General features: G+C 56.3%; 51 protein-coding genes (1 of these 51 running past the window's edge). 25 read left to right on the top strand and 26 right to left on the bottom strand.

All coding sequences use genetic code 11. The features are described from left to right. Positions 1–161: 161 nt before the first annotated feature. Positions 162–3,614: a pyruvate carboxylase gene (locus ACQKLP_RS15035; RefSeq protein ID WP_427323561.1), complete on the bottom strand. Its 3,453-nt coding sequence runs from the start codon at positions 3,612–3,614 to the stop codon at positions 162–164. A 230-nt stretch (positions 3,615–3,844) separates the two neighbouring features. Here ACQKLP_RS15035 and ACQKLP_RS15030 point away from each other — a divergent pair, with 230 nt between their 5' ends. Beyond that, positions 3,845–4,822: a site-specific tyrosine recombinase gene (locus ACQKLP_RS15030; RefSeq protein WP_427323560.1), complete on the top strand. Its 978-nt coding sequence runs from the start codon at positions 3,845–3,847 to the stop codon at positions 4,820–4,822. 193 nt (positions 4,823–5,015) lie between these two features. Here the strand turns inward: ACQKLP_RS15030 and ACQKLP_RS15025 are convergent, their stop codons facing one another. Beyond that, entirely contained in the window at positions 5,016–5,903 is an 888-nt protein-coding gene (locus ACQKLP_RS15025; protein ID WP_427323559.1) for a hypothetical protein, read from the bottom strand. A 422-nt stretch (positions 5,904–6,325) separates the two neighbouring features. On the opposite strand from ACQKLP_RS15025, the gene ACQKLP_RS15020 reads away from it, so the two are divergent. From ACQKLP_RS15020 to ACQKLP_RS15000, 5 genes are read left to right on the top strand one after another with little or no spacing between them, the layout of a single operon-like run. Next, positions 6,326–6,721 (top strand): hypothetical protein, encoded by a 396-nt coding sequence (locus ACQKLP_RS15020; RefSeq protein ID WP_427323558.1) that lies wholly within the window; start codon positions 6,326–6,328, stop codon positions 6,719–6,721. 52 nt (positions 6,722–6,773) lie between these two features. Next, positions 6,774–7,418 carry a hypothetical protein gene (locus tag ACQKLP_RS15015; protein ID WP_427323557.1) on the top strand — a complete coding sequence of 215 codons (645 nt, stop codon included), beginning with the start codon at positions 6,774–6,776 and terminating at the stop codon, positions 7,416–7,418. Beyond that, positions 7,415–8,209: a sensor histidine kinase gene (locus ACQKLP_RS15010; protein WP_427323556.1), complete on the top strand. Its 795-nt coding sequence runs from the start codon at positions 7,415–7,417 to the stop codon at positions 8,207–8,209. Before ACQKLP_RS15015 ends, ACQKLP_RS15010 begins: the two co-directional genes overlap by 4 nt. Before the next feature lie 21 nt (positions 8,210–8,230). Then, on the top strand, positions 8,231–8,890 hold the full coding sequence (locus ACQKLP_RS15005; protein ID WP_427323555.1) for a response regulator: 660 nt from the start codon (positions 8,231–8,233) through the stop codon (positions 8,888–8,890). A 43-nt stretch (positions 8,891–8,933) separates the two neighbouring features. Beyond that, positions 8,934–9,776, top strand: a complete 843-nt coding sequence (locus tag ACQKLP_RS15000) for a DUF2911 domain-containing protein (protein ID WP_427323553.1) — start codon at positions 8,934–8,936, stop codon at positions 9,774–9,776. A 72-nt stretch (positions 9,777–9,848) separates the two neighbouring features. Here ACQKLP_RS15000 and ACQKLP_RS14995 read toward each other — a convergent pair whose 3' ends face one another. The 8 genes from ACQKLP_RS14995 to pyrR form a co-directional block, all read right to left on the bottom strand. After that, positions 9,849–11,552 (bottom strand): sodium:solute symporter, encoded by a 1,704-nt coding sequence (locus ACQKLP_RS14995; RefSeq protein ID WP_427323552.1) that lies wholly within the window; start codon positions 11,550–11,552, stop codon positions 9,849–9,851. After that, positions 11,549–11,674, bottom strand: coding sequence for a hypothetical protein (locus tag ACQKLP_RS14990; RefSeq protein ID WP_427323551.1), 126 nt, complete (start codon positions 11,672–11,674; stop codon positions 11,549–11,551). The genes ACQKLP_RS14995 and ACQKLP_RS14990 overlap by 4 nt, the downstream gene beginning before the upstream one ends. A 2-nt stretch (positions 11,675–11,676) precedes the next feature. Next, positions 11,677–11,832 carry a hypothetical protein gene (locus ACQKLP_RS14985; RefSeq protein WP_164714054.1) on the bottom strand — a complete coding sequence of 52 codons (156 nt, stop codon included), beginning with the start codon at positions 11,830–11,832 and terminating at the stop codon, positions 11,677–11,679. Between the two features lie 8 nt (positions 11,833–11,840). Continuing rightward, positions 11,841–14,318, bottom strand: coding sequence for a PIG-L family deacetylase (locus tag ACQKLP_RS14980; protein WP_427323550.1), 2,478 nt, complete (start codon positions 14,316–14,318; stop codon positions 11,841–11,843). 89 nt (positions 14,319–14,407) lie between these two features. Continuing rightward, a complete protein-coding gene (locus tag ACQKLP_RS14975; RefSeq protein WP_427323549.1) occupies positions 14,408–15,493 on the bottom strand; it encodes a serine hydrolase domain-containing protein in 1,086 nt (361 codons plus the stop codon). Positions 15,494–15,508: 15 nt separating this feature from the next. Further along, positions 15,509–15,838 (bottom strand): DMT family protein, encoded by a 330-nt coding sequence (locus tag ACQKLP_RS14970; protein WP_341839797.1) that lies wholly within the window; start codon positions 15,836–15,838, stop codon positions 15,509–15,511. A 74-nt stretch (positions 15,839–15,912) separates the two neighbouring features. Next, positions 15,913–16,839 carry an aspartate carbamoyltransferase catalytic subunit gene (locus ACQKLP_RS14965; protein ID WP_126243971.1) on the bottom strand — a complete coding sequence of 309 codons (927 nt, stop codon included), beginning with the start codon at positions 16,837–16,839 and terminating at the stop codon, positions 15,913–15,915. Between the two features lie 23 nt (positions 16,840–16,862). After that, entirely contained in the window at positions 16,863–17,393 is a 531-nt protein-coding gene (gene pyrR / locus ACQKLP_RS14960) for a bifunctional pyr operon transcriptional regulator/uracil phosphoribosyltransferase PyrR (protein ID WP_126243792.1), read from the bottom strand. Positions 17,394–17,499: 106 nt separating this feature from the next. Here pyrR and ACQKLP_RS14955 point away from each other — a divergent pair, with 106 nt between their 5' ends. Then, on the top strand, positions 17,500–18,012 hold the full coding sequence (locus ACQKLP_RS14955; protein WP_341839794.1) for a peroxiredoxin: 513 nt from the start codon (positions 17,500–17,502) through the stop codon (positions 18,010–18,012). A 163-nt stretch (positions 18,013–18,175) separates the two neighbouring features. Here ACQKLP_RS14955 and pruA read toward each other — a convergent pair whose 3' ends face one another. Together pruA and prfB are read right to left on the bottom strand one after the other, a co-directional pair. Continuing rightward, a complete protein-coding gene (pruA, locus tag ACQKLP_RS14950) occupies positions 18,176–19,807 on the bottom strand; it encodes an L-glutamate gamma-semialdehyde dehydrogenase (protein WP_427323548.1) in 1,632 nt (543 codons plus the stop codon). A gap of 50 nt (positions 19,808–19,857) precedes the next feature. Then, a protein-coding gene (gene prfB, locus ACQKLP_RS14945; protein WP_427323547.1) for a peptide chain release factor 2 occupies positions 19,858–20,953 on the bottom strand; the annotation gives its coding sequence in 2 pieces (ribosomal slippage) (positions 19,858–20,892 and positions 20,894–20,953; 1,095 coding nt in all). 130 nt (positions 20,954–21,083) lie between these two features. On the opposite strand from prfB, the gene ACQKLP_RS14940 reads away from it, so the two are divergent. Then, the gene (locus ACQKLP_RS14940) at positions 21,084–21,893 is read left to right on the top strand and encodes a hypothetical protein (protein WP_427323546.1); all 810 of its coding nucleotides are present in this window, start codon (positions 21,084–21,086) and stop codon (positions 21,891–21,893) included. 68 nt (positions 21,894–21,961) lie between these two features. Then, positions 21,962–23,590, top strand: coding sequence for a glucose-6-phosphate isomerase (gene pgi, locus ACQKLP_RS14935; protein WP_427323545.1), 1,629 nt, complete (start codon positions 21,962–21,964; stop codon positions 23,588–23,590). Positions 23,591–23,759: 169 nt separating this feature from the next. Here pgi and ACQKLP_RS14930 read toward each other — a convergent pair whose 3' ends face one another. Both ACQKLP_RS14930 and ACQKLP_RS14925 read right to left on the bottom strand, forming a co-directional pair. Then, positions 23,760–24,185 carry a DUF3276 family protein gene (locus tag ACQKLP_RS14930; protein WP_126243787.1) on the bottom strand — a complete coding sequence of 142 codons (426 nt, stop codon included), beginning with the start codon at positions 24,183–24,185 and terminating at the stop codon, positions 23,760–23,762. Between the two features lie 164 nt (positions 24,186–24,349). Continuing rightward, positions 24,350–26,146, bottom strand: coding sequence for an ABC transporter ATP-binding protein (locus tag ACQKLP_RS14925; protein ID WP_427323544.1), 1,797 nt, complete (start codon positions 26,144–26,146; stop codon positions 24,350–24,352). A gap of 121 nt (positions 26,147–26,267) precedes the next feature. Between ACQKLP_RS14925 and ACQKLP_RS14920 the strand changes: the two genes are divergently transcribed. Further along, positions 26,268–27,608 carry a DUF418 domain-containing protein gene (locus tag ACQKLP_RS14920; RefSeq protein ID WP_427323543.1) on the top strand — a complete coding sequence of 447 codons (1,341 nt, stop codon included), beginning with the start codon at positions 26,268–26,270 and terminating at the stop codon, positions 27,606–27,608. Positions 27,609–27,647: 39 nt separating this feature from the next. On the opposite strand, the gene ACQKLP_RS14915 is transcribed toward ACQKLP_RS14920, so the two are convergent. Next, positions 27,648–28,580, bottom strand: coding sequence for a phosphoribosylaminoimidazolesuccinocarboxamide synthase (locus tag ACQKLP_RS14915; protein ID WP_427323542.1), 933 nt, complete (start codon positions 28,578–28,580; stop codon positions 27,648–27,650). An 81-nt stretch (positions 28,581–28,661) separates the two neighbouring features. On the opposite strand from ACQKLP_RS14915, the gene ACQKLP_RS14910 reads away from it, so the two are divergent. Continuing rightward, on the top strand, positions 28,662–28,916 hold the full coding sequence (locus tag ACQKLP_RS14910) for a hypothetical protein (protein WP_427323541.1): 255 nt from the start codon (positions 28,662–28,664) through the stop codon (positions 28,914–28,916). Between the two features lie 5 nt (positions 28,917–28,921). Continuing rightward, complete coding sequence (locus ACQKLP_RS14905; protein WP_427323540.1) at positions 28,922–29,596, top strand: MgtC/SapB family protein; 675 nt, start codon at positions 28,922–28,924, stop codon at positions 29,594–29,596. Between the two features lies 1 nt (position 29,597). Here the strand turns inward: ACQKLP_RS14905 and ACQKLP_RS14900 are convergent, their stop codons facing one another. Beyond that, a complete protein-coding gene (locus tag ACQKLP_RS14900) occupies positions 29,598–30,503 on the bottom strand; it encodes an EamA family transporter (RefSeq protein ID WP_427323539.1) in 906 nt (301 codons plus the stop codon). 48 nt (positions 30,504–30,551) lie between these two features. After that, the gene (locus ACQKLP_RS14895) at positions 30,552–32,171 is read right to left on the bottom strand and encodes a hypothetical protein (protein ID WP_427323538.1); all 1,620 of its coding nucleotides are present in this window, start codon (positions 32,169–32,171) and stop codon (positions 30,552–30,554) included. Between the two features lie 117 nt (positions 32,172–32,288). On the opposite strand from ACQKLP_RS14895, the gene ACQKLP_RS14890 reads away from it, so the two are divergent. The 6 genes from ACQKLP_RS14890 to ACQKLP_RS14865 all read left to right on the top strand — a co-directional run bounded on the left by ACQKLP_RS14890 (position 32,289) and on the right by ACQKLP_RS14865 (position 38,281). Next, the gene (locus tag ACQKLP_RS14890; RefSeq protein WP_427323537.1) at positions 32,289–33,176 is read left to right on the top strand and encodes a decaprenyl-phosphate phosphoribosyltransferase; all 888 of its coding nucleotides are present in this window, start codon (positions 32,289–32,291) and stop codon (positions 33,174–33,176) included. Then, positions 33,176–34,507 (top strand): FAD-binding protein, encoded by a 1,332-nt coding sequence (locus tag ACQKLP_RS14885; RefSeq protein WP_427323536.1) that lies wholly within the window; start codon positions 33,176–33,178, stop codon positions 34,505–34,507. The genes ACQKLP_RS14890 and ACQKLP_RS14885 overlap by 1 nt, the downstream gene beginning before the upstream one ends. A gap of 32 nt (positions 34,508–34,539) precedes the next feature. Then, positions 34,540–35,271, top strand: a complete 732-nt coding sequence (locus ACQKLP_RS14880) for an SDR family oxidoreductase (RefSeq protein ID WP_427323535.1) — start codon at positions 34,540–34,542, stop codon at positions 35,269–35,271. Then, entirely contained in the window at positions 35,268–35,861 is a 594-nt protein-coding gene (locus ACQKLP_RS14875) for an HAD-IB family hydrolase (RefSeq protein ID WP_427323534.1), read from the top strand. The genes ACQKLP_RS14880 and ACQKLP_RS14875 overlap by 4 nt, the downstream gene beginning before the upstream one ends. Positions 35,862–35,971: 110 nt before the next feature. After that, positions 35,972–36,412, top strand: a complete 441-nt coding sequence (locus tag ACQKLP_RS14870; protein WP_427323533.1) for a MauE/DoxX family redox-associated membrane protein — start codon at positions 35,972–35,974, stop codon at positions 36,410–36,412. 96 nt (positions 36,413–36,508) lie between these two features. After that, positions 36,509–38,281, top strand: coding sequence for an ABC transporter ATP-binding protein (locus ACQKLP_RS14865; RefSeq protein ID WP_427323532.1), 1,773 nt, complete (start codon positions 36,509–36,511; stop codon positions 38,279–38,281). Between the two features lie 41 nt (positions 38,282–38,322). Here ACQKLP_RS14865 and ACQKLP_RS14860 read toward each other — a convergent pair whose 3' ends face one another. Genes ACQKLP_RS14860 through ACQKLP_RS14840 form a run of 5 tightly spaced genes read right to left on the bottom strand, consistent with a single transcriptional unit; the run spans position 38,323 to position 43,157 of the window. Next, positions 38,323–39,078 carry a LytR/AlgR family response regulator transcription factor gene (locus ACQKLP_RS14860; protein WP_427323530.1) on the bottom strand — a complete coding sequence of 252 codons (756 nt, stop codon included), beginning with the start codon at positions 39,076–39,078 and terminating at the stop codon, positions 38,323–38,325. A 9-nt stretch (positions 39,079–39,087) separates the two neighbouring features. Beyond that, entirely contained in the window at positions 39,088–40,098 is a 1,011-nt protein-coding gene (locus ACQKLP_RS14855; RefSeq protein ID WP_427323529.1) for a sensor histidine kinase, read from the bottom strand. A 7-nt stretch (positions 40,099–40,105) separates the two neighbouring features. Further along, on the bottom strand, positions 40,106–40,306 hold the full coding sequence (locus tag ACQKLP_RS14850; protein ID WP_341839772.1) for a hypothetical protein: 201 nt from the start codon (positions 40,304–40,306) through the stop codon (positions 40,106–40,108). Between the two features lie 45 nt (positions 40,307–40,351). Next, positions 40,352–40,975 carry a hypothetical protein gene (locus ACQKLP_RS14845; protein ID WP_427323528.1) on the bottom strand — a complete coding sequence of 208 codons (624 nt, stop codon included), beginning with the start codon at positions 40,973–40,975 and terminating at the stop codon, positions 40,352–40,354. A gap of 13 nt (positions 40,976–40,988) precedes the next feature. Then, a complete protein-coding gene (locus ACQKLP_RS14840) occupies positions 40,989–43,157 on the bottom strand; it encodes a TonB-dependent receptor (protein WP_427323527.1) in 2,169 nt (722 codons plus the stop codon). Between the two features lie 190 nt (positions 43,158–43,347). Between ACQKLP_RS14840 and ACQKLP_RS14835 the strand changes: the two genes are divergently transcribed. Continuing rightward, the gene (locus ACQKLP_RS14835) at positions 43,348–48,519 is read left to right on the top strand and encodes an AAA domain-containing protein (RefSeq protein ID WP_427324364.1); all 5,172 of its coding nucleotides are present in this window, start codon (positions 43,348–43,350) and stop codon (positions 48,517–48,519) included. Between the two features lie 82 nt (positions 48,520–48,601). On the opposite strand, the gene ACQKLP_RS14830 is transcribed toward ACQKLP_RS14835, so the two are convergent. Continuing rightward, positions 48,602–49,975 carry an exonuclease domain-containing protein gene (locus ACQKLP_RS14830; protein WP_427323525.1) on the bottom strand — a complete coding sequence of 458 codons (1,374 nt, stop codon included), beginning with the start codon at positions 49,973–49,975 and terminating at the stop codon, positions 48,602–48,604. Between the two features lie 173 nt (positions 49,976–50,148). Between ACQKLP_RS14830 and ACQKLP_RS14825 the strand changes: the two genes are divergently transcribed. From ACQKLP_RS14825 to ACQKLP_RS14805, 5 genes are all read left to right on the top strand, one after another. Continuing rightward, the gene (locus ACQKLP_RS14825) at positions 50,149–50,727 is read left to right on the top strand and encodes an outer membrane beta-barrel protein (protein WP_427323523.1); all 579 of its coding nucleotides are present in this window, start codon (positions 50,149–50,151) and stop codon (positions 50,725–50,727) included. A gap of 198 nt (positions 50,728–50,925) precedes the next feature. Beyond that, on the top strand, positions 50,926–51,495 hold the full coding sequence (locus ACQKLP_RS14820; protein ID WP_427323522.1) for an outer membrane beta-barrel protein: 570 nt from the start codon (positions 50,926–50,928) through the stop codon (positions 51,493–51,495). A gap of 127 nt (positions 51,496–51,622) precedes the next feature. After that, positions 51,623–52,438 (top strand): mechanosensitive ion channel family protein, encoded by an 816-nt coding sequence (locus ACQKLP_RS14815; RefSeq protein WP_427323521.1) that lies wholly within the window; start codon positions 51,623–51,625, stop codon positions 52,436–52,438. Between the two features lie 135 nt (positions 52,439–52,573). Next, positions 52,574–52,807, top strand: a complete 234-nt coding sequence (locus ACQKLP_RS14810; protein WP_427323520.1) for a hypothetical protein — start codon at positions 52,574–52,576, stop codon at positions 52,805–52,807. A 35-nt stretch (positions 52,808–52,842) separates the two neighbouring features. Next, on the top strand, positions 52,843–53,097 hold the full coding sequence (locus ACQKLP_RS14805) for a hypothetical protein (protein ID WP_427323519.1): 255 nt from the start codon (positions 52,843–52,845) through the stop codon (positions 53,095–53,097). Positions 53,098–53,192: 95 nt separating this feature from the next. Here the strand turns inward: ACQKLP_RS14805 and ACQKLP_RS14800 are convergent, their stop codons facing one another. The 3 genes from ACQKLP_RS14800 to ACQKLP_RS14790 form a co-directional block, all read right to left on the bottom strand. After that, positions 53,193–53,912, bottom strand: a complete 720-nt coding sequence (locus tag ACQKLP_RS14800) for an SRPBCC family protein (protein WP_427323518.1) — start codon at positions 53,910–53,912, stop codon at positions 53,193–53,195. 80 nt (positions 53,913–53,992) lie between these two features. Then, entirely contained in the window at positions 53,993–54,577 is a 585-nt protein-coding gene (locus ACQKLP_RS14795) for a type 1 glutamine amidotransferase domain-containing protein (protein WP_427323517.1), read from the bottom strand. A 110-nt stretch (positions 54,578–54,687) separates the two neighbouring features. Then, positions 54,688–57,117: an AsmA-like C-terminal region-containing protein gene (locus ACQKLP_RS14790; protein WP_427323516.1), complete on the bottom strand. Its 2,430-nt coding sequence runs from the start codon at positions 57,115–57,117 to the stop codon at positions 54,688–54,690. Positions 57,118–57,202: 85 nt separating this feature from the next. On the opposite strand from ACQKLP_RS14790, the gene ACQKLP_RS14785 reads away from it, so the two are divergent. Further along, positions 57,203–57,502: the 5' portion of a zinc-dependent peptidase gene (locus ACQKLP_RS14785; protein ID WP_427323515.1), read on the top strand. It continues 477 nt past the right edge of the window; 300 of the gene's 777 nt are visible here — the first part of the coding sequence; its start codon is at positions 57,203–57,205; the stop codon falls past the right edge of the window.

The following is a 57,502-nucleotide window of genomic DNA, read 5'->3' as shown; positions in this document are numbered from 1 at the left end:
TGCGCCAGGAACCGGCTGGTATGGCGGGGTTTCGGCGTGAAATGGAAAACGGTTCGCTGAAATGGGTAACAGATCCGTCAATCCGACGGTATGCGGACAGGGAGCCCATAAAAAAGGCCCCCCGTTCCCGGGAGGCCTATAACCAATCTTAAAAATTAATATTATTCGAGCTCCACCACCAGGTCGTCTTGTTGTACCATGGTGCCTTCGCGCAGAAGGATGGATTTCACTTTCGATTCACGTGTGGCCGTCACCGTTGTCTCCATTTTCATGGCTTCGATGATGAACAGCGGGGTGTTGGCGCCGATGGCGTCTCCGGCTTTCACCAGAATTTTCGACAGTTTGCCCTGCAGCGGTGCGCCCACTTCCTGGTCGGGGTTGCCCACCTTTTTGTTGGCCGGCACTTCGCTCTTCACGGAGCGGTCGCGCACCTGCACGCGGCGGGAGTAACCGTTCAGTTCGAACACTACGGTGCGCATGCCGCTTTCGTCGGCTGGCAGCACGTAGAGCAGTTTTACGATGATGGTCTTGCCTTTGCCCAGCGTGATGAGGATTTCCTCGCCCAGTTTCAGCCCGTAGAAGAAAGCCGGTGTGGGGATGGCTTCCACGTTACCATATACCTGTGCGTGCTGATAGTATTCTTCGAACACTTTCGGGAACATGTGGTAGCTGAGGTAGTCGAGGAATTCGGCCAGGGGGTATTTCAGCTGGAAAGCGGCAAAGTCCTTATCGAAATCGACGGGTGCAAGATGTGCGTTGGGCTTGCCTTTCAGGGGCTCCTGCCCTTTCAGCACGATCTTTTGCAATTTCTCGGGGAAGCCCTGGTAAGGCTGTCCGATCTCGCCTTTGAAGAAGCCCTGTACGCTGGCGGGGAACGCCAGGTTGCGGGATTCGTCGAGCACATCGGCGGCGGTGAGGCCGTTGGCGGTCATGAACAGTGCCATATCGCCCACTACTTTGGAGCTGGGGGTCACTTTCACGATATCGCCGAACAGGTCGTTCACCACGGCGTAGTTGTGCTTGATGGTCTCCAGTTTATCGCCCAGCCCGAGGGATTCGGCCTGCTGGCGGAGGTTGGAGTATTGGCCGCCGGGGATTTCGTTTTGGTAAACCTGCGCGGTACCGGCCTTCATGTCCGATTCGAAGGGATAGTAGTATTCGCGGACGTCTTCCCAGTAGTTGCTGTATTCGTTGAGGGACGGCAGGTTCATGTACTGGCTTCTCTCGTGGCCTTCGAGGATAGCGGCCATGGCGTTGAGGTTGGGCTGCGAAGTGAGCCCGCTCAGGGAGGCGATGGCGCAATCTACGGCGTTTACGCCGGCTTCGATGGCTTTCAGGTAGGTGGCAGCCTGAACGGAGGCGGTGTCGTGGGTATGGAGTACGATCGGGAGCTTTACCGCGTCTCTCAGGGCGCCAACGAGCACGGTGGCGGCCTGCGGCTTGAGGAGACCGGCCATGTCCTTGATGCAGAGCATGTGCGCGCCGGCGTCTTCCAGGCGCTTGGCGAGGGAAACGTAATAATCGAGCGTATATTTTTTATTGTCCTTGTGCAGGATATCGCCTGTGTAGCTGATGGCGGCCTGTGCGAGGGAGGTCGTATTGTTGCGCACGAACCCGATGGAGGGCGTCATGGCGTCGATATCGTTGAGGGAATCGAAGATGCGGAAGATGTCGATCCCGTTTTCCGCCGCTTTTTCGATGAATTTGGCGATGAGGTTTTCCGGGTAAGCGGAGTACCCTACTGCGTTGGAACCGCGGAACAGCATCTGGAGCAGCACGTTGGGCATGGCCTGGCGTATGAGCTGCAGCCTCCGCCAGGGGCATTCGTGCAGGAACCGCATGGCCACGTCGAAGGTAGCGCCGCCCCAGACTTCCATGGAGAAGATCTGCGGGTTGTTGCGGGCGTATCCTTCGGCCACGGCGAGGATGTCGTTGGTGCGCACGCGGGTGGCCAGCAGGCTCTGGTGCGCATCGCGGTAGGTGGTGTCGGTGAAATAGACCGGCTTTTCGTTGCGGAGCCATTTGGAGAATTCCTCGCGGCCCATGGTCAGCAGCTTGTTGCGGGTGCCTTCGGGCACGGGCGCCAGCGGGTCGAAGGAAGGCACGTGCGGTACCCGGAACTTGCGGCCGTCATGCTTGCCTTTGACGTCTACATGCCCGTTTACCGTCACGTCTGCCAGGTACATGAGCGTTTTCGTGGCACGGTCGCGGATGGGCGACAGTTTGAAAAGCTCGGGGTGCTGGTCGATAAAGCCAACCGTACAGTTCCCTTTGCGGAAAATATCGTGGGTGATTACGTTTTCGAGGAAGCGGATATTGGTTTTCACGCCGCGGATGCGGAACTCCTTCAGCGTGCGGTGCAACCTGCCGGCCGCGCCGGAAAGCGTGCGGCCCGATGCCGTCACTTTCACGAGCATGGAATCGAAGAAGGGAGAGATCTTCACACCGGAATAGGCACTGCCCTCGTCGAGCCGGATACCGAAGCCGCCGGCGTTACGATAGGCGATCACGGTGCCGTAATCGGGGGTGAAATTGTTTTCCGGGTCTTCTGTGGTTACGCGGCACTGAATGGCGAAACCGTTGAGGCGCACGTCGTCCTGGCTTTTGAGAAAGATCTCGGGGTCAGACAGTTGGTGGCCTTTGGCGATGAGGATCTGGGAGCGCACGATGTCGATCCCGGTCACTTCTTCCGTCACCGTGTGTTCCACCTGGATGCGGGGGTTCACTTCGATGAAGTAGACCTTGTTCTGCCGGTCTACGAGGAATTCTACGGTGCCTACGTTATTGTATTTCACTTCGCGGGCGAGCGCGAGTGCATATTTATAAACTTCTTCGCGGGTTTCCAGGGGGAGGTTCGGCGAGGGGGCGATCTCCACCACTTTCTGGAAACGGCGCTGCACGGAGCAGTCGCGCTCATAGAGATGCACGATGTTGCCGTAATTGTCGCCCATCAGCTGTACTTCGATGTGTTTGGGCTCTTCGATGAACTTTTCGATGAAGATGGTGTCGTCCCCGAAAGCTTTGCCGGCTTCGCTGCGGGCTTCGAGGAAAGAGCGTTCCAGCTGGTTCTCGTCGCGCACCACGCGCATACCGCGTCCGCCGCCGCCGGCCGCAGCCTTGAGGATAACGGGGAGGCCTATGCGAAGGGCTTCCTTTCTTACGGTTTCCACGTCTTCCAGCTTCACCTGGCTGTCTTCGATCAGGGGCACGTTCACACGGCGCGCCAGCGTTTTGGCGGCTACCTTGTCGCCCAACTGGGCCATTACTTCCGGATCGGGCCCTACGAAAATGATCCCTTCCTCGCGGCAACGGCGGGCGAAGGTCACGTTTTCACTGAGGAAGCCGTATCCGGGATGGATGGCGTCCACTCCCTGGCTCTTCGCCATGTGGATGATCGCTTCCACGTCGAGGTAAGGCTTCAGCGGATCATCGTCCTTCCCGATCTGGTAGGCTTCGTCCGCCTTGTAACGGTGCAGGGAGTAACGGTCTTCATAAGTAAAGATCGCTACGGTTCTGATCCGTAATTCCGATGCTGCCCTTAAAATCCGAACGGCGATCTCGCCGCGGTTGGCCACTAACAGCTTGTGTATCCTTTTGAGCGATGAATCAGACATAACTGTGGTATTCAGACAATCAATTTAACATTAATGCTAAAATTCAGCGGGTATAAAAGTAGTAAAAGAATGTATTTTTTCTTTGTTTATTTCTAAACATTCAAACGAATTTGTTGAATTTTTTCAAACAAGTAAGGGTTTAAAGTCGTTTTGTCCAATACTAAAGCTTAAATGATTAAAAATGTTAATATAAAGAAATAGTTTCGGGGCATTGCGGTATTTTTACGTTTATGTGGGAAGCATCGATCAACGGGTTCAAAATCCATCTGCGGATGGAGCGTTCTTTATCGGCACATACGATCGAGGCGTATGAACGGGACGTGAAGATCCTGACGCGGTACCTCCTGCAGGCCGGCAAACCTGTGGGGCCGGAAGCCGTTTCGCTGGAAGAGCTGGAGGGATGCGTCCGCTGGGTGGCGGAACTGGGGATGACGGCCAGCAGCCAGGCGCGGATGATCTCGGGGATCCGGACGTTTTTCCGGTACCTGTTGCTGGAGGATATGATCCTGCACGACCCGTCGCAGTTGCTGGAGGCGCCCAAAACGCCCCGCAAGCTGCCCGACTTCCTCAGTGTGCAGGAGATTGACGCCATGATCGCCATGGTGCCGGAGCATGTAGGGTATAAAAAAGACCCGAAGACGGGCGAGTACAAATTAGACCCAGGGACCGGGCAGAAGATCCCGAACGATGGGCATCTCGTGCAGCGCAACATCGCCCTGCTGGAAACGATGTACGCCTGTGGCCTGCGGGTGAGCGAGGCGGTGGGGCTCCGGCTTTCCCAGTTGTATTTCCAGGAAGGGTTTATCCGGGTGACGGGGAAGGGCGACAAGGAGCGGCTGATCCCCATCGGCGATTCCACGGTCGAGCACATTAATATATATAGGAAGGATTTCCGGAGCAGGATCGATATCGCGCGGGGGCATGAAGACATCTTATTCCTGAACCGCCGGGGCAAGGGCCTTACGCGGGTGATGGTGTTCCTCATCATCAAGGAGCTGGCGGCATTGGCGAATATCAAAAAGAATATCTCGCCCCATACTTTCCGGCATTCTTTCGCCACGCACCTGGTGGAAGCCGGGGCCGACCTGGTGTCTGTCCAGGAAATGCTGGGCCACGAAAGCATTACCACTACCGAAATCTATACCCATCTCAACCGCGAATACCTCCGCGATATGCTCGTGCAGTTCCATCCGGCCTTCAACCGGTAGTGTTTCTCAAACTTGTTTGTGTTAAATAGCTAAGCGAGGGTTAGGTCAACGCCCGGCGGTCCTGGGACCAGACCGGGTTTGGAGCTATAGGGACTTGTCTATGATGTCAGAAAGGGAAAAAACAGCTACCCTTGGAGGCTTGACTGAATTCAGGTAGCTGTTGTCGTATTTGGGGCTTTCCAACATGGGCAGATTAGTACATGACATATTTGTCCTTATGCTGACTGCGGGCTTTCCCGGAGATGAATCCATTGATCCATCCGGAGAAGGAGCCGGTTTTTCGGGGTTGGGTTGCAGGCCTGGCGTTCAGGTTCTGCCGTGAGCAGTGGGCGATCCGCCGCCGGCCGGGTTGCCGGGCTTTTGAACCGTCTTCTTCGAGCACGGTCTGGCCGCGGTCGAAGACTTTGAAGTAGACGTCGGGCGAGTCGGAGATCCCATACCTGCCATCGCGGATGATCTGCATCATGCGGCTTCCTGTGAGCATTTCGCGGGAAAAGTAGAGTTGATACCTTCCCAGCTCGTTGGTGTACCCGCGGCCCAGCAGTTTATCGTTGAGGGCGTTATAGGCTTCGACCCTTACGGTCCGCAGGGCTTCACCGGTGTCTGCATGGCGGACGGTCCCGGCTACGGCCCATGCGCCGAAGTCTCGGCGGATGTTAGACCATTTTGCGGCAGGCACCACGTACGCGAATGCGGCGAGGAACTTGTCGCGGTCTCTTTTCCAATGGGGTACGAAAGTGCTCAGATGGTACTGGGCGCTTCCTTCTCTTGCGTTGCGTGCGCCGGGCACGCTGTTGAGGGTTATGTCGAGTTCCAGCGGTTCGGTGAACAGGTGGCTCTCGTCCCAGGACAGGCAGAAGTTCCCTTTGCTGTCGAGGTCGGCTTCGGCGAGGAGGCGTTCTGCCTTGGCCCTCACCTGGGTGCCGGGGATCTGTCGCAGATCTTTGAAGATACCGCGGGCCAGAACATCGGGGTCGTGCGGGCCTTCGGGCAGGTAAATCCTGATGCGCGCGTCGGCCAGGGGTTCCATGCACTCCTCACAGATCAACGCAGAGATGTTGCCGATCAATAGGTAACTCATGGCGATTCACTTTTGGCTTTACATTTTGGGGTACGCTATGTTACATTCGGTTTTGGGCACCGGGGGCCCTCTGCATACTAACGAAACAAACTATGGTAGAAAGGCCTTTGATTGCGCTGTCTACATGGTCATTTTCCACCTTACAAAGGTTGAGCGTTTTCGGGCTTTAATCAAGCGAACTACCACGGGAAATACCGAATGCGTACTTCTACGCATTTTTACGCGTGGATTACGTAAAATCCCCCCGGCCCACGCCCTCCCCCATCCCACCAAATCCGCAGTGGCGGCAATTATGCCTGATTTTCAACGCGCCCGGCGGCCAAAGCGGGCATTTACCGGAACAGTTTGAGGATTGGGATTTTGTGATAATTTTACCGGCGACTTTTTTTTTCATTATTACTAACTCCTAAATGTAACACACCATGTCAAAGTTTAAGAAAGACACGGGGATTTTCATCCCCCTGGCGAGTGCCGCCAAACTCACGAAAAACTACCGCGTTGATCAGCTGGAGCGCAAAAAACACAAGGACCCCGTGATGTCCCAGTTCTTCGGGATCGATAAACTGAACGAACTGCTTTCGCAGGAAGGCGCGATCGGTCTCCGTATTTATTATGGACTGGATATAGACGGCGACGGTAAGGTGGACAAGCATTTCGTGCTCACGGCAACGGATGCCGACGGCGAAGATATCCTGCCGGCCCAGACCCGGAGCGTGGAAATGAAAGCTGCCGCCAATACCGGTACCCTGATCACCGACGGATTCTGCCCCTTCGACTGCCCCAAAGTAGCGAACCCCCTGAATTCTGACATCGAGTAAACTAAAGGATAAAGTCTATTACGTGCCGCTGCATCATTACATTTTTTATTTCATGATGGGGATCGAAGTCCTGCTTCTGATCCCCTTCACTTTACACTACAGGCTGTTCGATAAGGACCAACGTATCATGTACGTGTACGCCATCTATTCTGCCGTACTGAGCGTTGGCGCCGAAATGCTGGCCCGTATTTTCAGACATAACCTGGCATGGCATGCCGTCATGTTCCTGATCGGATTTTACATCCTTTCCTGGTTCTATATTAAAGTCCTCAAAAAGCCCCATACCAAAAAAATCATTCGCGCTCTCATACCCGTTATCACCGTCCTTTTCGTGGTCGATTTCTTCTGGATCAGCGGCCCCAGCGGCTTCAGTTCCATCTTCGTATCCGTCCGCACCTTCGTGCTCATCGTTTACGGCATCCTGTTCTTCATGCAGCTCGTCCGCGACAACACCCTCATCGAACGTTCCATTTACATCACTTCCATACCCGAATTCTGGTTCAATTCCGGCATTTTCGTTTACCAGTGCTGTAATTTCATCCTTTACCTGTCTTTCAACTTCCTGCTCAACGACGAGCCCGGCCCCGAAATCATCAATCTTTTCCGGATCACCCAGGGCCTCGGATGGATCGCCGGCATAATTCAGGTAATAGTTTTTTATATTGGGCTCTTAAAAATCAAACGAGCGAGATCATGAACACGCTGCAATTAATTCTGGCGGGTACGATCGTTATGATGAGCCTCGGTATTTTCGTGGTCATCATGGTGGTGTTGCAACAAAAGCAGGTGGTACAATATAAACTCATCCTCAAGGATAAAGACCTCCAGCTGCAGAAAGAGCGCCTCGTGGCGGTGCTCCAGGGCCAGGAGATCGAACGGAAAAGGATCGCCGAAGACCTGCACGACGAAGTGGGCGCCCAGCTCTCCGTGCTCAAGCTCAGCCTCAATTCCCTCCAGCAGCTCGCCGGCAACGGCGAAAAGGAAAGGCTCAAGGAAACGAAGGAGTTCACAGACACCATCATCCAGCAACTCCGCTTCATCTCCCAAAGCCTCCACCCCACCACGCTGGAAAACCTGGGGCTCAGCCATGCGCTCGACTCCTTCGCCAGCCTCATGAACAAAAACCGGCAGATCGCCATCCAGTTCCGGACAGACGGGAGCCTCTTCCCCGTAGACCGCGAAAAAGCCCTCAACGTATACCGCGTTGTCCAGGAACTGATGAACAATATCCTCAAACACGCCGAAGCCCAGCAGGTCCTCATCACCTATCAAAGCACCCCGCAAACGCTCACCATCCGCGTGGAAGACGACGGGAACGAGCAACTCATCGATAATCTGGCCGCCTCGCGCCAGAAAACCGGGCACCTCGGGCTAAAAAATATCGAAAGCCGTTTGAATATTATCGGCGGAAACATCACATTTGTAAAAAATTCACCCAAAGGCACGAGCGCCGAGATCAGGGTGGAGAATTATCAGCCCATAGCATAGCTATATCTTTAAACTTTCAGTATGCTGCTGCCTATTAAGGTCGCAATCGCAGACGACCACAAGATTTTCCGGAGCGGGGTCATCCAGACCCTCACCCCGTACGAAAACATCAACGTCGTTTTTGAAGCGGAGGACGGTGAACATTTACTGCAGATCATGCAGGACCAGCTGCCAGACGTGATCCTCATGGACCTGAAAATGCCCAAAATGGACGGCATCCAGGCTACCATCAAGGTCCGCGAAAAGTACCCGCAGGTCAAGATCATCATCCTCACCATGTATGAAGACGACAACTTTATTGTCCATCTCGTGGAGAATGGCGCCAATGCCTATTTGCTCAAAAACAGTGAACCGGAAGAAATCTACGAAGCGATCTGTACCACTTACGAAAAAGGGTTTTACTTTAACGAAAATGTGAACCTGGCCCTCCTCAAGAAGGTCCTCCACAAAAACAAGCAACAGTTCAAGCCCACGTTCAAGAACGAAGTACAGCTTACCGACCGTGAGCTGGAAGTGCTGAAACTGATTTGCGGTGAACAGACGACCCAGGAGATTTCCGAACAGATTTTTCTCAGTCCCCGCACCGTCGAAGGCCTCCGGCAGAAGCTCCTCGAAAAACTCGGGGTGAAAAACACCGTCGGCCTCGTGTTGTACGCCTTCCGGAACGGGCTGATCGAATAATTGGCTAGCATACGCAATTATCCATAACAACAACAAAATCAATATGAAACAACTATCCGCGTTCCTCACCGCCGCCGCGATCGGTGTGATGACCGTTACCGCCCAGGCGCAGGTGAAATTGCCCGCTCCGAGCCCTGCCCAGACCATCAAACAGGACTTTGCCCTGTCTTCCGTGGAAGTTTCCTACTCCCGCCCGGCCATGAAAGGCCGTACCATCATGGGAGACCTGGTGCCCTACGGCAAGATCTGGCGCATGGGGGCCAACGCAGCCACCCGCGTGAAATTCGGCGAAGACGTAAAGCTCAACGGCAAACCCGTGCCCGCAGGTGAATACGTGCTCTATGCCATTCCCAACCGCAACAGCTGGGAGATCATCGTCAACAAAGGCCTCAAAAACTGGGGGATCGACGGGTACAACCAGGCTGACGACGTAGCGCGCTTCACGGCAGACGTTACCGAAATGCCCTTCCCCATCGAATCGTTCATGATCACCTTCGGTGACGTGGCGCCCAGCTCCATGACCATGATGATCCTGTGGGACCGTACCATGGTGCCCATCCAGGTTACGGCCGACATCGACGGCAAGATCATGGCCTCTATCGAAGAAGGCATGAAAAGCGACAAGAAGCCCTACTTCCAGGCCGCCATGTACTACTTCGAGTCCGGCCGCGACGTGAGCCAGGCTATCAAATGGATGGACCAGGCACTGGCTGAGCCCGCCAACGCCAAAGCCTTCTGGATGTTCTACCAGAAAGCCCGCATGCAGGCAAAAGCCGGCGACAAATCCGGCGCCAAAGCCACCGCCGCCAAATCTACCGAACTGGCGAAAGCTGCCAACAACGCCGATTACGTAGCCCTCAACGAAAAGCTGATAGCTACCCTGTAACCGGAAAAAAATCGTAAAAAAAGAGGATGGTCCGCACAGGGCCATCCTCTTTTTTTTATCCCGGGCCGGGTGTTACGCCGGTTGTTTGGTTTTGGGGGATGGAAGGATGGGTTGGAGGATGGCTGCAAACAGCATCACGAGCACGCAGCCGATCACGTTGAGCCAGAGGAAGGAAACGATATCGGCGAGGTACACGGCGATCACGGCGATTTCCGCCAGCAGCGCGCCCCAGAAAACAGCGTTCCCCCGGATGCGCTTCATGGCGAAGGCCACCACGAAAATCCCGAGGATCGTTCCGTAAAACAGCGACCCGAGAATGTTCACGGCTTCGATGAGGCTGCCCAGGTTGGTGGCGAACAGCGCCACCCCGATGGAAAACACGCCCCAGATGAGCGTCCAGAATTTGGAAGCACGCAGGTATTCGTGGTCGCTGGCTTCGGGTTTGTACATCCGTTTGTAGAAATCCACCATGGTGGTAGACGCGAGGGAATTGAGCGCCGCCGCGATGCTGCCCCAGGATGCGAGGAAGATGATGGCGATCAGTAGCCCCACGAGCCCTTTGGGCAGGTTATGCACCACGAAATGGAGGAAAATATAATTCGTATCGCTCGTGTCCGCGGCCGGAAGGGCTTCGCGGATGAGGGTTTTGGCTTCGTCGCGGATGGAGTTGGACGCGGTCTCGGAGGCTTTCAGATCGGCCTGCGCGGTACGGATGGCGCTTTCGTTTTTAGCGTCGAGCGCGGTAACGAGGGTTTTCACCTGCGTTTGCCGGACACCGTCGAGCGAATCGTAACGTTGTTCCAGCGCCTGCATCTGCGGGGCGTATTCCGACTGGTGCACCTGTTGTACCAGGCCTTCGTTGAAATTGATCGGCGCCTTGAAATACAGGTAAAACACGAACACCAGCGCACCGATCAGCATGATGAGGAACTGCATCGGCACTTTCACCAGCCCGTTCATCAGCAGGCTCATCCGGCTTTCAGTCAGGTCGCGGGCGGTGAGGTAACGGCCTACCTGGCTCTGGTCTGTCCCGAAATACGACAGCGCAAGGAAAAATCCACCGATCACCCCGCTCCAGATATTGTACCGGTCTTTCAGGTTGAAATCCGTCACGATCACGTTCAGTTTTCCCATTTTGCCCGACACATGCAAGGCGTCGGAGAAACCGATATCGGCCGGCAACAGCTTCACCACCATGTATCCCGCCAGGAACATCCCCACGAAAATAACCCCCAGCTGCAGCGATTGCGTGTAAGACACCGCCTTCGTGCCGCCGTACATCGTGTAAATGATGAGGAGCCCGCCCATGAAGAGGTTCGTATAGTAAATATTCCATCCCAGCAAAGACGACAGGATGATGGAGGGGGCGTAAATACTGATCCCGGTAGACAGTGCCCTTTGCAGCAAAAACAGGAAAGAAGTCAGCGTGCGCGTTTTGAGATCGAACCGGTTTTCGAGGTATTCGTAAGCGGTGTAGACCTTCAGTTTGTGGTAAATGGGGACGAATACCGCGGAAATGACCACCATGGCGATCGGCAGCCCGAAGTAATACTGCACGAACCGCATCCCGTCGGTGTACGCCTGGCCCGGCGCGCTCAGGAAAGTGATGGCGCTGGCCTGGGTACCCATGATAGACAGGAGCACGATGTACCAGGGCACGGAACGGTTCCCCAGGAAGTAGCTGTCGAGGTTTTGCTGGCCGCGGCTTTTCCAGACGCCGTATAAAATGATGGCGATCAGGGTAAAACCGAGCACAGCCCAGTCGGCATAACTCATGAATAGTGTTTGGTAAAGAAATAAAAGAACACGACCAGTGCTACGAGCCAGCCGATCACCACGGCGTACCAGGTGCTCCAGCGGCTGAACAGCGGCGGTTTCTCGTATTGATGTTCTTCCATAATCAATTGCGTTTGGACAATAATCCGCCGCCGAGCAATCCCAGGGCGAGGCCGATCAGCAGGCCGATATGGACCTTTTTGATGAGGAACCCGATGGCCAGCCCGATGGCGATGCAGAGCCCTGCGGAAATCGTAACGCGGTCTTTTCTACCACTCATATCTGTCTTTATTTAGCGATCAGGTTCACGAATAATCTGTAAGCGCCCGGAACGCCGGCAGGCAGCTGGCGGAAGAACGACAGCCCGGTGTAGACATACTTCCCTTTCCCGTAACGGGCCACCAGCGTGGACCCGGAGAGGTCTTTCTCGCCGGGGTCTTTCATGCTGAAGGGTTGTACGTATTGTGCGTCGGCATTTGCCGGGAAATACAGTCCCCGCTCCTGCACCCATCCGTTGAAATCGGCCGTGGTGAGGGCATTGGGATAGGTCATCGATTTATCCTGCGGTGTGAGGAACGTCACGGCCGCATGCTCGTCGGTCACCCGGTCGCGCGAGAGCGTGAACGGATAAGGCCCGAGCTGGTTGGTGACAAGGGCGCCGTTGGTATTGTATTGGACCAGTAGCGTACCGCCGTTCTTCACGTATTCGAGGAGGCGCGGCTGCCAGTAGCGGAGGCGCTCCTGCGTGTTGTAGGCGCGCACGCCGGTGATGATGGCGTCGTAGCCGGAAAGATCGCCTTGCATGATCTCCTTTTCGCCGAGTAAAGTTACCGTATAGCCCACCTGGCGGAGGCTTTCCGCGACTTTGTCGCCCGCCCCGGGGATGTACCCGATGTTGCGCCCGTTGTATTTCAGGTTGAGCGTCACGAGCCGCGCCTCCGTGGGCGGGAACAGCGTGATGGCAGGAATGTGGTCGTAGGCGATGACGGTCATGCTGTTCGTGTATTCCTTCCCGTTAACTTCCACCGAAACGCTCATGGTGTCGGTGAGCTGACGGCCATTGACCTGTTGCGGTTTCACCTGGAAAACCACTTCCGCCTCGTCTCCCTTTTCTTTCAGGCTGAAAGGAATAGCGGCCTGATCGGCAGAGAAGCCCTGGGGCAGGCGCAGCTTCACTTTCCCCGAAACGCCCGGCTGGATGGCGCGGATTTTCACGGGAACGGCCTGCGGTGCGGCCTGGGTATAAATGTAGACCTGGTTCTGGAGGTAAGATACCACCGGCGGAGCGATCACCAGCGGGTTATACACTTCGCCTTTTACCGGGTCGGTGAATTTGTAAATGAATGGCCGCTGGAGGGTGATGGCCTGGTCGCCGAAACGGAGGAAAAACGTAGCGGTGAGGGAAGGTTTGTTTTCCGGGTAGCCGACCATGTTATTGTCGCGGATGACGTAAGCGCCCAGCGGATGCGGGTCTTGCAGCCAGTAAGGCTGCGAGAAAGGCGTTTCCGCCGGCAGGGGAAAATCGGCGGGGATGGTATTGAGCTCGTTGAACGCGAGTTCGCGGGCGAGCGAGGTATTTTCCGTTCCGTTGTAGGTCACTTTCTCGAGGCGGACGGGCACGTTGCTGCGGTTGATGATCTGCAGCTGGCTTTTCATGGGGCCGCCGGGCACTACTTCCGCGGATGCGGAGAACGCTTCGGCCCAAATTCCGGAGCAGGCGATGATAAGCTGTTCCGTTTCCTTTAGTTTCTGAGTTTTCCAGTAACCGTCGGGCAGCGCCAGGAGGCTTTTGCGCACGGCCAGCAGTGCGGGCACGCTGGCGGAGGGCGTTTCGGTCCGGTAATCTTTCGTTACCGCCTGTATCTGCTGTGCCACGGCGTCTGCACCGGGCACACGGGCCCAGGAGGTGTTAATACCGTCCATGAGATCTTTGGAAGGCGCGTCTCCCAGGATGGTCATAAAGTATTCGGTAGCGTTGCCGCGGCCCGAAGGCACGCCGAAGCCCTGGCTTTTGTGCTGGCTGCGGCTTTCTGCCGCGATTTCTCCGTAACCCTTGCCCAGGAGCGCGTTGTAGGCGCCTACCTGCATCTTGAACTGGTCTTCGGAAATGGTATTGTTGCTGCCGAAATTGAACGTGTTCCAAAGCAGTCTTTTCGCCTGCCACACCTCCACGGACTTCAGTTGTTCGGGATATTGCGCGGGATCTGCCGCGGCTTTGAACGCTTCGGCCGCCAACATGGCGGAGGCGGTATGATGGCCGTGCCCTGCCCTGCTGTCTGCCGGGAAACGGCAAATGATCACGTCGGGCCGGAATTTCCGGATCACCCAAACCACGTCTCCCAGTACCTTCTTGCGGTCCCAGATCGTGAAGGTTTCTTCCGGGTTTTTGGAAAAACCGAAGTCGTTGGCGCGGGTGAAAAATTGCTCGGCCCCGTCGATCCGGCGGGCGGCCAGCAGTTCCTGGGTGCGGATGAGCCCCAGCAGCTCGGCCTGTTCGTTGCCGATGAGGTTCTGCCCGCCATCGCCGCGCGTGAGCGAAAGATAGCCGGTGCGGTATTTGCCTTCGCGGGCCAGGAAGCCCAGCAGGCGGGTATTTTCGTCGTCGGGATGGGCGGCAACGTACAGTACGCTGCCCAATGTATTCAGTTTCTGCAACTGCAGCTGGATATCGGCTGCGTGCATCACCGGGGCGGTTTGCGCCTTTGTGCCGGAAACGGCCAGCAGCAAGGCTGTAGCCAGGCCCGTAAGGGTTCGGATGTTCAACATGAAATAGTTACCGGTTTTGTCAGTCGTCAAAAATAGGGATTAAATGTTGCAACGCGTTGCCGCTGGTGGATTAAATCAGCAAGCGGAAATTATCTTGTGAGGTACATTTGCAGGGGCCATCCTACCTGGTTGGCGGCGGCTTCGTTAGACAGGATGATCACCGCTTTTTTCTCCGCCGGTTCCACGCCGATATAGGAATTGTAACCGCCGGTCTGCCCGCCGTGCTGCACGATGGTATGCCCTTTCACGCGGCTGATGTGCCAGCCCATCGCAATAATGGCGTTGCTGTCGGCGAAGGTTTGCTGGTGGCTCAGCCGTACCGCGGCGCCGAAAGCCTCATTTCCGGGCTCCATGTTGGCCCGGGCATATTTCAGCATATCGGTCATGGTAGACTGGATACCGCCCGCGCCGGCAAGGGCGGACATGATCCAGGGCTGTTCCGTCTTCCGCCCCCTATCGTACCCCTGCGCCATCCGCGCAGGCAGTTCGGGGGAATCGGTGATGCGGGTATCGTGCATCTTCAACGGCCGGGTGATTTCCCTTTCCAGCAATTGGGCGTAAGTGGTACCGGCGTTCCGCGCCAGCAATTCGCCCAGTAATCCCACCGCGATGTTGGAATAATCATACCGCATGCCGGGCGCCTCGGTGGGCTCGTAATGGTTCAGGAAATGATATAACTGCGCGGTTTGGAAATGCGCGTAAGGCTGTGCGATGTTGAACCCCGGATATTTCATCACCGGCTCCCACCGCGGGATCGCGGAAGTATGGTTGGTGAGCATGAGCATGGTTACGGGCTTATCGTCGAACCACTTCAGTTTTACCGAATCGGGAACGTATTGAGAGATCAGTCCGTCGGCCTTTACCTGTCCGCGGCCGATTTGCGCTGCCAGCATGATGCCGGTGAACGTTTTGGTGATGGAACCGATCTGGAAGATGGTATTTTTATCCGGAAGTTGCCCGTTTCCCAGTGCGGTTTCGCCGTAGGCCCAGGTATAGGTTTTGCCGCCGTCGATCACCCCGATCACCAGGCCCACGCATTCTTCGCGGGCAAATGCGGCGCGCACGAGGGAATCCACTTGTTTGTCGAGGGCCGACCGCATCGGGTTGTCGGATTTTTGGCTGAAGCCGGCCAGTGCGGGCAGCAGCAGCACGGAAGCCAGTAGGGAACGTATCATAGGAGCGGGAATTACTTATTTTTTGAACATGAAATAGACCGCTCCCAGGAGCAGCGAGAAGGAAATGAGGTAATTCCAGCGCAGGGGCTCCTTCAGCCAGATCACCGCGAACACGCAGAAAACCGTCAGCGTGATCACTTCCTGGACCATCTTCAGCTGGAACCCGTTAAACCCGTCGAGATACCCGAGCCGGTTGGCCGGTACCATGAAGCAGTACTCGAAAAAAGCGATCCCCCAGCTCACCAGCACCACTTTCCACAGCGGCACGTTCGTGTTCTTGAGATGGCCATACCAGGCAAAGGTCATGAAGACGTTGGAGATGAGGAGCAGGAAGATCGTACGCATATGCTAATTTACAGTTTTGGGCATAAAAAAACTCCCGGCCGCACCGGGAGTTCTTTGGAATATTTTGAACGGAATCAATTTTCTTTCCGGGCCAGGAGGTACAGTACGGCCATGCGGGTGGCCACGCCGTTTTCGACCTGGTCGAGGATGATGCTCTGGCCGGAATCCGCCACGTCGGAACTGAGCTCCACACCGCGGTTGATGGGCCCGGGGTGCATGATGACGATCTCTTTGCCGAGGCTGTCGAGCAGTTTGCGGTTCACGCCGTAAGCGAGGGAATATTCCCGGAGGGTCGAGAACAGCGGCATGTTTTGGCGCTCCAGCTGGATGCGGAGCACGTTGGCCACGTCTGCCCATTTCAGGGTTTCCCTGATGTCGTAAGACACGTTCACGCCGAGAGCGTTGCCGATATGTTTGGGAATGAGCGTCGGCGGGCCTACAACGGTCACCTCCGCGCCCAGTTTCTTCAGGCAGTAGATATTGGACAGGGCCACGCGGGAATGCATGATATCGCCGCAAATGGCGATCTTCTTCCCTTCCACCGAGCCCAGTTTCTCGCGGATGGAAAACGCGTCGAGCAGGGCCTGTGTGGGATGCTCGTTGATGCCGTCTCCGGCGTTGACGATGGGTACGTTGATGTGTTTGGCGAGGAAGTGGGGCGCCCCCGTGGCCGAGTGCCGCATCACCACCATATCCACTTTCATGGACAGGATGTTGTTGACGGTATCGATGAGGGTTTCGCCTTTGGATACGGAGGATCCGGAAGCGGAGAAGTTCATCACATCGGCGCCAAGGCGCTTTTCCGCCAGCTCAAAAGAGAGCCGCGTGCGTGTGGAATTCTCGAAAAATACATTGACGATGGTGGTATCCCGTAAGGTGGGCACTTTCTTGATCGGGCGCTGCAATACTTCCTTGAATTGATCAGCCGTTTGAAAGACGAGTTCTATATCCTGACGCGTCAGGTCACGTATACCCAGCAGATGTTTTACAGACAGTGACATTCTAAGGTGCAAATATATGGTTTTTATGCTGTCAGCACAACTTCGTCTTTCCCGTCGCGCTCATTCCACAAAACTTTTACGCGCTCTGTGATGATCGCATCTATCGTACGGCCCGTATAATCGGGCTGGATGGGCAGTTCACGGCTGAAACGGCGGTCGATCAGCACGCAGAGCTCCACTTTCGCCGGCCGGCCGAAGTCCAGTATCGCATCCATGGCGGAACGGATGGTACGGCCGGTATACAGCACGTCGTCTACCAGGATCACCTTTTTATCGTCGATGGAAAATTCGATGTCGGTCTCATTGGGAACATGCAGGGTTTTACCGCTCTTGAAATCGTCGCGGTAAAAAGTGATGTCGAGCTTGCCATAGGGAATATTGGCGGAGGGAACGAGCGCCTGGAGGTGGCGGTGGATCCGGTCCGACAAATAAATACCCCGGGGCTGGAGGCCGATCAGCACGGTATCCCTGAAATCCAGGTGGTTCTCCACCAGCTGGTGGCTCAGCCTTTCGATCGTGATCGCCAGTTGCCGGTCTGTCAGGATTGATTTCAAATCAGGTCAAGTTTAAAAGTCAAAAATACGGATGACGGACCGGAATAAAAAATGATTGCGGAAGGAGCCGGTTAACGTAACTTTGGAAAGACAAAAGCAACCGGTCATGAAAATCTTGAAAACCATGCTCATCACCTTATCGCTGTTCGGCCTGTTCTCCGACGCCTCCGCCCAGCTCAAAACGGGCGCCACCGTTCCCGATTTTTCGCTGCAGGACCAGGACAACCACACTTTCCGCCTTTCCGAAGCCCTGGCAAAGGGGCCAGTTGTCGTATATTTCTATCCGAAAGACGATACGCCGGGCTGTACCAAGGAGGCCTGCTCCTTCCGCGACAGCTTCGCCGCATTTACCGATGCCGGCGCGCAGGTGGTCGGCATCAGTTCGGACGATGTGGCTTCCCATAAAAAATTCGCCGAAAAGCATAACCTCCCCTTCACCCTGCTGGCCGACGAAAAGAACGAGGTCCGCAAGCTGTTCGGGGTCCCCAAAACCATGATGCTCCCCGGCCGTGTTACGTATGTGCTCGACCGTAAGGGCACCGTGGTCCACCAGTTCAACTCCATGACGCAGGCTACCCAGCACGTGGACGAAGCCCTGGCGGCGATCAAGAAGCTGTAATCCTAATCGCACGGAATTTGGAAAGAGGCGCCCTGCATCAGGGCGCCTCTTTTATTTTCCCGGAATCCGGAAAGCCCCTGCCCTTATGCTTTCCAGCTTTCTTCGGCAAAAAAAAGCCGCTCCCGTCGGGAGCGGCTTCGATATGATTTGTATGCTTTCGGCATTACGCCTCTTTCAGGAACGGGTAACGGTAATCCGTGGGGGAAACGAGGGTTTCTTTCACGGTACGCGCGCTGAGCCAGCGGTAGAGGTTCAGCTGCGAGCCGGCTTTGTCGTTGGTGCCCGATGCACGGGCGCCGCCGAAGGGCTGCTGGCCTACCACTGCGCCGGTCGGCTTGTCGTTCAGGTAGAAGTTGCCGGCTGCGTTTACCAGTTTTTTGGTAGCGAGCTCGAGCGCGTAGCGGTCTTGCGCGAAAATGGCGCCGGTGAGGGCGTATTCGCTGGTGCCGTCTACCAGTTCGATGGCTTCTTCGAATTTATCCGCGTCGTACGTATAGATAGACAGCACGGGGCCGAAGATCTCTTCGCACATGGTCACGTATTTCGGATCGGAGGCTTCAATGACGGTGGGCTCGATGAAGTAGCCTTCCGTTTTGCTGTAATTACCGCCGGCGATGATCTTCGCCTTGGGGTCTTTCTTCGCGTTGTCGATATACGTAGCGATCTTATCGAACGAGCGTTCGTCGATCACGGCGTTGATGAAGTTGGTGAAATCTTCCGTGGTGCCCATTTTCATGGTTTTCAGCTCGGCTGCCAGTTTCGTCTTGATCTCTTCGGCGAGGTTGCTGGGGAGATAAGCGCGGGAAGCGGCGGAACATTTCTGGCCCTGGAACTCGAAGGCACCGCGGGCAAGACCGGTCACAACGGCGTCTACGTCGGCGGATTTGTGCACGAGCACGAAATCCTTACCGCCCGTTTCGCCCACGATGCGGGGATAGGTCTTGTATTTGGAAATGTTGTTGCCGATGGTTTTCCACATGGTCTGGAACACGCCGGTGGAACCGGTGAAGTGGATGCCGGCGAAATCGGGATGCGCAAAGCAGATGTCGCCGATGGTGGGGCCGTCTGCATATACCAGGTTGATCACGCCGTCGGGCAAACCGGCTTCCATGAGCACTTTCATGAAGAAGCTGGCGTGGTACACCGCGGTATTGGCGGGCTTCCAAACCACTACGTTGCCGCACATGGCGGCGGAGGTGGGCAGGTTGCCGCCGATGGCGGAGAAGTTGAACGGCGTTACGGCCAGCACGAAACCTTCGAGCGGACGGTATTCCATTCTGTTATGGACGCCGGGCGAGCTAACGGGCTGCTGGCGGTAGATCTCGGTGAGATAGTGTACGTTGAAGCGGAGGAAGTCGATCAGTTCGCAGGCCGAATCGATTTCCGCCTGGTAGGCGTTCTTGCTCTGGCCCAGCATGGTAGCGGCGTTGGTGTGCGCGCGGTACTTGGTGGCGAGGAGCTCGGCGGCTTTCAGGAAGATGGCGGCGCGCTGCTCCCAGGGCGTATCGGCCCAACGCTGGCGTGCTGCCAGTGCGGCGGCGATGGCTTCTTTCACATGGCTGGCGTCTCCCGCGTGGAAGTGGCCCAGCTTATGCTTGATCTCATGCGGAGGGCGGATGTCCACCGTTTTGCCGGTGCGCACTTCCTTGCCGCCGATGTACATCGGGATGTCCATTTCCACGGCCTTGAAGGCGGCCAGCTGTTTTTTCAGTGCTGCTTTCTCGGGGGTGCCGGGACCGTAAGTGAGAACCGGCTCGTTGGTTGGTGCTGCAAAGTCAAAATAAGCATTATGCATGGCTTAGATTGTTGTTTCGGTTATCAATATTGTTCACTTCAGGCTAAGCGTCAGCCTTTTTCGTCTTCTTTCTGCATCATGAGGTAAGCCTTGATGAAACCGTCCAGCTCGCCGTCCATCACCGGGCCCACGTTGCCGACTTCGAAATCGGTGCGGTGGTCTTTGATCATTTTGTAGGGATGGAAAACGTACGACCGGATCTGGGATCCCCATTCGATCTTGCGTTTATTGGCGTTGGTGGCGTTTTTCAGTTCCTCGCGCTTGCGGATCTCTTCTTCGTACAGCCGCGATTTCAGCATGGTGAGCGCCTTTTCACGGTTCTCGCCCTGCGTACGCGCCTGCTGGCACTCGATGATGATGCCGGAAGGGATGTGCTTCAAACGTACCGCGGTTTCCACCTTGTTCACGTTCTGGCCGCCCTTACCGCCGGAACGGTAAAATTCCCATTCCAGGTCTGCCGGGTTCACCGTCACCTCGATGGTATCGTCTACCAGCGGGTATACGAACACGGAAGCGAAGGAAGTATGCCGGCGTGCGTTGGAGTCGAACGGGGAAATACGCACCAGGCGGTGCACGCCGCTTTCGGCCTTCAGCAGGCCGTAGGCGAACTCTCCGTCGAATTCGAGCGTAGCGGATTTGATGCCCGCGCCGTCTCCGTATTGCACGTCGATCTCGCTGACCTTCCACCCCTGTTTTTCACCGTACATGCGGTACATGCGCAGGAGCATCTCGGCCCAGTCCTGGCTTTCGGTGCCGCCCGCTCCCGAGTTGATCGTGAGCACGGCAGGCATCTCGTCTTCCGGCTGGTTAAGGGTAGATTTGAACTCCAGCTCGTCCAGCGCCTGAAGGGCACCGTTGTACGCCGTGTTCACTTCTTCTTCGGTCGCCTCTCCTTCCTTCTGGAAGTCGAGCAGTACGGCACTGTCTTCGATAGCCGTGCGCACGCTGTCGTGAAGGTCCACCCAAAACTTGTTTACCTTGATTTCCTTGAGAATGGCGGTCGCCCTTTCGTTATCGTCCCAGAAGCCGGGAGCGAGGGTCATTTGCTTATCATTTTCGATTTTGTCTATACGGTCCTGGACGTTAAAGAAAACCTCCCAGGACGTACAAACGATCCCTCATAGCCTTAAGTTGTTCTGTTGTCATAAGTCCGCAAAGATAAATTATTATTAACGAAATACGAAAACGGAATTCGGTTGCTAATCAATTCATTTTTAATATGTAAATTCAGATTGGAAAGATTTTTGCGCGAGAATGTCATCTAAAGAAATCCCGTATGGAGACCCGCATGAGCATACCTCATTTCCGGCAGCAGGCTTTTTTCAACCTGGTGGCTTTACTGGTGGTGATCGGCGTCAACGTGATGGCCAATACGGCCACGCTGAACGGCCGTACTACCGGGGAGATTTCCGGATTGTACCCCAATCTGTTTACGCCTGCCCCCATTACGTTCAGCATATGGAGCGTGATTTACCTGGGCCTCCTCGCCTTTGCGGGCTACCAGCTCTGGCTGGCCTTCGCGCCCGGCCGGGAGGCTGATCTGGCGCGGATGATGGAGCGCATGGGGCCGTGGTTCCTCCTCAGCTGCCTCGCCAATGCCTGCTGGCTGTTCGCATGGCATTATGAACTGATCTGGCTGTCCGTCCTCCTCATGATATTCCTCCTCTTCACGCTCGTCCGCATCCACGCCCGCTTCCGGATCGCCGACCCCGACGCGCCCCTGGCCGAGAAAGCCTTCGTCTTTTTCCCGTTCGGTGTGTATTTCGGATGGGTCACCATCGCCCTGCTGGCCAATGTCTCCGCCCTGGGCGTAGCCATGGGCTGGAGCCTTTACGGCGTGGGCGGCGTGTACTGGACCATCGGCTGCATGGTCCTCGGCACCCTCGCGGGGCTCTTCATGATCTTCCGGTTCAACAATGTGTGGTACGGCATCACCGGCGTGTGGGCTTTTTACGGCATCATCCTCAAACGGGACGCCGTCGCCAGCCCCGACTCCCCTCCCATCGTAGCCGCCGGAACGATCATCATGGCCGTTCTCGCGTTGTCGGTCCTCATGCAACTGTTGCGGAAACGACCGCTCATCTGATAAAAACGCACACAACTATCGATCCCGATGTGTATTTTTGACGCGATCAAAACTTAAAAGACCGAATCATGTTCCCATCCGTACAGCCCGATGCCACCGAAGCCTGGCAAGATCTACTCGCCCATGCAGGAATGATGGGCATTTCCCAGATGCGCGACCTCTTCGCCGAAGACCCCGACCGTTTCCGGAAGTTCTCGCTGCAGCTGGAAGACATCCTGTTCGACTATTCCAAAAACATCATAACCGAAGGCACCATGCAGCTGCTGCACGAACTGGCGGCCGAATGCAAAGTCGATGAAGCCCGCAAAGCCATGTTCGCCGGCGAAAAGATCAACGCCACCGAAAACCGCGCCGTGCTCCACACTGCATTGCGCAACCTTTCCGGTACGCCCGTGCTGCTGGACGGCAAAGACGTCATGCCCGAAGTGAACGCAGTGCTGGCGCAGATGGAAGACTGCTGCCGCCGCATACATTCCGGCGAATGGAAGGGCTTTTCCGGTAAAAAGATCAAGTATATCGTCAACATCGGCATCGGCGGTTCCGACCTCGGCCCCGTTATGGTCACCGAGGCCCTGAAACCCTACTGGGTAGAAGGCATCCAGCCGTATTTCGTATCGAACGTAGACGGAACGCATATCGTGGAAACGCTGAAGAAAGTGAAGGCAGACGAAACGCTGTTCCTGATCGCTTCCAAAACCTTCACCACGCAGGAAACCATGACGAACGCACATACCGCGCGCGAATGGTTCCTGGCCAACGGTGGTTCCGAGCAAGACATCGCGCTGCACTTCGCCGCGCTGTCGACCAACGAAAAAGCCGTGACCGCTTTCGGCATCGATCCCAAAAACATGTTCGCGTTCTGGGACTGGGTGGGCGGCCGTTATTCCCTGTGGTCCGCCATCGGCCTGTCTATCGCGCTGACGGTGGGTTACGCCAATTTCCGCGAGCTGCTCGGCGGCGCCCATACGGCAGACCTCCATTTCCAGCAGGCCCCGGCGGAAGAGAACATTCCGCTCATCATGGCGCTGATCGGCCTGTGGTACGGCAATTTCTTCGATACCGCTTCCGAGGCCATCCTTCCCTACGATCAGTACATGCACCGCTTTGCGGCCTATTTCCAGCAGGGGAATATGGAAAGCAACGGCAAATACGTGGCCCGCAACGGGCAGTCGGTAGAATGGCAGACCGGCCCCATCGTTTGGGGAGAGCCCGGCACCAACGGCCAGCACGCGTTCTACCAGCTCATCCACCAGGGCACGAAGCTGATCCCCTGCGATTTCATCGCACCGGCCATCAGCCACAACCCCGTGGGCGATCATCACAATAAACTCCTCTCCAATTTCTTTGCGCAGACGGAAGCGTTGATGAACGGGAAAACGGAGGAGGAAGTGCGTGCGGAAGGGACGCCGGAGCACCTGGTGCCTTTCAAGGTATTCACGGGCAATCGGCCTACTAACTCGTTCCTCATTAAAAAGATCACACCGCGCACGTTGGGGATGCTCACGGCGCTGTACGAGCACAAAATCTTTGTACAGGGCGTGATCTGGAACATTTATTCGTTTGACCAGTGGGGCGTTGAGCTGGGCAAGCAGCTGGCCAACCGTATTTTACCGGAATTGGGCGGGAATGAGGAGGTTGCCTCGCATGATGCGTCTACGAACGGGCTCATCAACGCTTTCAAGGCGATGCGCCAATAATTGCTGCAAAAAAGAATATAGACCGCCGGATGTTTGTCCGGCGGTTTTTTTATGTCGTGAAAATAACGTGCATGGTTATACGGCAATGCGCCCGGGCGATAAAAAAAGCCTCCGCATCGCGGAGGCTTTAAAAATTCTTATCGTTGACAGGGAGAGAATAAAGTAGAAACTACCATTTGTCCACGTCTTCGGCGGACGGAGCGGGAGCTTCTTCAGCAGCGGCAGCTACTTCGGAACGCACGGCAGCCACTGCTTCGATCGCATCGCTGTCCTGCTCGTCTTCGCGGGAATCCGAGTAGTCGTGGTTATAAGCATCAAAGTCGAAATCGGGCATCAACTCGGTTTTTACGTAGTTGATGGTTTCCGTCAGGGCATTGAGGAACTTGTTAAAGTCTTCTTTGTACAGGAATACCTTGTGCCTGTCGTAACCGTTGTCGTTGAAACGCTTTTTACTTTCCGTGATAGTGAGAAAGTAATCGTTGCCACGAGTCGTTTTTACATCAAAGAAATAAGTTCTCCTTTTGCCCGCTTTCAATCGCTTGGAAAAGATGCTGTCGTTGTTTCTTTCCTGTTGATTGTTGTTTTCGTACGCCACAGTTGATAGATTTAAGTGTTAACGAATCAAATCCTGTTTGAGTGATCAATAATCAACAAATATACTATTGTTTTACAAATATCAAAATATTTTTAAATGATTTTCAAAAATCATCTTATATTCCGCGCAGGAGGGAATTACGGCTGTTTACAACTATGTGAAAATTACTCGTTTACACGCTCCTCCTCCCCCGTTTGCTGCCGTGCATATAGCTCCGCGTAATACCCGTTTTTAGCCAGCAATTCTTCATGCGTGCCCGCCTCCGCGATCCGGCCTTCGTCCAGCACGATGATCTTGTCGAACGTGAACAGTGAGAAGATCCGGTGGGTGATGATAATGGCCGTTCTGTCTTTCAGGTACGCATACAGGTTCCCGATGATCTCCTTCTCCGTCCGCGCGTCTACGGCCGACAGGCAATCGTCGAACAGCAGGATGTTCGGCTGGCGGATGAGCGCCCTGGCGATGGAAACGCGCTGTTTCTGCCCGCCGCTCAGCGTTACGCCGCGCTCGCCCACCACGGTCTGGAACCCATCGGGGAAGCCGAGGATATCCTTTTCCACGCTGGCCTGGCGCGCTGCCTGTTGCACCGCGGCATCGTTGGCCGAGGGTTCGCCGAAACGGATGTTGTTGGCGATGGTATCGGAAAACAGGAACACGTCTTGCGGAACATACGCCACCTGGTTGCGGAGGTTATGCAGCCTGAGCACGCGGATGTTGTTCCCATCCACCGAAATCGCCCCCTGCTGCGGATCGTACATCCTTAACAGCAGTTGCGCCATGGTCGTTTTGCCGGAGCCCGTCCGCCCGATCACCGCGATCTTTTCCCCGGGTTTGATATGCAAGTTGAAATTTTTCAAGGCCTGGATCCCCGTATGCGGATAGGTGAAATTCACGTCGGTAAACCGGATTTCCCCGTTCAGGGGCGCTTCTTTCGCATCCGGCGCATCCTTTATCTGGGGCTCCAGCAGCAGGAATTCGTTGATCCGCTGTTGCGACGCCGCCGCCCGCTGGATCATGGACGCCACCCATCCGATGCTGAAAAATGGGAAAGTGAGCATGTTCACGTACAGCACGAACTCGGCGAGGTTCCCCACCGTGATGTTCCCCTTGATCACCTGCATGCCGCCGATAAAGATGGTCAGGATCACGCTCAGGCCGATCATGAGCGCCATCGCCGGCTGATACAGCGCGTCCGTTTTGGCGAGGCTGATACTGCTTTGCTTGTACGCTTCGCTGGCTTCTTCGAAATGCCGTGCCGAAGGGCCCTCCTGCACGTACGACTTGATCACGCGGATGCCGGAATAGTTCTCCTGGGCTACCGACGTGATGTTCGACAACTGCGCCTGGATGCGCTCGCTTTTCTTGTGGATGATGCGGTTCACGAAGTAGATCGTCACCGCCAGGATCGGCAGCGGGCTGAGGGTATAGAGCGTGAGCATGGGGTTCACGGCCCACATGAGCCAGATGATCATCACCATCATGATGAGCGTGCGCGTGGCGTACATCAGCGCCGGCCCCACGTACATGCGCACCCGGCTCACGTCTTCGGTGATCCGGCTCATGAGGTCGCCCGTACGGTTGAGCTTGAAGAAATGCAGGTCCATCCGCTGGTATTGCTGGTAGATATCGTTCTTCAGATCGTACTCGATATGCCGGCTCATGACGATGAGCGTTTGCCGCTGCAGGTACATGAAAAATCCGCTGAGCAGTGCCAGCCCGAGGATCGATAGGCCATAGAACGCGAGCGTCTGGCTGAAAACGGCGCGGAACGCGCCTTTGAGGCTCGTATCGCTCAGCATGCGGTAACTTTTCAAGTTCTGTTCCAGCAGATCGAAGATCTGGCGGACCAGGATGGGCTGGAAAACGCTGAATACGATGGAAACCGAAGTGAAAAGCATCCCGAGGAGGAAACGCCATTTGTATCGGACGAAAAACTTGTTTAAGGCTGCGAGGTGTTTCATAAAGCTATACAAATGTAGCGATTGCGGCGGATTTTCCGCCTGTCGGAATTGACCAGTCGCACTCGTCATTTTCATTTCGGCGGAAGGCCGTCCCGCCTTAATTTTAGCGCAAACCTGACTTATGCTGACTACCCCCGGCGCGGCTCCCTTACGCGCTACCGAACGATTACAGATAATCGACAGCCTTCGCGGCATCGCGCTGCTGGGCATCCTGCTCATGAACATCCTCATGTTCGCTTTGCCCGATAACCGGGAGAACGACATTTACCTGTACAACGAGCTTTCCGGCCCGGATTATTACACGTGGTGGACGGTCAACCTGTTCTTCGAAGGCACCATGCGCGGTATTTTCTCGCTCCTTTTCGGCGCGGGATGCGTGCTGTTGCTGGAACGGCTGGAAAGGCGGACAAATCCCCTCACGCCTGCGGCCGAAATTTACTACCGCCGGCTCCTGTGGCTCCTGGCTTTCGGATTGATCGACGCCAACCTGCTGCTGTGGACGGGCGACGTGCTTTTCGTGTATGCCCTTGGCGGTATGGTCCTCTACCCTTTCCGGCGCCTGGGGGTCCGTCCGTTGCTCATCATTGCCGCCGTGGCGCTCGTGATGGGCACCCTTTTGGGCACGCTCGACATGCACGGGAAAAAAGAGCTCCGCATCAAAGGCGAACAGGCCGTGCTGCTGGCGAAACAGGGCGCAAAACTCACTGCTGAACAAACGAAGCAAAAGGAAGCCTGGGAAGATCATCTCAAGGAAATGGCACCGGCCGCCCGGCTGAAAGCGGACGCGGAACAGGTGAAAACCATGCGCGGCGGCTATTTCCAGGTGATGGGATATCTCCTTCCCAGCAATGAAAAGAACCAGAACTTATCGCCGTACGGCCTCTTTTACTGGGACCTGATGGTTTGTTTCTTCCTGGGCATGGCGCTTTTCAAGGCCGGTGTGCTCACGGGGCTGCGTTCCCGGCGCTTTTACGCGGTGTTGATGCTGGCGGGATACGGACTGGGGCTTAGCCTGAATTACTGGGAGATATGCGTCTGGATGGGCGTTAAACTGGACGAAACGTTGCTGGCAGACCGGGTGTTCATCAGCTGGTACGAAATCCGGCGGGTGTTGGTGCTCCTGGGGCATATCGGGCTCATCATGCTGGTGTATAGGGCTGGCTTTGCGAAACGGTTGCTGGCGTGGCTGGCGGCCGTCGGACAAATGGCTTTTACCAATTACCTCATGCAAAGCATCCTGTGCGGGCTGTTTTTCTACGGTGTCGGGCTGGGATGGTACGGCGCGCTGGCGCGGCACGAGATTTATTACGTGGTGTTCGCCATTTGGGGGTTGCAGCTTATTTACAGCAATATCTGGCTGCGGCATTTCCACTTCGGGCCGTTCGAATGGGCCTGGCGCTCGCTGACGTATTGGAAGCGGCAGCCTTTCCGGAAGGGCGCCCCCATGATGCAGATCGCATAAAAACAAAAGGGAGCAGCGTTTCGGCTGCTCCCTTTTTTATTAACCCAGTTTGGAGAGGGTTTCGAGGATGACCTTTTCCTGGTCTTCCTTGCTGAAGTCTTCTTTCTTGAATTGCTGGCCGGTGATGTTCTCGAACAGCTCGATGTAACGTTCGGTTACGCTGTTAACGAACGCATCGGTCATTTCCGGAACCTGCTGGCCTTCTTTGCCCTGGAAACCGTTTTCCATGAGCCATTCGCGTACGAATTCCTTGCTGAGCTGCTTTTGCTGCTCGCCTTTCGCCTGTTTTTCTTCGTAACCTTCGGCGTAGAAGAAGCGGGAAGAGTCGGGAGTGTGGATTTCGTCGATCAGGTAGATGGTATCGCCGATCTTGCCGAATTCATACTTGGTATCCACGAGGATGAGGCCGCGTTTGGCCGCCAGCTCGCGTCCGCGTTGGAACAGGGCGAGGGTGTATTGCTCCAGTTTCTCGTAATCTTCCTTGCTCACCAGGCCCTGGGCGATGATTTCCTCACGGGAAATGTCTTCATCGTGGCCTTCGTGGGCTTTGGTGGTGGGGGTAATGATGGGGGAAGCGAAGAAATCGTTCTCCTTCAGGCCTTCAGGCAGGGTTACGCCGCAAAGCTCGCGTTTACCGCTTTTGTAAGTGCGCCAAGCGTGGCCGGTGAGGTTGCCGCGAACCACCATTTCTACGGGGAAGGTCTCGCACTTCAGGCCCACAGTAGCGTTGGGCAGGGGTACGGATTTCACCCAGTTGGGAACGATGTCTTTCGTTGCGTCGAGCATAATAGCCGCGATCTGGTTGAGCACCTGTCCTTTGTAAGGGATCGGACGGGGCAGTACCACGTCGAACGCCGAGATACGGTCACTTACAAACATTACCATCCATTTATCGCCGATGGTATACACGTCCCGTACCTTACCTTTGTAAAAGGCCGTCTGGTTCGGAAATTTAAATGCAGATTCTAACATTCCGGTTTATTTTAATAGATTACCTGTTTGAATAGTGCTGCAAAAATAGGCCAGCCGGGATCAAAAAAACAAAGCTTTTTTATGGATAGCCAAAACCCCTCCTATCAGCCGATCGATTGTAACTATTACGACCGCCTGGAAGCCTGGGCCACGCTCCGGGAGCCCGTGCTGCTGGAATTCCTCGACGGGGCCGGCCGCCCCCAGGCGGAAACAGCCATTATCCGCGACCTCTACGTCCGCAACAAGGCAGAGTTTTTGCTGACGGAAGCAGGCAGGGAGCTCCGGCTCGACCGTCTCGTGGCCGTAAACCATCTCCCCGTACCCAAAACCTGCTGAACCCGATGACCGCATTTCATATCGAATACGCCATGATCGTCAAACTGGCCGTTGCCATGCTGGCCGGCTTCCTGCTGGGCCTGGAAAGGGAAGTGAAGCGCAAGGCCGCCGGGGTGCGCACCATCACCCTCATCTGCATGAGCTCCGCCCTTTTCAGCATCCTGAGCATCCATTTCGGGGGCCTGCAGTCGGGCGACCGTATCGCCAGTAACATCCTGACGGGCGTGGGCTTCATCGGGGCGGGCGTTATTTTCAGGGGTGGATTTACGATCGACGGTATCACGACCGCCGCGGTGATTTGGATTTCCGCCGCCATCGGCATGGCCATCGGGGTCGGGAAATACGACCTGGCGGCATTTGCGGTGTTTTTTACGCTGTTCGTGTTGTGGGTGTTCAGCATATTCGAGCGCATCATCCAGCGGCGGCACGACCGTAAATACTACGCTATTCAATATGCCGAAAGCGCCCTCAGCCCCGAATCCCTCGAAAACATCTTCCGGGCCCACCGCCTGAAGGCGCAGAACATCTCCACCACCAAGTTTATCGAAGAAAGCTCGGGCCGTATCGTCTATGAAGGTAAATATGAACTGACGGGCAGCGCGGCCCGCCTCAAAGCCGTCAACGACGCGCTGCTGGACAATATGGAAGTGATCCGTTTCGAGGTGGAGCTGGCCAAATAGGTTATTTCTTCCGCAACGTCATCAGCACCACCCCGGCAATTACGACCGCCGAGCCGAACATGGCATGCGGGGCAAGGGTTTCTTTGAGGAACACCCAGCCCAGGATCACCGCTACCACGGGGTTTACATAGGCATAGGTCGCCGAAACCTGCGGTGGCGCGTTGTTCACCAGCCAGCTGAAAGCCGTATAGCCCACCAGCGAACCGAAAACCACCAGGTACCCGATGGCCAGCCAGGTCCGCATAGTCATCTCCCCCACCGAATGCCATTGCCCCTGCTCCAGCACCGCGCTCATCAGGGCCGTCACCACCACGCCAGACAACATCTGGATGGCGGACGACGTCAGTTGCGGCGGCGTGTCCAGCCGGGGGCTTAACAGCGACCCGTACGCCCAGGCGATGGAGCCGGCCGTGAGCACGGCGATGGGCCAAAGCGGGTAATTCCGCACCACGTTATCGGGATGGAGGAGGTAAAAAGGGTCGAAAATGAAGAAAAGCCCGGTAAAACCGAGGACCAGCCCCCATAAAGTCAGGTTGGACGGCCGTTTCCTGCTGAAAAACAGCCAGTCGAGCCCGATGAACCAGGCCGGCAGCGCCGCGATGAACAGTGCCACGAGGCTCGAAGGCATATACGCCAGGGCAAAGGCGACGGAACTATTCCCGATCCCGATGAGCAGTACCCCGATGATCGCCGCGTTTTTCCATTGCAAGCGGGTGGGCCGTTGCTTTTCCACGGTAAAACCGATCCCCATCATGAGCCCGCCGGCGAGAATGAACCGGAGAACGGACAGCAGGAATGGCGGCAGCACTTCGGTGGCGATTTTCACGCCGAGGTACGTGGAGCCCCATAAAACATAGACGAGGCTCAGCGCCAATATGAGTTTGGAGCGATTGGAACGTTGTTGCATGGTTTTTCAGTCCGGCAAGCGCCGGCACGCAAAGCTACGCTTCCTCCATCACCTTACAAATACTTCGATGATGGCGTTCGTGGGCCGGCGCGGCGCGTGGAACGAGTCGATCTTTCGGTAATGCTGCTGGAGCTCGTTGCGCAGCGCCCAGGGGAAGAAGTTGTTGAGCGTGGGCGCGTATTCGTACAATATCAGGTCGTAATGTTTGTTGCGCACCTTTTCCGTATAAGCGGCCAGTTGTTTGTTGAACATGGCCACGCCCAGATGGTGCCACAGCGGCACTTCCGGGCCGGTTTCCTGCGTATAGCCGATGGCGTGGTCGAGGGGGGTGAGCTCGGTGAGGTTCAGCACTTTGGCGTCTTTCCCTTTTTTCACTTCCGGGAGCGCCATTACGCGGTCAATACCCGCTACGGTAGACGGCGGCATGTAGATTTTACGGAATTCGGGGAGCGACGAGAAGGTCCATTTGCCGGTGGGCACATCCGTGGTGTCGAGGTCCACCATGAAGTTATGGCGGTTCACGACATTCTCTCCGCCGGGAGCGGCGGCCACTTCTTCGGTGTGGCTCAGCTGGCTGAGGATGCGCTGGATGTATTTATAATAGGAAGCCGACCACCAGAGCAAGATAGTTATGGCGGTGAGCAGGAAAGGCTTGAGATTTTCGAAGCGGATGGCCGAAATGTCGTACATCCGGCTGAAGATGAACGCGATAGCGAATCCATGGAAGAAGATGTTATTGTCGGGCGGGGTGTAGCTGGTTACCTGGAAGAGCGTGGCTTCCACGAGGATGCCGACCGTCAGCAGGAGGAACAGCATGAGCCCGCGGTTTTGCCAGAGCGAGCGGATGTTCTTTATCGCCGGGAACATGAGGATCACGATCAGGGCGAAATAGAATTTGATCCATTGCGATTCCATGAGGAAGACATCGATGAAATCCATCAGCGCCAACCGCGACGAATGCGGCGGCTGCCCGTGGTTGAACCAATAACCGAACCCGTATTGCGCGGCGGGTACGATGAAAAGGCAGGCTACCAGGACGTAGCTCCCCAGGAACGCGGCCAGCTCCTGCCAGCGGCGGGCATTGAGGCTATGGTAAGCCAGGAGCGCCAGGGCCAGCAAAAGGGCCAGCCCGCCACCGTCTTGCTTCGTAAAGAAGCTCAGGAACGTGAAAGCCCCCGCCAGGAAGATCGCCGGCCATTTCCAACGCCCGCTTCCCAGGCCGCGGAACAAAAACGCCAGCCCCACGAGCTGGTAAATGATCACGGTATTATTGTACCAGGGCCAGAAATTGACGAAAGAATAAGACAGGACGAACACGATGACCGACAGCAGCCTCACGCCCGGGGACACACGCATCTGCTGCAGAATGTACCGGAAACTCAGCCCGCCCACGATATTGAGGAACACCTGCGCCTTGACCAGCGAGATCATCTGCGGCCCGAACAGTTTGAAAAACAGCGCCGGAACGATCCAGTACCCATATCCCAACGGCATCCCGAAATCGCGGTAAGGCACCTGGCCTTCCGACATGCGGTACGCACCTTCCCATGACAGGAAAATATTGACCCGGTAAGGAAATGTCGCGAAAAGCGGAACGCAGGCCAGTCCTACGATCAACAGGCATTCCAGTATCATGGCCCGGCGTGGTGTCAGGAAGGGATTCGACATGTTGGGGAAGTGTTTCTAGGTAAAAGTATAACTACGTAATGTAAATTTAAGGTAGCAAATCTAGCGACAATTCCTGATAAACATTGTATTTTGCGGCTTGTTTAATTGTGTAATCCCGTGCAATACTTAAAACTACTCCGCCCGAAACACTGGGCCAAGAACCTTTTCCTTTTTATTCCCTCCTTCTTTGCAGGCGAAATTTTTTCGATGGATAAACTGGAGATGCTGGCTTTGGCGTTCGCCAGTTTTTCGCTCGTAGCCAGCAGTATTTATGTGATCAACGATTATATGGACATCGAGGCAGACAGGGCGCATCCGGTGAAAAAAAGCCGTCCCCTCGCTTCCGGCGCCGTATCCCCCACGGCCGGCCTGGCGATGTTCGTGCTCGTGGTGCTCGCGGGCTTCGGGCTGGCGTGGCTCATCAGTTACAAGTTCATGTTCGTGCTGGGGATTTATTTCGTGCTCAACCTCGGGTATTCCTTCGGCCTGAAAAACGTGTCCATCCTCGATATCCTCATCCTCGCCTCCGGGTTCGTGCTGCGCGTGAAAGCCGGCGGCGTGGCGGCAGACGTGGCCATTTCGGAATGGCTGAATATCATGGTGTTCCTCCTTGCCGTGTTCATGGCGTTCGCCAAACGGAGAGACGATGTGCTGCACAAGCTCCAGTCGGGCAAAGACCTCCGCAAAGCGTCCAAAGGCTATAACCTCGATTTCCTCAACGCCTCGCTGGCGCTCGTTTCCGCCGTGATCATCGTGGCATACCTCATGTACACGATGAGCCCCGAAACCATGGCCCACTTCAAAACCTACCGCCTCTACTATACCAGTATTTTTGTTATTGCCGGATTATTACGATATTTGCAAATAACCTACGTCGATAACGACACCGGTTCTCCCACCAAAATCCTATACAAAGACCGCTTTATTCAATTAACCATTCTCCTGTGGATTCTAAGCTTTTATGTGATCATTTATTTACCGACGAATAAAAGTTTTTTTGAATAATGCGAAAAAACATATCGAATTGGGGCAATTATCCCGTATTGAACTGTGAAGAGGTCTCCTTCTCCATGGAGGAACAGCTGTTGCAGTACGTAAACACCCACGACCGCGTGATCGCCAGGGGGAACGGGCGCTGCTACGGCGATGCGTCGCTCGGCGAGCATAGCGTTTCCACCCTGCGGTACGACAAGGTGTTGGCGTTCGACGAAGAGAATGGCGTGTTCGAATGCCAGTCGGGCCTTACGCTCGACCAGATCCTCGACATCATCGTTCCCCGCGGCTGGTTCCTGCCCGTTACGCCGGGCACCAAATTCATTACCATCGGCGGCGCCGTGGCGTCTGACGTGCATGGCAAGAACCACCATTCCGAAGGTTCCTTCAGCAACCATATCGTTTCCATGAAATTGTTGACAGGTAAGGGTTTGACGGAATGTTCGCCCGAAACGGAGCCCGATCTTTTCTGGGCCACCTGCGGCGGGATGGGGCTTACCGGCATTATAACAACAGTAAGGTTCACCCTGAAGAAGATCGAAACGGCGTATATCCGCCAGAAGCAGATCAAGGCGAAGAACCTCGACGAAGTATTGCAGCTTTTCGAAGAACATAAACATTATACTTACTCCATGGCCTGGATCGATTGCCTGCAAAAGGGCGATTCCTTCGGCCGGAGCATCCTCATCGTCGGCGAACATGCCACCAAAGATCAGGTAAATGCCAAAGCGGCGAAAGCGCCTTTGGAGCTGCCCCGCAAAATGAAGCTCACCGTGCCTTTCAACCTGCCGGGCTTCGTGCTGAACAACTTCACCGTCAAACTTTTCAACGCGCTTTACTACGCGAAAAATACCAGGCGCGTCATTGAGAACACCGTGCCGTACGAGCCTTTCTTCTATCCGCTGGATGCGATCCTGCACTGGAACCGCGGTTACGGGAAAGACGGGTTCGTGCAATACCAGTTCGTGTTGCCGATGGACAAGAAAGACGGGCTGGTGGCCATTTTACAAAAGATCAGCGAAAAAGGCTGGGGCTCTTTCCTGGCGGTGCTCAAAACCTTCGGGAAGCAGGACGATCTGATCTCTTTCCCCATGGAAGGCTACACGCTGGCGCTCGATTTCCCCGTGCGCAAAGGCCTTTTTCCGTTCCTCGACGAGCTGGATGCGCTGGTGCTGCAATACGGCGGCCGGTTATACCTGACGAAAGACGCCAGGATGCAGGAGCGCGTGTTCTGGGACAGCTACCCCAATGCGGAGCGGTTCCGGGAGATCGTCAAAACCTGGAACCCCGCCGGTAAATTCCGGTCTGCCCAGTCCGACCGACTCAATTTTCAATTCGCATAAACAAACGGGTGGATAAAACCCGACCGAACAATATGCCTACCGTATTAATCCTGGGCGCCGGGTCAGATATAGCAGTTGCCCTCGCCCGCCGCTACGCCGCCGCAGGTTTTACCCTCCAGCTGGCCGGCCGGAACCCCGAACAGTTGCGCCCCCTGGAGCAGGATCTGCGCATCCGCCACCGCGTTGCCGCCACCGTGCATGCTTTCGACGCGCTCGACTTCGAATCCCACGCCGGATTTTACCGCGCCCTTCCCGCTCCGCCGGATGTGGTGCTTTGCGTGTTCGGCTACCTCGGTTCCCAGGAAAAAGGCCAGGAAGACTGGCAGGAGGCGTCCCGCATCCTACATACCAACTTTACCGGCGCCGTGTCTATCCTCAATGTAGTGGCCGAAGACATGGCCGCAAGAGGGAAAGGCACCATCATCGGGATCAGTTCCGTTGCGGGCGACCGCGGGCGGATGAGCAATTATCTCTACGGCAGTGCCAAAGCAGGCTTTACGACGTATCTTTCCGGCCTGCGCAACCGCCTCTGGCATTCCGGCGTGCACGTCATGACCGTGGAACCTGGGTTCGTGGCTACGCAGATGACGGAGCACCTGGCACTTCCGGCCTTGCTCACGGCGCAGCCGGACGAAGTGGCGAAAGACATTTTCAAAGCAGCCGAAAAGAAGAAAAACGTATTGTACACGAAGTGGTTCTGGCGATACATCATGATGATCATCAAAAACGTTCCCGAGCCCATTTTCAAAAAGAAGAAACTGTGAAGCAGGCGATCGCATTTTTCGATTTCGATGGTACCATAACACGGAAAGACACCCTTTTCGAAATGATCCGTTTCCAGAAGGGAGCCATGGCGCTGTATGCCGGCATGGCCCTGCTGTTGCCCCTGCTGGTACTTTTCAAGTTGAAGGTGATCGGTAACCAGCGGATGAAGGAGATCGTACTGAAGTTTTATTTCAAAGGCACGCCCCTGGCCGAATTCCAGGAAAAGTGCAACGCCTTTTGCAAGGAACGGTTGCCGGCGTTGCTGCGCCCGCGGGCGGTGAACGCCATCGCATGGCATATTTCGGAAGGCCATACCGTGTTTATCGTGACGGCTTCCGCGGAAAACTGGGTGCAGCCCTGGGCCGAGAAAGCCGGTGTGCCCGTGCTGGGATCGCGGCTGGAGGTGGTGAACGGGCGGTTGACGGGCGCGCTCGTGGGAAAGAACTGTAACGGCGACGAAAAGGTATGCCGCATCCGCGAAGCCGTGAAACTCACGCCGTACCAGGTCGTTTATGCGTACGGCGACAGCAGCGGCGACCGCGAAATGCTGGCGCTCGCCCAGCATAAGGGCTTCCGGGAATTCGAGTAATGATGGTTGAATGCGTCCACTGTCGTATCTTGACGGCGGATTTCATTATATTAGACATGCTTGTCAGCTTTTGATGAATAAAATTCCACCCAGCGATATTCGCTAACTGTATGCGCAAATATTCCGAAGCCGGTATCCATTTCCCGGCTGCCAACCGATTGCGGAGCCTGGTGCTTCGCCAACTTTACATTGACATCGCCACCGGCCTGCTCGCCGTCCGGCTGGCCTATTCGGCTGTAACCGGGTTCCTGGCGCCGGGGCTTTTCCATATGCGGCTGAGCCGGTATGATTCCTGGCGGATGTTCGCGGACGAACTGGTGCTGATGGTCCCCTTCACCCAGGCTGCGCTCGTGCTGCTGCTGGCCCTCGCCCGGACGAAGCAGGCGGCACTGTATGGTTCCTTCGCCATGATGTGTTTCACCTTCATCCTCCCCCGCAGCCTGCGCGACGGCTGGAATAACCTGGCGGCAGACCTCCTCCTGGCCGGATTGGCCATCACGGCGGCGGTGCTGGAAGGGAAAATCCGGGCGATGAAAGTAAGAACTGCCTGATAATCAATTAATATCACGAAGGAAGAAATTCGCCCGTCCCTACAATATTTCCCTGTCCCGCCCGTCTTCTCCATCAGGAATCGTTAATTTCATTGTATGGAGGAACAGCAAAAGCGCGCAAAGTTTTCTTTTGAAGGCATCCGGAAGGCATCCCGGTTATATCAATATGCCAAACCCTACCGCTGGCAATTCGCCGGAGGGCTGGTGATGCTGATGTTGTCGAGCGCTACCAGCCTGGCTTTCCCGAAGCTCCTGGGCGATCTGATCAACGTGGGGCAGGCCGGGGAGCTCCATTTGCATATCAACCGCATCGGGCTGATGCTCGTGGCCGTGCTGGCGCTCCAATCCATCTTTTCCTTTTTCCGTATCCGCATTTTCGTGTCGGTCACGGAAAAAACCGTGGCGGCGCTCCGCCAGGCCACGTATTCCCACCTCATCCGCCTGCCCATGAAATTCTTTTCGGAAAGGCGCGTGGGCGAACTGAACAGCCGCATCTCCTCCGATATTTCACAGTTGCAGGATTTGTTCACCACCACGTTGGCGGAATTCCTCCGGCAGGTGATCGTCATCATCGGCGGCATCGCGCTGCTGGCGTATACGAGCTGGCAACTGACCCTTTTCATGCTGGCCATCGTTCCCGCCATTTGTATTCTGGCCGTAGTATTCGGGAAATTCATCCGCCGGTTCAGCAAACAGGTACAGGCCCAGATCGCGGATTCCAATACCATCGTGGAAGAAACCCTGCAGGGGATTTTTAACGTGAAAGCCTTCGCGAACGAATTTTTCGAGACGGGCCGGTATAAAGCGAAAACGGATGAAGTCGTGAAAACCGGCATCAAGTCGGGCACCTACCAGGGCATGTTCGTGTCGTTCCTCATTTTCGGGCTCTTCGGCGCCATGGTGGCCGTGATCTGGAAAGGCGTGCTGATGATCGGCGATGGTTTTGCCGTGGGCGACCTGTTCTCCTTTGTGCTGTATTCCGGTTTTATCGGCGGATCGATTTCCGGACTGGCCGAGATCTTTACCCGCATCCAGCGTGCCCTCGGTGCGTCGGAGCACCTCCTCGAAATCCTCGACGAGCCGGAAGAAAAAATCCAGCTCCTCCCTCCTGCTGCCCGCCGCCCGCATTTTAGCGGCGAAATCCGGTTCCAGCATGTGGGGTTCCAATATCCTTCCCGCAAAGACCTTCCCGTGCTGCGTGACGTGAGTTTCCACGCAGAGCCCGGCTGGCAGGTGGCCCTCGTGGGGCCCAGCGGTGCCGGTAAATCCACCATCGTCAACCTCCTCCTGCGGTTTTACGACCCCGCGGCCGGGCATATCTATATCGACGGCCAGGATACCCGCGAATACGACCTTTCGCTCCTCCGCTCCCAGATGGCCGTGGTGCCGCAAGACGTGTTCCTGTTCGGCGGCACCATCCGCGAAAACATCGCTTACGGCGATACCACCGCCTCCGAAGATGCGATCATGGAAGCGGCGCGGCAGGCCAACGCCTGGGAATTCATCCGCCAGTTCCCCGAAGGCCTCGATACCATCGTGGGCGAACGGGGCATCCAGCTGTCGGGCGGGCAGCGGCAACGCATCGCCATCGCGAGGGCCGTACTCCGCAACCCCCGCATCCTCATCCTCGACGAAGCCACTTCGGCCCTCGATTCCGAGTCGGAGAAACTCGTACAGGAAGCGCTGGATAAGCTGATGGAAGGCCGCACCTCTATCGTGATCGCCCATCGCCTCAGCACCGTCCGCCGCGCCGATATGATCCTTGTGCTCGATAAAGGCGGCGTGGTGGAATCGGGGACGCATGAAGAGCTCATGCGGAAGTCGGAAGGGCTTTACCGCGGGCTCAGCGAATTACAGTTTTCCCATTGATTTTTTTATTGGAAGGAAGCTTCGCGCTTTTACGGTTTCCGTTAACCGAACCAGGTACGGAACGCGGCGGCTTTGTCTTTGCTTACCGTTACCTGTGGCCATTTTCCGGCCTTGAAGTGTAATGTGAGCCGGCTCGTGTCATCGGTCTTGTAACCAGCGAGCCATGCGCGGTTGACGATGAACTGGCGGCTGGCGCGATAGCATTGCTGCGGGTCGAGCAGCTCCTCGATCTCGTCGAGCGAGCGGTAATCGGTGATCCAGTTGCGGCCGTCGGCATGATGGAGATAGATCACTTCATTTTTGGAGAACCCCGCGATCTCTGCTAACGGGAACACATATACGCTTTTACCGGAATGAACGGTGAACGATTCCTTGAAAAGCTGCTTCTGCTGCTGGTGGCGGACGAACTGCATCAGTTCGCCCATGAATTGCGGACTGGCATATTTATCGCGCAATAAAGCGTATTTCCGGAATGCGGCCGCAAGTTCTTCGGGGTCAATGGGTTTGAGGAGATAATCGATACTGTTGATCTTGAACGCGCGGATCGCGTATTGATCGTAGGCCGTCGTGAAAATGACGGGAACGGCCGGTTCGAGGTGATGGAACAGGTCGAGGCTGATGCCGTCAGACAGCTGGATGTCTGCCAGTACGAGATCGGGGCCCGCCTGCAGGAGGAGCTCCGCTTCGCGCAGGCTAGCTACCGGGCCGATGATCTGCCATCCCGGTTCCAGGTCCCGTACCTGTTTGATGAGATGCGCGGCCACGAGGGGCTCGTCTTCCAGTATCAAAATTCGCATAATCCAATTTTAAGACAGCGGCAATGCCACCGTGAATTCCGCCACCCCGTCTTCCACCCGCACCGGCCTGGCAGACAGGAACGAATATAACTGTTTCAGTTGTTCAAGGCCTTGTTTATCTGAAGCCGCCAACTGCTTGCGGGCCTGTTTGTTATTCGAAACGATGATGTAATCGTCATGTTCGTATATGCGTATGCGTAGCGGGTGGTCTGCATGTATTTCGTTATGCTTGATGGCGTTGTCCATGAGCATCTGCAGCGTCACCGCCGCGATGCGCCTGTCCATCAGCGACGCATCCAGCTCAATATCAACCACCAGCGCGGTGCCGAATCGAATTTTCTGTAAAGCGATGTAGTGATGGAGCATTTCCATTTCCGTCTGCAGGCTTACCATATCCTTGTCGCGGTTCTGCAATGCGTAGCGGTACACTTTGGAAAGATGGCGGATGAACTGCGACGCCAGGTCGGGGTTGGAATGGACAAGGCTGTCCAGCGACGTGAATGCGTTGAACAGGAAATGCGGGTCTACCTGGTTTTTGAGGTGAAGGAACTGCAATTGCATCTTTTCCCGCACGAGCCTTTCCTCTTTCACGATCCCTTCCTGCCAGCGGTTCGTATAATATTGCCCGATCAGTGCGAGGTTGATCGTAACGGATACGAAATTATTGACGGTCGCGATCATGGCGGATGTGAGCTGGTCGATCTCGATCTTGAAGCAGGATTGGATGACCGAAAACACGATACTCCTGATTACGTAAATCAGGATCGTTCCCAGCACGATTTGAAGGAAAATCCGTCCGGCGTCGCTTTTCGTGAAAGGAAAAACCTTATCGAGCAGCCTATGGACGCCAGAAAGTACCGTCCAGATGAACTGTGTGACGATGATCACCGGGATGCTCGACAGCAGGTGCCGGCCGATGGTCATATCGGGCACGATGCCTTGGCGGATCGTCCAGGCGATGACGATGAACATGAAGGTAACCGCGATGCGGACGGCGTATTTTCGGAGGAATGCTTTCATCTTTCGGCTAATTTAACAAGTGTTTTTTAATCCATTGGCCTTTCCACAGCCATAATCCGGAAAGAACGATCACGGGGAAGAACAGGAACCTGACCGCGTTGGCGGCATACGGCAGCTCCGCGACGGGGCCGTAAATGAACCCGATGATGGGGATGCTGAACAGGATATGGACCCATCGGATGATTTTGCGTTCGGTAGATGCTTTCATGATGTCGGTTTTAAGGGAGGAAGGCGGGGCCTTCCTCCCGGTGGATCATTGTAACATTTGCTGGCATTCGGTTTTTCCCCACTGCGGCGCTGTGGCCGATGCCGGCGGTTCGTTGAAATGGCGGAGGGCTTCGGTGAAAAGGGCTTTCGCTTTGTCCTTGTCGCCTCCCCAGAGCGCGGGCGTGTGGAATTTGATGTGGCCGTCGAGATACAGGGCCCGCGGGTTCTGCGGGTCCAGCTTCCGGGCCTGCGCGAGGTATTTTCCGGCGATGGGCCCGAACTTGCGGCCATTCGTCATGGGATCGGCTTCCACCTTGCTCCGTTCGATGAAGCTTTTCACGGTGTAGATCTCGGACATTTCTTTGGCGTTGCCTGCCGGAACGAGCGCCTCCGCTTTGGCGATCTGCTCTTCCGCAAGGGCGCTCAGTGCCATGGCTTTATCTTTCTGCAGGAAAGCCAGTTTCATGTTGGCGACGGCGGCGTAATACGGCGGCAGCCAGGATTTGGCGTCGGCCGAAGCCAGCCGCTGGAAAGTATTGGCCAGGTCCTGGTAATCTGCCGCGGTACGGGCGGAATTCAGTTTGGACACGGCGCCCTCCAGCTGCGGATTTTGCGCGCTGGCGGCAAACACAACAAACAGGGCGATGATGATGGTGGTGATCTTTTTCATGTTATGGATTTTATTACAAATTTTCGTTGAGGTAATCTTCCGTCCGGTCGATGCCCAGGCTCATGAAGATCCCGATGAAGTAATTTCGTGTAGCCGGTAAGGTTACCGGCGATCTGTTACTGCCGTCGTAGCTGAACGTGTACCCGAATACCTGCCTGGTCCCCAGGAGGTTGTTGACGCCACAAGCAATTACGGTGAAGTCTTTCTGCTTCCATTTCGGGAAGAGGGACAGCATATGCGCCAGTCCGAGGTTGACGACGTTGTACCCTTTGGTGGTGCCTTGCTGGCGGATGGCGCCTCCCGGTGCGAAGTCGTAATAAGGCCTCCCCGCCGCCAGTGACCACGACAGGTTCACGTTGGTGTTGAGTTTTTCGAAAGACCGCTTGGTGACTACCGACAAAGTGTGCGGCGCGGCGAAATCGGGTTGCAGCGGCATGGGGAAATGGAGATGATCGCGGCGGGTGTGGAGGTAGCTGTAGCTGGCCCAGTAATCGAAATTGCGGACGGATTTTTTATCCCGCCAAAACATTTCCAGTCCGTTCGCGTAGCCGGAACCGTTCATCGTAATTGCTGGCGCTGTTTTGAGGAGGCGGTCGTATTTTTTGTAGAACGCTTCTGCCCTGAAGAGCCTTCCATTTTCTTTCCGCGTGTAATTGAGGATGTAATGGGTGGCTTTGGCTTGCGGGAGGAAGGGCGCTTCCATCCGCCAGCGCCTTTCCGCCTGCTGAAAGTACATGCCCCAGGCCGCGTTCAGCTGGGAATGGGCGCCTGTCCGCACCGCGAGGCTCAGGCGGGGCGCGAGGTCTCCCCGGCCGGAGAGCCGGCTGTATTCCCATCGCGCACCCGTTCGCAGGGCCACGGCATGATGCAGCCGCCACTCTCCTTCCGCGAATGCAGCGTACAATTCATCCATCTCCCCGATTTGCACTTCCGAACCTGCCAGCACCAAATGCCCGCCGCCGAGGTAACGCGTGATCACGGCCTTTCCCTGCAGCGACCGTTCCCGGCTGCGGTAACCGGCTGTTTTGCCTTCGAAAGCGGCTCCTTCCGGATGAACTGCGGTTTTATCCTTTCCGGTTATGCCGCTGTTGATATCCGCGCTGTTGTAATTGAGCGATCCTCCCACATCCAGGCGCCAGTGTTCTCCCGGGCGGCTCCGGTGGCTCACGTTGAGGTAAATGTTCCGGTCGGTGGACGCGAAACGGTCCAGCAGCGCGGCGCTGTCTACATCTTCACGGTACAGTTCCGATTGATGGAAACCGAAGTTGGCATAGATTTTCAGCATGCCCGTCTTGCCCGTTCTGGCGCGGAAATTCGCTTCCGTGACGGAGTACGCCGGTCCTTTGGCGTATTCCGGATTTTGGGGGACGGCTTTGGCGTAATATTGCCAGGACATGAACCTGGTGCTGAGCCCCAGGCTGCTTTTCCCGTTCTTCGCCAGTTTTTGGACGCCGGCCACCGCCACCATGGGCGATATCCCGATCACGGCCGACGATTTGTCCGGCAGATCCTGCGTTTCGAGGATAAGCGCGCCGCTGAGGCCCTGGCCGTATGCGGCGGAATATCCGCCCGTGCTGAAAATGATACCGTCGAACAGGAACGGCGACGAAATGCGGTTGAACTGCGGCAGCCCTGGCATCGCCGCGAAATACGGCGAGGGCACGAGCGTTCCGTCTACGAACTGGCGCGTTTCGTTACCGGCGCCTCCCCGCACGAAGAGCCCTTCCCTTTCCCCGATCTGTTGCGCACCGGGCAGGGTGCGCGCCGCATTGGCCACGTCGCCGCCGTTGCCGGCCACGGAAACCACGTCCATGGCGGTCATGACGGCGCCTTTGTTTTTATCGCCGGCGGAAAAGGAGCCGGCGGAAATCACGACGGGTTGCAGGGACGAGGGGTCGATGGCCAGGGTGATGCGGACATCTGAGCCTGGTGTTGCTTCCACAGTGGCGGGCTTGTAGCCGATATAGCTGGCCGTCAACCGGTAAGGCGCAGATGCGGAAGTGGCAAACCGGAAGCGGCCGAGGCTGTCGGCCGTGGCGCCGTCCGCCGTTCCGGCGAGCACGACGCTGGCGCCTTCCAGCCCGCGGCCGGTTTTATCCGTCACGCGGCCAATAATCTGCTGCGCCGATGCGTTATAGTGAGCTAAAAGCCCCGCCAGGGCCAAAAGGCGAATGGTTTTCATTTCCGTTGCTTTTCAATGCAAATTACCGGGCATGGCGCCCGTGGCCCAACGGGATGCAACGAGAACGAAATATTCGACATCGAAGCGGAAAATGACAGCGATTTCGGTTTGAGGCGGCGGGGGAAATTGGTAATTTTGGGCGGCCGGAAACCGAACCCCCGGCCCCGGCGTTTAATTTTTTACCTTGACGATGATCTCATTCCGGCAGTTCCTGCAAACTGCCTTCCAGCACGGACCATACACCACAGACGACGTTATCGCGGCCGTACTCCCGCTTTTCCGCGACGTACAGGCATTGCACGACGAAGGCCTCGTGGCTCCCTTCGGCCCCGAATCCGCCATCCAGGCCACGGCCCGCACCCTCCAGCTCAACCCGGAAGGCGCCCTGCCGCCGCGGGAAGCTGCCGATAAGATAGACGCCCTTTTCAACGGGCATAACCCCAACTTCGAAGTGATCGATAAAGTGCGGCTGCCCGAAGGCCAGGCGGCACAATCGCTCCGCGTGCAAACGGATACGGATAAACCGCTCCGCCATGCCGCCTACATCCCGGGCTTCAACAGCTACGAAATGTTGTTGGGGCATCACGACGAGCAGACCGATATTTTCGTGCTCGGCCTCGTGCTGGCCAGCCTCGCACTGGGGCTCGACCTGCATGATCCGCAAACCCTGCAAACCTTCGTGGTACAGCGCGAGCGCCCCCTCCTCCATAAAAACCTCCATCCCGCCCTCGGCACCCTCATCACCGAAATGACGGAGCTGGAGCGCGGCAACAGGACGCCCGATCTGCGCGAAGCCATCCACCGGCTCGAAAACTACCGCGACTTCGATCCCGAAAAACAGACCGACCTGGCGCAGGTAGCCGGCTGGGTTACGCACGACCGCAGCGAGAAGCAGCAATTCATCCTCCATAAGCTCCGCAACCGGCTGTTCGACATCAGCCGCCGTAACCGCCTGCTCTACTACAAGCCCAATTCCCGTTTCGCCAACCTCACTTTCGGCAGCGTGCCCATGGTACTGCATCACCAGAGCATCCGGCCGGAACTGCTGTTTACCTGGAACGCGGACATCGAATCGAAAGTGGTGGCCATGGGCGACCTGTCCCTCAATAAATACCTCCGTTTCGAAGACCATCCCTATCTGCCCGCCGTGCTGAACAAGATCAGGCTGGAGGCGCAGCGCGACGTGCAGGAGTTCGGTTTTTCGCAACTCAAGCTGGTAGTGGCTTTCCTGAAATGGCACAACCTGGCCGAAGATCCGCAGGAAAGCATCCACAGCCCGCTGCTGCTGCTGCCCGTGGAACTGAAGAAGAAAAAACAGACCGGCGGCGATCAATACGTGCTGACCGTGACCGATAACAACGCCGAAGTGAACCCCGTGCTGGCGAACCGCCTGCAGGAGCTGTTCGGAATCGAATTGCCGGACAGCGTGGATTTGGAGGATATGTCGCCTGAAGTGTTCTGCGAGCACATCCGCCGGCAGGTGGAGGGCGCTAACCGCGGCATCGTGCTGCAATATCTCCGCAAACCCCGCATCCGCCTCATTTACAAGGAAGCGCGCGAAACCGCCGAGCAATACCGGAAAAAGACCAGCGGCGCGGAAGTGCCGAAGCCGGAAGGCGCACCCGCGGAAGCGGACGAAGTCACCGAAAAGGAATTGTTCGAATGGGCGGAAGCCGAAGCGAACCCTTACCGCTGGGAGTTCGACGCCTGCCAGGTGGTGCTGGGGAATTTCAACTACAAGAAAATGAGCCTGGTGCGCGACTACAACGCCGCCATCGAGCAGCGGCACCGGCACGGCGTGTTCGACCATCTCTTCAGCGACCATCCGCGGCCGCTGGCAGAGGAAACGGAACTGCCTGCCCTGCCCGAAGAATGGTTCCATGTCATACAGGCCGATCCTACGCAGACGCGGGCCATCCTGCAGGCGCGGAAAGGCGAAAGCTATATCATTCAAGGCCCTCCGGGAACGGGCAAGAGCCAGACGATCACGAATCTCATCGCCGATTTCGTGGCGCGGGGGAAGAAAGTGCTGTTCGTTTGCGAGAAACGCGCCGCGCTCGACGTGGTATTCCATCGCCTGCAGCAACAGGGGCTTTCGGATTTGTGTTCGTATATACATGACAGTCAGGGCGACAAGCGCGCCTTCATCAAAGACCTCAAGCAGAGTTACGAAGCCGCCCTCAAGCCGGACACCGATCTGCATACGATCACCCTCCGCCGCGACGCGCTGCTGCACAACCTGCGCCGGCAGTTGCAATTGTTGCAGGAGTTTCATGATACGCATGCCGGTGAAACCGAATCCGCGGGGGTTCCGGTGCGTACGCTCATCGAGCGGCTGTTGTCGCTAAAACCGCTGATCCCAGCCACCGACGCGGAAACGGAAGAAATCGTGCCCGGGTATCTGCAATGGTTGAAATTCGGGAAAGTGGTGGAACAGTTGGGGCAGGCGCTGGAAGAAACCGGCGCAGAGCCGGTGTTCGCCAGTCACCCGCTGAGCCGGGTGAACGAATCGGTGTTCGCTTCGCCGCAGCCCATCGGCACGCTGAAGCAATTGACGACAGACGCGCTGGCGCTGCTGGAAACGTTGCAGTCGGCAAGGGAGCATGCTGCCCGGCTGAACGAACTGAAAGCACTGGTGCTCCAGGCCACATTGCTGTTGCCTTTGGCAAGTGCGGGGCTTTTGCGGTTGGTGGACCCGTCGCATCCCGATGCGCAGGCGTTCGAAAAGCGGTTCGCGGAAGTGAAGGGATTGCAAAAATCGGCGGAGGAAGCCGCGGCGCAGAATACGGGCTGGCGGCAGAAATTGTCGTTGGAAGATACGGTTGCGGGGCTGGAAGTGGCGCGCCGGCACGAGGATTCTTTCTGGCGGTTTTTGTCGGGAAGATGGCGCCGGCTGAACAGGACGCTGCGTGCGCAATACGATTTTGCGGCCCGGGCGGTACCTCCGTCCGCCGTTTCCATTCTCGAACAACTGCAACTCGAATACGAAGCGGCGGCAACAGCCTCCCGCGCCCGGCAATCCCTCGAATCGGATTACCGCATTTCCCAACTGGAAATGACCTGGCTGGCGGTGGAAAGGCTGCGCGGGAAACTGCACGAGCCCTCGCTCCAATATCTCCTCCATCACCCGCAGGCTGCCGATACCGTAAAAAACCTCGCGACATTGCAGGAGCCCCTTCTCAAACTGGAAACCCTCCTCGCCCAAACCCTCGCCGACCCGGCCCCCCAGCCTTTCGATGAACTGGCCGACCTGCTGGAATCCATCCGCCTCAACGCCCCCGCCCTCGAAGAATTGCTTCCCGTGCTGGGTAACTATACCGCATTGCCGGGCGATTTCAAATCGGCCCTGCGTAAATTGCCCTGGTCGCCCGGGGAACTGGAAGCCGGCATGGCCGGGAAATCGCTCCGCCAGCTATACCGCTCCAACAAAGCCTTCGCGCAGGCAGGCGCGCACAACGTGGAACAGGCCGTGGGCACGGTGAAGCATTGCTACGGCGAATTGCTGCAACTCAACGCGGCGTACATCCGCGCCAATATCCGCCGGCAGTTCCTCGAAAACGTGCAGCGCAGCCAGAAAGCCGACGAAGCCTATATGGAAGGGCGCCGCATCCTCGAAAACGAATTTTCGAAAAGCATGCGCTTCAAAAGCATCCGCGAACTGTGCTCCCGCGCCAGCGGCCGCGTGCTGCTCGATCTCAAGCCCGTGTGGCTCATGAGCCCCCTCAGCGTAAGCGATGCCTTCCCCCTCGACCAGCCTTTCTTCGACGCCGTTATTTTCGACGAAGCCTCGCAGATCACGCTGGAAGAAGGCGTACCGGCGCTTTACCGCGCTCCGCAGACCATCATCGTGGGCGACGAAAAACAAATGCCGCCGACCGATTTCTTCTCCGCCCGCACCGGCGATCCCGACGACCTGGGTGCCGACCCTGTAGACGACGACATCCTCAGCGCGGATGCAGACAGCCTCCTCACCCAGGGCGCCCGCAAAATGAACAGCTATCTGCTCGGCTGGCATTACCGCAGTCATTTCGAAACGCTGATCAGCTACAGCAACCACGCGTTTTACGACGCCGCGCTCCTCACGATCCCCGATCGCAGCGAGCACGCCGCACAGCGCCAGCCGATCAGCGTGGCGCAGCCGTCGGACGCCATGTTCCATATCAAAGCCATTTTCGACCGCAGCATCAGCTACCATCATATTCCGCAGGGCGTTTACGCCAAACGCGGCAATATGGCCGAAGCCGGCTATATCGCCCACCTGGTGCGGGAATTGCTGGGCAAGCGGACCAAAGACAGCATCGGCATCGTGGCTTTCAGCCAGGAACAGCAAAGCGCCATCAACGCCGCGCTCGACGCTTTGGCGGAGCAGGACGCTGCGTTCGACGATCTCCTCGACGAAGCCATGGCCCGCACCGAAAACGGCCAGTTCACGGGGCTTTTCGTGAAAAACCTCGAAAACGTGCAGGGCGATGAGCGCGACATCATCATCATGAGCGTATGCTACGCCCCCGATCCCCGCGGTAAAATGTCGATGCATTTCGGGCCGATCAATAAGAAAGGCGGTGAAAAACGGCTGAACGTGATCTTTAGCCGCGCGAGGCGGCACATGGCCATCGTGAGCTCTATCCGCCATGGCCAGATCACCAATCTCTACAACCCCGGCGCCAACTTCCTGTCGCGCTTCCTCCAATATGCCGAACAGGTGAGCGCGGGCAATATGAAACAGGCCAGGCTGGTGCTCGACGGGCTCACGACCGCCCGTCCGCAGGGCCGTTTCCGCAGCGGCGATACCGTTGTGCTCCAGGAAATCCGCGAAGCGCTGGAAAAAGAAGGCCTGACCGTTGCCGAACAGGTGGGCCAGAGCGGGTTCCGGTGCTCGCTGGCGGTGAAGTCCAAACCCGGCGACGCGCAATATGCGCTGGGGATCCAGGTAGACGACGAAGCGTGGTACCAGCACGACAATGTGCTTGAGCAATATTACCAGCGGCCCGCCGTGATGGAGACATTCGGCTGGCGGACGATAACGGTATACGCGAAAGACTGGCTGTCTGGCCCGGAAAAAGTGGTAGAGGATATTATGAAGCGGCTGGGAAAGCAAGCGCAGGCCAACGGGAATGCGGTGGTGAAAGAGGATGCGTTGCCGGAGGGGACGGTCCGCCTGTTGACCGGCGAGGGCAAACAGGAGAAGTTCTGGGAAATAACGGCTACCGGTCCGAAGCTCTTTATCCGCCACGGTAAATCCGGGACGAAGGGGCAGATCGAAGTGAAAACCTGTATCAACGAAGCGGACGCGGAAAGGGAAATGGGCAAGGCCATTGCAGAGAAGAAAGCTGCGGGATGGCGGGAGTTGGCTGCCAACTGATAAAAAAAGAATTGCAATAAAAAACGATGGCCACCGGAGTATTGCATCCTCTCCGGTGGCCATTGATGTTTAGCATTTCAGGTTATGCGGGTACCTGCACCAACCGTCCCGCGTTATTATTCGCGTAGGTTCGTAACAGATTGAGAATGAATTCGTTTTCGGGATATTGTGTCAGCCAGTCTTTCAGCATGGCGGTATCGGAAACGGCTACGTCGCGGGGAACGTACCCCATTCCATAGAATTTCCCTTTTTCCATGAGGATGCAGCTTTGCTCGGTGGCCTGGCGGCCGGCGTCGAGAATGAGGAACGACGGCTGTTGGGATTGGAGGTGGCTAATGGCTTCCAGCACGCGTTTATTGTATTTGTCCGGTTTCTCCTTTTTCTCGCAGGCGCCTTTGCAGGATTTGTCGGCCAGCCCGGTGCAGGGATCGGGACTGGTTTGCAGGAAGCAAAGCTTCGGGCACAGCTTGAATTCCCGGATGAGCTGCCGGAGGAGGCTGTGGCCTTCGGCCAGGAGGTTGAAGGCGAATACGGGCGTCGTGTATTTCCTTCTTTTTTCGATGGCCAGGCGCAGGTAGCCTTGCTGGTCTTCGAAAGTATAAAATCCGAATTTCGATTCGATGCGCTTCTGCGCATTGTTGTATTGGGGCCACAACCGGCGGATCTCGATGGATTCCAGGATGAAGGCCATCAATTCCGTTCCGGTTTTTTCGAAAGTAATGCTGTGGATGTTGCGAAGGAACTCCTGGCGCTGCCGGCCGGCGCTGTTCCCCGTAAAATGGCTGGTGACCCTTTTGCGGATGTTCCTCGCCTTTCCCACGTAGACCACCTTCCCCTTTTCATTATGGAAATAATACACCCCGGGCGTACCTGGCAGATCGTCTACATAATCCTGTGAAAGGTGCAGCGGCAGCCATTTATCTTTCGAACGGGCATTAAGCGCCTGTGCGATGGCCCCCATCTTGTCTGCCGCGAGCAGCAGCTCGAAGAGGCGGACGGTGGCACTGGCGTCTCCCGAGGCGCGGTGGCGGTTCACGATACCGATGTTCAGCTGGCGGCACAGATTTCCCAGGCTGTACGAGGGAAAACCGGGGAACACCTTGCGGCTGAGGCGCACGGTGCAGAGCTTTTTCGCCTGGAGCTTGTAGCCACAATGGCCGAGCTCGTGGCGGAGGAACGAATAGTCGAAATTGACGTTGTGCGCGATAAAAATCTGGCCCTGGAGGAGATTAAAGACGTGCTCGGCGATATCTTCGAAAAGCGGCGCGCTTTCTACCATCTCGTCCGTAATGCCGGTCAGCGCCTGGATGTACCGGGGAATGGGGATGCCCGGGTTCACCAGGGTCTCGTACCGGCCGGTGATCTGCATGCCGTCATGCAAAAAAATGGCTACTTCGGTGATCTTCCCTGCGCTGGCGTGCCCGCCGGTGGTTTCAATGTCTACGATCGCGTACATACGGCAAATATACTGCATCGCGCGCAGTGTATCTGCGTAGCGGCCCGGGGAAAACTGCGGGAAGTACTCAATTTCAAAAATAGGTACGTCTACCGAGATACCACACCCCACACTATGATATTTTTGCAGCCGTAATCCCAAAAACGTCAATTCATTAAACCATTTATTCAAACATGAAGAGAATTTTTACCGCCCTTTTGCTCTGCGGCATCATCGGAGGTGCCAGTGCACAGGACAAGAAGAACATTATCCAGGCCGGCATCGGTTTCGGTAACACCCTCGATTACGCTTCGGGCGCCAAAGGCATGCCCACACTGAATTTCACCTACGAAAGAATTTTGCCTTACAAGGTTGGCCCGGGTTACTTCGGCGCAGGGATCACCGCTTCTTACCGCAGCGTGAAGTACACCGACCATTTCTTCGATTACGAAGACGTGGAAGCTTCCCGCAAGTGGAAATATTCCAACTCCGTGATCGCCCTGCGCGGCGCGTACCACCTCAATTCCGAGCTCATCAAGATCGAAAAGCTCGACCTCTATGGCGCCCTCCAGCTTGGCGCGCGCTTCTGGTCCAGCAAGGTAACCGGCGGATCGGGTGATTATGGCGACGTGAACTTCAAATCCAAAGACACCGATTTCCACGTAGGCTTCATCGCCGGCGCCCGTTACTTCTTCACGCCTAATTTTGGTGTGTATTCCGAACTGGGATACGACGTAACCTGGATCAAGCTCGGCGTGGCCGGTCGTTTCTAACGGACCGGTATACCGTTTCCATAACCAGACGAATTTTCCCGGTCGGTGACGCCGGGAATCAAGGGCAGGCCCGTTCCCGGCAAGGGGGCGGGCCTTTTTCGTGGTCCGGGTAACTTTCCGGCGGGATGTTCCGTTTCAGATGAAATCGCCTGACAGCTTTCATTCAACCAATTTCCATTCATTAAACCCTTTGCCCGGATGATCAGAAAATTTATCGCCACGCTCTTTTTCGCGAGCATTATTCTCGGAAATGCTTTCGCACAAGTCAAGAAAAACGTATTGCAAGTCGGCATCGGCCTCGGCAACGCCCTGAATTATGCCGACGAGGCGAAAGGCATGCCCACCCTTAATTTCACCTACGAACGAATGTTGCCCTTCAAAGCCGGGCCAGGCTACTTCGGCGCTGGCATCACCGCTTCCTACCGGAGCGTGAATGATGATGACTACGACCAGTTGCTGGCGGATGCGCCGGATTATGACTGGAAGTTCTCCAATGCCGTAGTGGCCCTCCGCGGCGCGTATCACCTCAGTTCAGACCTGATCAAAGACGAGCGGCTGGACGTTTACGGCGCTGCCCAGCTGGGTGCGCGTTTCTACCGGTCGAAATACAAGGGCGTTGGCAGCAGCGGTACCCGTACCAGGGAAAACGAAGTACACTTCGGCCTGGTGGCCGGTGCAAGGTATTATTTCACGCCTCATTTCGGGATGTACTCGGAAGTGGGTTACGATGTAACCTGGTTCAAGATCGGGTTCTCGGGGCGGTTTTAAACATCCTGCGATCAGACGCGTTCATATGCAGGCCAGTTCCAGCCAGGGAAGCGGGCTTTTTCGATTATGCCGCTGATTGCGGGCCTTTTTCCCGTGGCTGTGGTGCAGTATTTGCAATTCCATCAGCATGGAATGGACACAACTTATCCTCGAAAAACTCCAGCGGTGGGGCCAGGCCGCCATCAAAATGCTCCCCAACCTGGCGCTGGCCATCGTAATTTTCCTCGTTTTCTACCTGCTGGCGAAACTGGCCAGGAACCTGGTGTACAAGCTCTCCTGCCGGCTGTCTCACAAACAGGCGCTCAGCAACCTTTTTGCCGGGGTCACGTATTTCATCATTTTCGCTATCGGGCTGTTCACGGCGCTGGAAGTGCTGAAGCTGGACAAAGCCGTATCCTCCCTGCTGGCGGGGGCGGGCATCATCGGCCTGGCATTGGGGTTCGCGTTCCAGGACCTCACGTCCAACTTCATTTCCGGCATTTACATCACCTTTCGCAAACCCTTCGATACCGGGCACGTCATCGAAACCAACGGCTTCACGGGCACGGTGGAAAACATCCAGTTCCGCTCCACCACCATGCGCACGTCTGACGGGCAACACCTCATCATCCCCAACAAAGACATTTTCCAGAAACCCATCATCAACCATTCCCTCACCACCGAAAGGAAAATAGAACTGCACCTGCTCATCCCCTTTGCCAAAGACCCCGCGCCGGCGCTCGACGATATCGTGAAAACGGCCATGGGCGTAGTGAACCAGCTCAAATCCGGAAGCGTCCGCAAACCGCCCGAAGTCTGGTTCGAGAACATCGAAGGGAACAGCCTGAAACTCATGGTTTCGCTTTGGATCAGCAACCAGACAGATGTTTCGTTCAACAAATCCCGCCACCAGCTGATTTCAAAGCTGTTGGACGCACTGCGGCAAAAACAACTATTGCCCTGATTCCCCGCCAGTTGCAACAATTACCCACTCTGTACCACTCCTTCCCTATCTTTTCCTGCTGTTGGCGGCCGATGCGCGTGGATCGGTATTTGCCGGTTTTTACCCGAAATCGTTCATCACCAAAACCGTTATACCATGCAAAAGAAAAACAAATGGCAGGACGGACAGGCGCCTGCAAGGAATAATCCGCTCAATACAGACTTCCGCCCCGGCGGCGAAGAGGAAAGATGGCCGGAAGACCCCCAGGGCGAAGCTTTCATTGAAAAAGACGAAGATCCCGGAAACGATCGCAGCCGGCCCGGCTCCGACGATGAATTGTTCGAAGATGAGGAATGGGAACGCGTTATCCGCCAATACAAAATCTATTAATCATATCTATTTGATAACCAGTAAATATCACGCACATGAAATCGACGATCACTCCCCTGAGCCTCATCATCGCCTTCGTGGTGGTAGCGATGACCCAAGCATGGAGCGCTTCGGGCCGGCTTTCCACCGACGCCGGATCAACGCCTTATGTTCATTGGACAGACACCGTTCCCATGGAACCGGGCGATACCACACCAAAGAAGGAAAAGAAAAAGAAAAAGGACCGCAAAGAGCGCGAGGATACGTCCAACAACCCGCGGCCCGATACTTTCCGGACTTTTAGGCCATAGCATACAGGATGTTCGGGATTACGTGAAAATGGCTGTTCCCAGATCGGGAACAGCCATTTTCGTTTGGGTTAGTGATCCGGAGATTTGCCGGTTAATTATCCGCGGCCCGAATTGTCGGGCGTGGGCACCCCTTCCAGGTGCTGTTTGAAACGAATGATATCATGACGCACCAGTTGCGCGAATGCAGGGTTCATCAGCCTCGCCAGCCCCGCTCCCATGAATCCGGCGGGCGGGCGGTAGGTGAATGTGACGAGGATTTCCGTGCTGCCGTTTTCCGTGTCCCGGAAGCGCACTTTGCCGGCGTTGGCGATTTCCGCGCCTTCCAGCGAGCGCCAGGCCAGTTCTTCGCCGGGCTTGTCTTCGGTGATCTCGGCGTCCCACTCCAGCTTCATGTTGCCGGCCAGCTTGATCGTCCAGTGGGAATGCCGGTCGTCGAGCACCTCCACATCATCGAGATGGGCCATGAAAAGCGGCAGGTTGCTGAGTTGGCGCCAATACGCGTACACCTCGCCCCGCGGGCGTTCCACGATCATTGACGTACGGATGTTGACGGCGCGCGCGTGTTTGGGGCGCTGCTCATCGTCTATTGCCGCGGTGATGGGGCAATTGCCGGACAGCCCCCGGTACAGAAGGTACCCGCCCACCAGCAGTTTCCCGATGTTTTTGACGGGCGATTGCTTCATGCCGGAAAGCGCCAGGTAAATTAACGAGGCGCCGGCGGCCGATGAAAGGATCCGGCCGGTTTTGGAAACATTGATGACGGTCGATTTTTCGTACAGCGTGCCCGCGCGCGGGCGGTTGTTATTTTGATGCATAAGCTTGTTTGTGAAGAAAAGTACTGTCGTTATAACACCTGAGATAACGGCAGTGTTCGCGCGGCCGGCGATCAGGCATGTTAACCCAGCTGATGTACACCCCGGTTCCGCGTGAGGTGCTGCCCTTCGGCGATCTCTTCCACCATTTTGGCGCAGAAAGCCGGCAGGTCTTTCGGGCTGCGGCTGGTCACCAGCCCGTTGTCGGTCACCACTTCCTTGTCATGCCAATCCGCTCCTGCATTGATGAGATCGGTTTTAATGGAAGGATAGGAAGTCATTTTCCGGCCGCGTACCGCTCCCGCCTCGATAAGCGTCCAGGGCCCGTGGCAGATGGCGGCGATGGGCTTCGCTTCTTCCACGAACCCTTTCACGAAACGTACCGCATCATCGTTCACGCGCAGCAGGTCGGGGTTCATGACGCCACCGGGCAATACGAGCGCGTCGAAATTTTCGGAAGAAACCTTGTCTGCCGTATCGTTCACCTCATATTCACCGCCCCAGTCTTTTTCGGCCCAGGCTTTCACTTTCCCGGGTTTCAGCGATACCACGGTCACCGCGGCGCCGGCGTCCTTCAACGCTTTTACAGGCTCGGTGAATTCGGATTCCTCAAACCCGTTTGCCACGAGTACGGCTACTTTCTTGTTTTCCAGCGATTGCTTTTCCATGATGCTTGTTTTTATCAGGTTGCACAAAGACAATCTCCTGCAAAAACAGTTCCGCATGTCTTTCTCCGGGCGGCCGGAAAGCGGCGGGGCCGAATTTCCCCGTTCCGGGGTCAGTCTCCCTTCCCGAGCTTCAGCTTTACCTTTCCATCGTCTCCGTCTACGGCATGCAGGTTCACGACGATGCCGCTTTTGCGGCGTTTCCGCAGTTCATCGGCGTCTGTCACCAGTTCGTCTTTCTTCGGATTGCGGAGGGGGACTTTCAGCTTGATGTCGGTACCCTTCGGAATGCCGTACGTCCCTTCCACTTCGATGTTCAGCACGCTGGAGGCGATGAGCATGGGATGGATGTAAATCTTGTTGCCGCGGATGTCGAGGGTATTGCGGATGTTGTCGAAAGTAATGTTGCTCATATCGCGCTTGCGGAAGATGAATTTCCCGACGTTTACCAGCGGCTTGAAATCCAGCAGGGCGCCGCGGTTGAGGTTGAAAGTCACGGAGCCGTTCATGGAGCGCGGCTGGATGCTGATATCTTCCTTCATCCCGCCCGTCAGCTTCGCTTTCGCGGAAAACACGCCGCGGAGGTTCTGTGCCGTGATCCCGTCTTGCCCGAAATTCTCGAACGCATAAAACAGCTGCTCTACCTGCACCTGCCGGATGTCTGCGTCGAGGTTGAAGCGGTCGCCCTTCGGCTGCTGGAGGATAGCGCCGCTCAGTTGCATTTGCCCGCCTACGGCGTTGAGGCCCACTTTATTGAACCGCACACCGTCCTGCCCCATCTGTACATCCGCCCGCACGTTGGTGGCGTTGAATTTCCGGTAGCGCACCTTGTCTACGGCCACCTGCATATGCACGCTGGAGGCCTCCAGCATGGTGTCCAGCTGCCGCACGAAACGTGCCCGCATATGCTTTTGCTGGCGCGTCTGCGCGTGTGATTTATGTTTGGCGCGCCGGCCGAAAAAGGATTGGAATTCGTTGAGGTTGATGAGCGGACTGCGGACGTTCCAGTTCAGCACGATCTTTTCCGGCGCGGAAAAATAGAGGTTGAGGATATTGAGGATGCTTCCGTCCATCTCTACCCTGCTGGCGCCCGACTGCGCCCTGATACCGCGGAGATACAGATGCCCCTGCGTGAACGCCAGCGTGGCGTGGCAATCGCGGACGGCCAGGTTGCGCGGAACGTAGGTAAAAGCGCCGTCGCTGATGGAAACGGTACCTTCCAGCGCGCCGGCCACGGTATCCTTCGCATCCCAGGAACCGGCGTATTGGAGGTCCAGCGCGGCATTCCCGGCGGTGAACTCGAACAGGTGCGGATCGAGCGCGCTGGTGAGGCGGGTGAGGGGGAAATTCGACCGGAAGCGCCCTGTGAGCAAGGGTTTCTGGAGATTGATGACGCGTATCGTGTCGGCCGTAACGGGAATGTTTTCATAATCCGCCGAAAAACGGTATACGCTCAACCGGGAATTGGCGTCGTTGTGGCCCTGGCCGGGCACCAGTTCGTTGAGGAACGCGCCGTCGAAATTCACCTTGTCGAGGGCGAGATTGGCGCCGGTCAACCGGTTGTCGCGCACGGCCCAGGCCACGCGTACGTAAGGCGTATCGCGGAATTTCATGTGGCCGCGGATTTCGGCTTCCACGTCCAGCGGCTTTTCGAAATCGATAGGTGAAAGTTTGGCGGTGATGTTCGGCGTCACGAGCGTGGTCGCGAATTTGAACGGAATGCCGGCGGCCTTGATGTTGAGCCGGAAATCGGGCGGCGCTTCCGAGAAGATGAACGCGCCTTCCAGCAGCACGGGCTGCTGATCGAACCGGACCGTTTGCTGCGCGATGCGGAGCATTTTGTTGTAGGAGATGAAAGTGAGGTCCAGCGGGCCGGTCAGCGTTTTGTTCTTTGCGTAGCTGCCCTTGGTGGTATTGAACTGCATGTCCTGGATGAGGATTTCCGGATCGATGCGGGCCTGCCAGCCGGAATCGGTTTCGTGCATCCTGCCTTCCAGGCGCTTAACGTCGAATTTGAAGTGTTTCCATTTCTGCTGGTTTTCCAGCGTGAAACGGACATTTTCCAGTGAGAACTCGGCGATGACGGGCGTGGGTTTTTTGGCGGCGGATGTGTCTTTCTTTTCCCGGCCCTTCAGCAGGTAGCCGTTCGAGTAGCCGAGACTGTCGGTGTACAGGTAAATGTCTCCGTTCTCAAGGCTGACTTCGCGGATAGATACCCGTTTGCGGATGAGCGCGAAAGTATTGACCTTCACGTACACTTCCTTCAGTTGCAACAGGGCGTGGCCGTGGCGGTCGAAAAGACTGTCTTTGAGCGTCACGTCCTTCAGCGTCACTGAAATCTGCGGGAAGCTGCGCACGAGCGAGGGCTCCATGTCTCTGATGGTGAGATCTCCGTTGAGGCGTTCGCTGAGCTGTTGGCTGATATCGGCGAGGATGCCGGCCTTCCTGCTGCGGATAACGAGCGCGAGGATGAGCCAGAGTACGATAACCAGCACCAGCAGGCTGCCGGCGGAGATAAGCATGATTCTTAACCAGCGGGGCATGTATGGGTCAGTTGATTGTTCGTAATTAAAAACAAATTACCTTCGAAAATTGTTCCAAATGGCTATTAATTACGAAATTGGGAAGATGTTACCCGTTTTGATCCCCGTGGCGGTGGTCCTTTTCCTTTTCTGGTGGTTTTACCGCCCGAAGAAATCCGCGAAAAGCGCCGTTCCCACAGATACCGCCGGCATGCTCCTGGAGCATGTCCGCTACTATCGCCAGCTCACTGAAACCGAACGGCAGCGGTTCGTTTCCGAGGTGGAATCTTTTCTCGGGCATGTAACGATCGAGGGCGTAGGCACGCCGGTGGAAGATCTGGACAAGGTCCTCATCGCCGCGAGCGCCGTTATTCCCATCTTCAGCTTTCCCGGTTGGAAATACCGT

Source organism: Chitinophaga sp. NPDC101104 (assembly GCF_050277495.1).
In the GTDB taxonomy this organism is placed as follows: Bacteria; Bacteroidota; Bacteroidia; order Chitinophagales; family Chitinophagaceae; genus Chitinophaga.
This window is presented reverse-complemented; position numbering and strand designations above follow the sequence as displayed.

Coding starts and splice junctions, on each gene's coding strand:
- ACQKLP_RS14885 (WP_427323536.1), top strand. CDS start 33,176: ATGCGAAAAAACATATCGAATTGGGGCAATTATCCCGTATTGAACTGT.
- ACQKLP_RS14965 (WP_126243971.1), bottom strand. CDS start 16,839: ATGTCACTGTCTGTAAAACATCTGCTGGGTATACGTGACCTGACGCGT.
- ACQKLP_RS14905 (WP_427323540.1), top strand. CDS start 28,922: ATGACCGCATTTCATATCGAATACGCCATGATCGTCAAACTGGCCGTT.
- ACQKLP_RS15000 (WP_427323553.1), top strand. CDS start 8,934: ATGAAACAACTATCCGCGTTCCTCACCGCCGCCGCGATCGGTGTGATG.
- ACQKLP_RS14980 (WP_427323550.1), bottom strand. CDS start 14,318: ATGTTGAACATCCGAACCCTTACGGGCCTGGCTACAGCCTTGCTGCTG.
- ACQKLP_RS14855 (WP_427323529.1), bottom strand. CDS start 40,098: ATGAAAGCATTCCTCCGAAAATACGCCGTCCGCATCGCGGTTACCTTC.
- ACQKLP_RS14940 (WP_427323546.1), top strand. CDS start 21,084: ATGGAGACCCGCATGAGCATACCTCATTTCCGGCAGCAGGCTTTTTTC.
- ACQKLP_RS14910 (WP_427323541.1), top strand. CDS start 28,662: ATGGATAGCCAAAACCCCTCCTATCAGCCGATCGATTGTAACTATTAC.
- ACQKLP_RS14895 (WP_427323538.1), bottom strand. CDS start 32,171: ATGTCGAATCCCTTCCTGACACCACGCCGGGCCATGATACTGGAATGC.
- ACQKLP_RS14815 (WP_427323521.1), top strand. CDS start 51,623: ATGGAATGGACACAACTTATCCTCGAAAAACTCCAGCGGTGGGGCCAG.
- ACQKLP_RS14830 (WP_427323525.1), bottom strand. CDS start 49,975: ATGTACGCGATCGTAGACATTGAAACCACCGGCGGGCACGCCAGCGCA.
- ACQKLP_RS14840 (WP_427323527.1), bottom strand. CDS start 43,157: ATGAAAACCATTCGCCTTTTGGCCCTGGCGGGGCTTTTAGCTCACTAT.
- ACQKLP_RS14985 (WP_164714054.1), bottom strand. CDS start 11,832: ATGAGTGGTAGAAAAGACCGCGTTACGATTTCCGCAGGGCTCTGCATC.
- ACQKLP_RS14915 (WP_427323542.1), bottom strand. CDS start 28,580: ATGTTAGAATCTGCATTTAAATTTCCGAACCAGACGGCCTTTTACAAA.
- pgi (WP_427323545.1), top strand. CDS start 21,962: ATGTTCCCATCCGTACAGCCCGATGCCACCGAAGCCTGGCAAGATCTA.
- ACQKLP_RS14900 (WP_427323539.1), bottom strand. CDS start 30,503: ATGCAACAACGTTCCAATCGCTCCAAACTCATATTGGCGCTGAGCCTC.
- ACQKLP_RS14880 (WP_427323535.1), top strand. CDS start 34,540: ATGCCTACCGTATTAATCCTGGGCGCCGGGTCAGATATAGCAGTTGCC.
- ACQKLP_RS15015 (WP_427323557.1), top strand. CDS start 6,774: ATGATGGGGATCGAAGTCCTGCTTCTGATCCCCTTCACTTTACACTAC.
- ACQKLP_RS14805 (WP_427323519.1), top strand. CDS start 52,843: ATGAAATCGACGATCACTCCCCTGAGCCTCATCATCGCCTTCGTGGTG.
- ACQKLP_RS15010 (WP_427323556.1), top strand. CDS start 7,415: ATGAACACGCTGCAATTAATTCTGGCGGGTACGATCGTTATGATGAGC.
- ACQKLP_RS14970 (WP_341839797.1), bottom strand. CDS start 15,838: ATGCGTACGATCTTCCTGCTCCTCATCTCCAACGTCTTCATGACCTTT.
- ACQKLP_RS14810 (WP_427323520.1), top strand. CDS start 52,574: ATGCAAAAGAAAAACAAATGGCAGGACGGACAGGCGCCTGCAAGGAAT.
- pruA (WP_427323548.1), bottom strand. CDS start 19,807: ATGCATAATGCTTATTTTGACTTTGCAGCACCAACCAACGAGCCGGTT.
- ACQKLP_RS14870 (WP_427323533.1), top strand. CDS start 35,972: ATGCGCAAATATTCCGAAGCCGGTATCCATTTCCCGGCTGCCAACCGA.
- ACQKLP_RS14860 (WP_427323530.1), bottom strand. CDS start 39,078: ATGCGAATTTTGATACTGGAAGACGAGCCCCTCGTGGCCGCGCATCTC.
- ACQKLP_RS14920 (WP_427323543.1), top strand. CDS start 26,268: ATGCTGACTACCCCCGGCGCGGCTCCCTTACGCGCTACCGAACGATTA.
- ACQKLP_RS14975 (WP_427323549.1), bottom strand. CDS start 15,493: ATGATACGTTCCCTACTGGCTTCCGTGCTGCTGCTGCCCGCACTGGCC.
- ACQKLP_RS14990 (WP_427323551.1), bottom strand. CDS start 11,674: ATGGAAGAACATCAATACGAGAAACCGCCGCTGTTCAGCCGCTGGAGC.
- ACQKLP_RS14995 (WP_427323552.1), bottom strand. CDS start 11,552: ATGAGTTATGCCGACTGGGCTGTGCTCGGTTTTACCCTGATCGCCATC.
- ACQKLP_RS14795 (WP_427323517.1), bottom strand. CDS start 54,577: ATGGAAAAGCAATCGCTGGAAAACAAGAAAGTAGCCGTACTCGTGGCA.
- ACQKLP_RS14835 (WP_427324364.1), top strand. CDS start 43,348: ATGATCTCATTCCGGCAGTTCCTGCAAACTGCCTTCCAGCACGGACCA.
- ACQKLP_RS14865 (WP_427323532.1), top strand. CDS start 36,509: ATGGAGGAACAGCAAAAGCGCGCAAAGTTTTCTTTTGAAGGCATCCGG.
- ACQKLP_RS14850 (WP_341839772.1), bottom strand. CDS start 40,306: ATGAAAGCATCTACCGAACGCAAAATCATCCGATGGGTCCATATCCTG.
- ACQKLP_RS15020 (WP_427323558.1), top strand. CDS start 6,326: ATGTCAAAGTTTAAGAAAGACACGGGGATTTTCATCCCCCTGGCGAGT.
- ACQKLP_RS15025 (WP_427323559.1), bottom strand. CDS start 5,903: ATGAGTTACCTATTGATCGGCAACATCTCTGCGTTGATCTGTGAGGAG.
- ACQKLP_RS14955 (WP_341839794.1), top strand. CDS start 17,500: ATGAAAATCTTGAAAACCATGCTCATCACCTTATCGCTGTTCGGCCTG.
- ACQKLP_RS14790 (WP_427323516.1), bottom strand. CDS start 57,117: ATGCCCCGCTGGTTAAGAATCATGCTTATCTCCGCCGGCAGCCTGCTG.
- ACQKLP_RS15035 (WP_427323561.1), bottom strand. CDS start 3,614: ATGTCTGATTCATCGCTCAAAAGGATACACAAGCTGTTAGTGGCCAAC.
- ACQKLP_RS15005 (WP_427323555.1), top strand. CDS start 8,231: ATGCTGCTGCCTATTAAGGTCGCAATCGCAGACGACCACAAGATTTTC.
- ACQKLP_RS14820 (WP_427323522.1), top strand. CDS start 50,926: ATGATCAGAAAATTTATCGCCACGCTCTTTTTCGCGAGCATTATTCTC.
- ACQKLP_RS15030 (WP_427323560.1), top strand. CDS start 3,845: ATGTGGGAAGCATCGATCAACGGGTTCAAAATCCATCTGCGGATGGAG.
- ACQKLP_RS14825 (WP_427323523.1), top strand. CDS start 50,149: ATGAAGAGAATTTTTACCGCCCTTTTGCTCTGCGGCATCATCGGAGGT.
- ACQKLP_RS14845 (WP_427323528.1), bottom strand. CDS start 40,975: ATGAAAAAGATCACCACCATCATCATCGCCCTGTTTGTTGTGTTTGCC.
- ACQKLP_RS14925 (WP_427323544.1), bottom strand. CDS start 26,146: ATGAAACACCTCGCAGCCTTAAACAAGTTTTTCGTCCGATACAAATGG.
- ACQKLP_RS14800 (WP_427323518.1), bottom strand. CDS start 53,912: ATGCATCAAAATAACAACCGCCCGCGCGCGGGCACGCTGTACGAAAAA.